This window comes from Pseudomaricurvus sp. ABR4_320, assembly GCF_056159445.1.
In genome coordinates this window covers 56,645-111,164 of record NZ_JBSWVF010000015.1, presented here as the reverse complement: position 1 = coordinate 111,164, position 54,520 = coordinate 56,645, and the positions used below count along the sequence as shown (strand labels likewise).

The window sequence follows — 54,520 nt, the reverse complement described above, 5'->3', positions numbered from 1 at the left end:
CGATTTGGCAATGGCAATGAGGTGCTTAGGAAGTTCGTCATTTTGCAGGCGGGGAGCGCGCCAGAGCGCTCTGGCGCCGGCCATATTGCGACCAGCAGTCGATGTTTTGGAACGGTAAACAGGCATAATTCATATTCTCTTACGGCAAGCGTCAGGCAGATTGCCTGGCAAACTAAGCCTTGTAGGGGCATTCGCGTGCGGTATTTTAACAGATTTCATCTGGCAAGCGGCCAGCCCCTAACTTTCGTTTACCAGTTAAGGAGCTGGTGACCGTGGCCAGTTACAGCTGTTTGATAAAAACCTTGGAGTTTCGCTGCAAGTTATAGATCTGCTTTTTCTCTGACGGCAGGCAGTCGCGCTCAGAAGGTGTAAATCCCTGCTCAATAAACCAGTGTGCCGTTTGGGTTGTGAGGATAAACAGCTGCTCAATACCGAGGCTTTTTGCATGGCGTTCAATGGCTTGTAAAACGCTAGCTGCACGGCCGCCGTTGCGATAATCCGTATGTGTTGCAACGCAGGCCAATTCTGCAGCAGGGATGCGGCCGGTTTCGCTATCGGGGAAGGGGTAAAGCGCTGCACAGGCGATAATAGCGCCGTCTTTTTCCATAACGGTGAAACGACCGATTTCCGCCTCCAATAATTCCCGTGAGCGTCTGACCAGGGCGCCACTGCGTTCCAGAGGCTCCAGTAATTCCAGCAGGCCTCCGACGTCGTCGATGGTCGCTTGACGTACAACTTCATAGTTGTCGCGGTGGATTAATGTGCCAGAACCGTCGCGAGTAAACAGTTCTTGGAGGAGGGCGCCATCCTCTCGATAGCTCACCATTTGTGCGCGAGGTACGCCATTAATGCAGGCATCATAGCAAGCTTGAAGAGATTGTGAGCGATCGTTGATTTCAGCGAGCTGTTGCAACTGTTTAGCGCATTCGCTAACGGACAGTTCTCGTAGCAGTTCGCCGTCGTCGTTAACGAAGCCTGTGTCCGACGTATAGGCTATGAGCTTGTCGGCTTTTAAGCGGATAGCTGCATGGGTTGCCACTTCGGCAAAGCTCAGATTAAAAATTTCCCCTGTTGGTGAATAGCCCAGGGGTGATAGGAGGGTGATGGCATTCGCCGACAGGGCTTGCCTGACCATATCCAGGTCGATACGCCTTACCAGCCCGGTGTGTTGCAAATCGACACCATCGATCACACCCATAGGTTTAGCCGTCACGAAATTACCACCAAGAACTCGGATATGGGCTCCGTGCAATGGTGAGTTTGGTAGGCCTGTTGATAAGGCCGCTTCAATGCTGAACCTAACCTCACCTACAGCTTGGGCAATCAGGTTGATATGATCGGGTTCCGTAACTCGCCATTGGTGGTGGAAGCGAGCACTGAGTTGGCGCTCCCCCAATCGAGCGTCAATCTGGGGCCGCACGCCATGGACGACGACCAGGCGGACTCCCAGGCTGTGCAACAAGCCCAGGTCATGAATGATATTGCTGAAATTGGGGTCCTGAATAGCTGCACCGGGCAGCATAACCACGAAGGTTCTTCCTCTATGAGCATTGATGTAGGGGGAGGATTGACGGAACCACTTAACATAAGTGTGGCTATCTTGAGTCACGGCACTTCTCTGGGGTAAATGTCTGTCGTTGAGCGTAGATTACATGTCCTGAATAGACACAGGGCTTGTTTGTATTATAAACAGAAGTCGCGTATCAGGGCGCGCAGGCAGTCGATCGCTGGCTCAATCTGTTCCACGGGAATGAATTCATTAGGTTGATGGGCTTGGTCGATTGAGCCGGGTCCCATAACAATGGTCGACATTCCCAGGCTTTGTAGAAATGGTGCTTCCGTTGCGAAAGCGACGCTTTCTGCCGTGTTTCCGGAATAGCGCTCAGCGGCCATGACCAGTGGTGCGCTTTTTTCTTCTGCGAAGGCGGGCACACCACCAAAGAGGGTCTTGCGTTCAATCTTACAGCCGCTGGATTGCTCGACCTGTTGCAATAACAGATCAATTTGCGATCTCAGTTCATCGTTATCCATGCCGGGAATAGGGCGCAAGTCAATCTGCAGTCGGCACTGCCCGCAGATGCGGTTTGGATTGTCTCCGCCGTGGATGCAGCCGAGATTCAGTGTCGGGCCCGGAATCAAAAAGCCTGGATTTTGGTAGGCTTGCTGCAGAGATCTCCGGTAGGTTATCAGCTCCCCCAGTACTTGATGCATGGCTTCAAGGGCGCTGTTGCCCAGTGAAGGGTCTGAAGAGTGACCCGATTGCCCGACCACATGAATCTCCTCCATCATAATGCCTTTGTGCATGTAGATGGGCCTGAGCTCCGTGGGCTCACCAATCACGGCGACATCGGCGATGGGTTTGCCAAGTTCACAGAGAGCCCTGGCACCACTCATCGAGCTTTCTTCATCCGCGGTGGCGATGATGGTTAAAGGTTTTTGCAGGGGTTGATCGAGAAAGCTCTGGGCTGCCGCAATGGCGACCGGGAAAAACCCCTTCATGTCTGTGGCGCCGAGTCCATACCAGCGATTGTCGGACTCGTGTAATTTGAAAGGATCGCTGCGCCACTGAACGTCATCGTAGGGAACGGTGTCCGTGTGTCCGGCCAGTACCAGACCGCCAGTACCCGAACCCAAAGTGGCGATCAGATTCGCTTTGCGCCCGTCGCTCCCGGGAATGTCCTGAATGTCGATGGCGAAGCCAAGGGTATCCAGCCAGTCTGCCAGTAGATTAATAACATCGCGATTTCCCATATCCCATTCCGGAGAATGGCTGCTTACGGACGCGCTGGCGACCAGTTGGCTGAGTTGTTGTTGGAGCGATGGCAGCGACATAGACAGATCCGAAAATCTCAGAAAGTGAGCACTCTAGCAACAAGTACGAAGAAACGCATTAGGGTGTTTCAAAATCGTTACATGAGACCCGCTGCGCATTCTGGTCCGAACAGCTTTCGCTCTTAGGCGCAGTCTTCAGCACAGCAACTATGCTTGATAAATGTCCGGTTCGTTATATGGACAACAAATCGAACAGAGCACCGTGAGGAGTGGTTGTGCAGGTGGCAAATGGCAAAGGTCATACCATTGATCTGAGAAACTTGTTAAATGATCTGGTCGCGGATAAACGACTTAATCAAACTGACGCCAATTACATCGCGGGTCAGAGTCGCAGTCGCGAACAAGTCGCGCTGCACCCCCTGACCTATATCGCCACCCAGAACCTTGAGGACCGATCTGACCCCGGACAGGTGCTCACGGAAATGCGCCTCACCGAGTGGCTATCTCAGCGTTCAGGGCTCCCATTCAGTCACATCGATCCCTTGAAACTCAAAGCGGTTGAGGTCACAGACGTTATGTCCTACGCCTTTGCCAAGCGCCATGGAATTCTGTGTATAGGACTCTCGGCGGAAGAGGCGACGGTGGCTTGCATGCAGCCTTACATCAGCGATTGGGTTCCTCAGCTGGAGCATGTTGCACAGCGTCAAATTAAGCGAGTATTGGCATTGCCATCGGATGTACAGCGTTACATGGTGGAATTTTACACGCTGTCGCACTCGATATCCGGCGCCGCTGGAATGTCTGGCCCTTCTGGAGTGACCAATTTTGAGCAGCTGCTGGAACTGGGCAATATCAAGGATCCAGAGGCGAATGACCAGCACATTGTCAATATTGTCGATTGGTTACTGCAGTATGCGTTCGATCAGCGTGCCAGCGATATTCACATAGAACCTCGCCGGGAAATGGCTCGTTTGCGGTTTCGAATCGATGGTGTGTTACATCAAGTTTACGAACTGCCATCGGCCATTGGTAATGCAGTAACCAGTCGCCTAAAAATTCTTGGCAGAATGAACGTTGCAGAAAAACGCAAGCCACAGGATGGCCGTATCAAAACGCGTCGTCAGGATAACGGTGAGGTCGAGCTGCGTCTATCCACCTTGCCAACCGCGTTTGGTGAGAAGCTGGTACTACGGATTTTTGACCCAGATGTGTTGCTGCGCAGTTTTACCGAACTGGGTCTGACTGGGGATGACTATGAACGCTGGCAGGGAATGATTGAAAAACCCCATGGCATTACCTTGGTAACCGGGCCGACCGGTTCCGGTAAAACGACGACGCTTTATTCCACATTAAAAAAGCTCGCCACCAGTGAAGTCAATGTCAGCACCATTGAAGATCCGATTGAAATGGTGGAGGAAACCTTCAACCAAACACAAGTTCAATCCAACATCGGCCTGGACTTCGCCGCTGGCGTCAGGACCCTGTTACGGCAAGACCCGGACATTATTATGGTCGGCGAGATTCGTGATCTCGAGACAGCACAAATGGCGATACAAGCCGCGCTGACGGGCCACTTAGTGATTTCCACTCTACACACAAACGACGCAGTCAGTGGGGTAACACGTCTGCTTGATCTGGGGATACCGCCGTATTTAATCCGTTCAACGGTACTCGGTGTCATGGCGCAACGACTGGTGCGAACGCTCTGTCAACACTGCCGCCAATCGATTCCGGCAGACGCTGCCGTTTGGCGGGAACTGACGGCGCCCTGGAAAGTGACCTTGCCAAAGCATTTCTGGATACCTGCTGGTTGCCTTGAGTGTCGCAACACAGGCTATCTGGGGCGGCAAGGTCTTTATGAAATCATGCCTCTGTCAGAAGCGATGCAGAAACTGGTGCAGACGGATTGTGATCTGCTGGAAATGCGTCGTACGGCGATGCGGGAAGGGATGCGCACTTTGAGGTTATCTGGCGCCCAGAAAGTGGCTCAAGGGCTGACGTCGGTGGAGGAGGTTCTACGCGTCGCGCCACCGCCCATAGACCCCTAGCGTGGCGAGACGGTCTCTAGGACTGGAACTGGCGCTTTGTTAAAGTACCGGGCTGCAAGAACTATAAGAGCATGCGAGGTCGTTAATTTATCCAGGCCTCCAGAACCTGATTTATGGCAGGTTCCAGCCTACAAACGTCTCAGAGAGCATCGTCATTCCTATGGTATTACCCAAAAATTCTCTTCCTCTGTCATTACATGCCCGACTGGATCGTTTGGAAGAGCGATGGCTGAAAAACGCGTCCCCGGATCAGCAACAGCAACTTGTCGATTGGTTGGCGGTTGAAGCACCGGATCGAACAGAACAGTTGATGAGGGTTTGGGTCGGTAGCGACTATGTTGCTGCCTATGCCGCTGAGTGGCCCGATCGTTTTCTAAGCTGGTTACAAACCGGTTGGTACGGACGGCAACTCACACGCACCGATATTGCCGATTTATTGAATGCCGCGCTCGTTCCTGCAGCGGATGACCCTAAGAAATTTGATCTCGCCCTGCGGCAGTTTCGGCGCGATTTTATGATGCGGGTGCTATGGCGGGACTTCTGTCGTCTGGCGGAGACTCAGGAGACGACCAGAGAGATGACTTATCTGGCGGAAATCGTTACTCAGGCGGCGATCGACTTCCATCAACGGCTGCTCGAGCCACGATTTGGCACGCCGATCGGACGACGCTCGGGTATCCGCCAGCCGTTTATCGTGTTGGGTATGGGAAAGCTCGGAGGTTATGAACTCAACGTCTCTTCCGATATTGATCTTATCTTTTCCTACCCCGAGGCGGGTGACACGTCAGGCGGCCGTAAATCCGTCAGCAATCAGGAGTTTTTCCTCAAGCTTTCGCAGAAAGTAATTGCCAGTCTCGATGCCACCAGTCCCCAGGGTTTTGTGTTTCGTGTCGATATGCGCTTGCGGCCCTATGGGCAAAGTGGTGCCATGGTATTGAATTTCGATGCGATGGAAGATTACTACCATACTCAGGGGCGTGACTGGGAAAGGTACGCCATGATCAAGGCTCGGGTTATTGCTCACTCGCAAGCGCCTGGTGCCGCAGAGGCCGCTCAGAAACTGCTGGATATGCTGCATCTTTTCACGTATCGGCGATATCTCGATTTCAGTGCGTTTGAGTCGATGCGTACGATGAAGGAGCTGATTCAGCGCGAGGTAAAGCGTCGACGACTGGCCAACGATGTGAAACTGGGCGCAGGTGGGATTCGTGAGATCGAATTTATCGTCCAGGTGTTTCAGCTGATTCGTGGTGGGCGGGATCTACGCTTGCGTGAGCCAGCGGTGTTAACGTTATTGCCGTTGCTGGAGGCAGAGGGGCATCTTGATGCTGGAGATGCCGATAAACTTGCGACAGCCTATAAATTTTTACGCGATAGCGAGCATGCCATTCAGGGCTACAAAGATCGTCAGACCCAGGCTTTGCCCGAGGAGCCGGAAGAGCAGTCAAGATTAGCGTGGATTATGGGATTCGTCGATTGGACAACCTATCTTGCCCAGCTCGATATACATCGACAATTTGTGCACGAGTGCTTTCTGGATGTTATTGCTCCAAGGGATACGTCTGAAGCGGAAGAGGGTAGTGACTGGAGTTTAGTGTTTCCGCTAGAACAACGCCCCGAGCAGAGCGTAGATCGCAGTCTGCTCAAAGAGCTTGGACTGGCCGAGCCCCAGGAGATGGGAGAACAACTGGACGCGTTGCTGAAAAATCGTGCGATCGTTTCCATGGAGGCCGTTGCACGTAAGTCTTTCGTGTCCTTTATGGGCGCTCTGATGGATCACTTTGCTCAGCAGCAGGAAAGCGCCGAAACGCTGCGGCGCATATTGGGGTTGGTAGAGGCCGTCGCCCGTCGCAGCGCCTATTTTGTCCTGTTGTTAGAGAACCGTCAGGCATTGTCCCGACTCGTAGAGTTGTGTGCTGCTAGCGTTTGGATCAGTGAACAGCTTGCCAGCCATCCAGCCCTGTTGGATGAGCTGTTGGACCCTCGCGAACTCTTTGCTCCGCCAGACAAAGACGGCTTGCGCGATGAGCTGCGGCAGGCAACTCTGAGAATTCCTGCCGATGATGTGGAAGCCCAGATGGAAAATCTGCGGTATTTCCGTCGAGCTCACGCACTTCGTGTGGCGGCGAGTGAAGTGACCGGCGTGCTGCCCTTAATGAAAGTCAGTGATTACCTGACCTGGCTTGCCGAGGTGATTTTAGAGCAGGCATTAGAATTAGCGCGAGCGCAAATGCGTCAGCGGCACGGCGAACCAGGCTTGGGGCCAGGTGGTGAGGAGCCCAAATTCATCGTCGTCGGTTACGGTAAGCTGGGGGGAATCGAGTTGGGTCATGGTTCCGATTTAGATCTAGTATTTATTTATGAGGCAGATGCTCAGGCGATGAGCGACGGCAATCGCGCACTCGACAATCGCACCTATTTTACCCGTCTTGGTCAAAAGCTTGTTCATATTCTCAACACCCAGACATTTTCTGGCCGGCTTTACGAGGTGGATATGCGACTGCGACCCTCTGGGCAGTCTGGTCTATTGGTGTCATCTCTATCAGCTTTCGAAAAATATCAGCGGGAAAGTGCCTGGGTCTGGGAGCACCAGGCGCTGACTCGGGCCAGGGCAATCGCCGGTGATGTCACACTGCAAACGGCTTTTGCCGAGCTGCGGAAAACGATTTTAATGCTGCCAAGGGATCGGGCTGCGTTGCAGGGTGAAGTCATTAACATGCGGGAAAAAATGCGCCGTCACTTAGGTAGTGGTGGCAGTGCCAGTCAACAGTTTCATTTAAAGCAGGATGCTGGTGGAATCGTCGATATTGAATTTATCGTGCAATTTGCTGTGCTGGCCTGGGCCGAGCAGACCCCGGGGTTGGTGGCGTGGACAGATAATGTTCGAATACTCGAGTCCCTGCAGTCGACAGGTTACTTGAGTTCCGAGCAGGTGAATCAGTTGCGAGAAGCCTACATCACTTTTCGTTCCGCAGGTCATTTGCTGACGTTGCAAAACTCCCCCGCTGTTGTCAGTGCAGACACTTTTTCTGCAGAGCGGGCGGCAGTTCTGGATGTATGGCGAGCGCTCTTTGGTGAGCATGGTTCGAGCTCGCCCGGTACTTGATTCAGAGGTTTACGTCGACAATCGTTGCGGCGGCGGTGACCGCTGTTAGATAAACAATCTAGCAGCAGCCTCCGAAGGGGATGTGATTAAACTTTCGTAAGCCAGCCGTGACGATCCTCGGCCAGGCCCCACTGAATGTCATTGAGGGTCGTCCGCAGTTTTTCCGTCATTGGGCCGGGTTTGCCGTTGCCGACTGCGTATTCGCGGCCTTTGTGGATCAGGGTGCCAACAGGCGTCAGAACCGCAGCTGTTCCAGAGAGAGCGACTTCGCACTCAGGATTGGCAGAGCGTTCTAGCAATTCGCTGACACTGAGATCCCGCTCCTGAACATCCATTCCAAGATCTCGTGCCAATGTAAGAATGGAGTCGCGGGTAATGCCGTGCAGGAAAGAATCATCCAGCGCTTTGGTGATCAAGGTATTACCGTCGATCAAAAGAAAATTAGCGGCCCCGGTTTCTTGGACATCTCCGTTCGGGCAGAACAGAACCTGGTCAACTTTGTAGTCTTTTTTAGCGTTCAACGTTGGGCGGAGGGCGCTGGCATAGTTGCCACCACTTTTAATCATTCCCATATGCGGTGCGCAGCGCATGACGTCTTCTTCGACCAGCAAGCGTAAACTGACATTGCCACCTGCGAAATAGTTGCCAACGGGTGACAAAAGCACGAACTGGCAGGAGCTTAACGAGGGGGCTGCGGCTTTACCGACGCAGGGCTCAGTGCCAATGTGTGTTGGGCGAATGTAGAGAGATCCGGGCGGCTCTGGCACCTGGTCACGAAAATGGCCAACCAGCTCGACAATCATTTCGGAGGTCTGAGCCTTGTCAATCTCTGGCAGCGCCAGCTGTTGAGAGCTCTGGGCAAAGCGATCGACGTTGCGATCGATGCGGAAGATATTGACGCTGCCATCCTGGTGGCGAAACGCTTTCAGTCCTTCAAAGCAGGTGCTGGAGTAGTGCAGAACATGGGCGGCGGGGTGAAGCGTCAGTGAATCGCTCGCCACTCGCTCTGTCGGGCTCCACTGACCACCATCAAACCAGCTGATCGCCATTTCTGGCATAAAAACGGAGCCAAAATCTGTCATCTCTGTATCGCTCTCATATCGGTCGTTCGGCCCAATGTCGAACGGGAAAGGGTCAGAATTGTAATCATCTGTAACCTAAATTGGAATTGTAGGCGATAGATTCGGTCTGAAACGTCTGCTGAAAGGGTGTCAGGGGGAAATACTGGCGTGTAAGCTATGAAAATCGTCGATCCATTAGCGGCGGTTGGTTGCGATAGTTCTTTTCGCCACGTTACTATCCCGGCCATTTCGTGTGTCACGCACGACTCTTATGTTTTCTGCGAACAGGCCATAAAGCATCTCGTGATCTCTACTTATCTGTCTCTCAGTCACCGCTTTTTTATGTGGCTGGCATTTGTTGCTGTCGCTGTTTTTGCTCTGCTCGGGCTCAGCTACGATGATTTGGGTCGTAAATGTCTGCAGGTGGCCAGTCTTATTGGTTGGTTGGACCTCCTTCTGGGGCGTCGTCATGTCTTGCGTTCTTTCCCGTTTTACCTGCTTTGGGCTGCTTTACTGGTGCAATTGGGATCCTGGTGGCTGAGCTTTAATCAGGTTCCAGAGATGGCCGAGTCCTCACCGAAACTGCATCGTTTGGGCGTTTGGTTTCAATTCTTACCCATTGCGTGGATTCTGGCCGGCAGTTATTGGCGCGTAGCCGTCATCATGGTGTGCAGTGGACTGGGGCTGTGTTTGGCGCCCTGGCTGAGCGGCGGCGGCTGGCACGAAATTCAGCAGGGCATTGCCGGAGAGCGTGTGGATTTCGGGCTTTCTAACGCGCAGCACACGTCGCTTTATTACGCCTGCGCCCTGTTGGCGGTTTTGACGATTGGGCGATATTTGCATCGAGCGAATGATTGGCGCCGTTGGTTGGGCTGGGGGTTGCGAGTCGTCCTGGGGGGCGTCTTTTTAGCGGGTGTTCTTCTCAGTCAAACACGTGGCATATGGCTGGGGTTGGTCGTCGCGGTGGTGTTGATAGGATTTTGGTTTCTAATGCACAGCCAGTTTGTTGGCACCGCTTCGCGGCGCTTGCTGTATGGATTTACCTTGTGTGCGATGTTGTTGATCCTGCTGATAAGCCTTTCAGAGTCACGTTTTGCTGCTCGCCTTTATACCAGTATTGAGCAGATCTCTAGTGCGACCGTCGATGTGAATGGACTCGCCAGGAGTCAGGATCAATCTGCCGCCTTGCGAGTGCACCTCTGGCACGAGGGGATTGAGTGGATTGAGGAGCGACCGCTATTGGGTTGGGGGGGCGCCGGCCGAAAATACGCGTCCCAGGCGGCTGAACTGCCGCCGCAATTTCATGAAATTCAACATCTGCACAGCAGCTTTGTGGACACGTTGGTTTGCTACGGGATTGCTGGATTGGTCATCTTTCTGCTGTGGATGATCTGGTTTGTCGGGGCGGCTCGTCAGGCGTCGCACTCTGGCGACTTGCCACAAGCCTGGTATCGCCTTGCATTGGCCTGGATGGCGCTTTGGGTGGTTGCGAACCTGTTCGAATCGTATATGTTCTTCGCGAGCGGAACCTATCTCATCGCCGTCATTGGCGGGTGTTTAGTCTCGCTGATCTGGCGGGCCCAGGGCCGCCTGCACTGACTCACGATGACGACGGATTCAGGTATTTCTGTAGCTCGTAGTGATTCCACAGGGCGAGCATCTGCGTATCGTTCCCGCCAGTGGCTGAGCAGTTGCTGTCTCTCAACCCTGGCCCACGAGTGTAGGGAATCGCTAAGAAACGGGTACGGGGTTGGCGTCGATCGCTGATCACCCTGGATTGAACACCGTTTCGAAGTGACATGGTTTTTAGCCATAAATCATCTCCCAGCGGCGCAAGTTTTTGATGTACCTCTTTATCGGTCACGTCAGCGTGGAGGCTTCCGATTGGGTAGAGCACGCCAAAGTTTCCTGTCGGTGTGATGTAAAGGCTGGCTTCTGCTTGGTTCGCCAGTAGAGGCCAATGTTTGTAGGCGGCAAGTTGACCGGAAGCATCCAGAGTAAGTCGGCGCCCTCGGTTGCAGACCACGTCATGGGGGTGGCGACGGTGATTCAGATACAGAAGATCAACCAAGTCGACAGGATACATCAGGTCATCGTCGACGGTGATCACGATACTGTCTGGGCAAACCTCGAGAGTGTGTACGATTTTCTTGTAGGAGCGTAGGTTGTCATCGACAAAGTGTATCTCCAATCCGCGAGCTTCCTGCTGTAACAGAGAGAATGGAAGGTCGTCGCGTTCTCCGGGGAAATCTTCCCGCGACAGCCACAGCAGCAGTCTGTCCGGACGTAAGGTCTGTCGCAATAGGCTTTCGATCACAAGAAAAAGCGTGTTTATACGACCGGGATAACTGGTCAGAGAAACCACAATCTCTTCTGAGCATTGATTACCCGTACCGCTTTCTTCGCTGGATGTGGCGAGTAATTCCAGTTGACCCTGAACATGGAGTGCTTTAATCCTGGCTTCCTGAAGCAAGGTTCGTTCACGCCGTTTTATTTGATAGCGTTTCACGAGTGACTTAAGCATGTTAGGGTTTTCCTGCGATGATGTTTTCAGTGGATGTTAGCAAAACGCCAGCCCCTTGCCGTTATCAATAAGTCTGGGCGGAGGTTGGTGGCCTGGCAGCTGTCCGCAAGAATATCACGGTAGGTCAACCGCGCGAAAAGAGATCGCTACCATCTACCATAACGATAAAAAGAGGAGGTGCCTTGCTATGCGCCAGTATTCAGACGGTGAGTGGGCCAATCGACAACTGGTCGAAGAAATGTACCAGCAGGTTTTGAATCCACTGGATGCGTCCTGTGTTGATACCTACATTGCCGAAAACTACATTCAGCACAGCCCGCTGGCAAAAACCGGTGCGGCAGGCCTCAAAGAGTTTCTCCATTGGGCAAAAGCGAATTCACCCGCAGCGACTCATGCGGTGAAACGAATCCTCGTCGATGGTGATTTTGTCGTCGCACATGTGCATGTCATCATAAATCCCGGAGAGCAAGGCAATAACGTGATCGATATTTTTCGAATTGCGGATGGAAAAATCGTCGAGCACTGGGATGCCATGCAAGCTTTGCCAGACAGTTCGGAAAACAATAACGGTATTTTTTGAAGATTAAACTCAAAACATTCCATTGCTGTGGGGTAGTGTCTCCGGAATTTCCTGAATGATTTCCCAATGCTCCTGAATCTTGCCCTCTGCGATCCGGAAGATATCCACAACGGCGTGGCCATCGCCGGGAGCCATCGGGTCGAGTTTGACGTGGACATGAAAGACGACGTGATCGCCGTCGACCAGCACTTTTTTTATGTCCATTAGCGGGTTGGGGAATTCTGTTTTGAACGCCTCGATAAAAGACTTGAGCGCGTCTCTGCCGCTGGCCGCCATGGTGCTGTGCTGGATATAGTCTTCCGGAAAAAATTCGTCAATTCGAGTGGCATCGCGATCAATGAGGACCGATTGATACATATCCATTGCCAGTGCCAAGTTGGCCTTTTCCGTTTGTGTGCGTTGGATGTTGTCTATCTGGTCTTTCTCGTCTTTTGTGATTTTCATCATTATCGGTCCTTGTAGCGTTATTGTTGATTTGGACTTCCAGTTGTTTTTTTTAAGTTTGATGTATTTGTTATTGAAACCCGCTCGATATGAAGAGTGATCAAAGACAGCCGATATGATTTGCTGGCCATGCTGTCTTTGATCGATGTCGTTTAACGATATTGAGATCCCGCTTATGGATGCAAGATCGAGAGCCATTCAATTTTGAGATAGGCCGTTCCAGAAGCGCAGGCTGTAACCCTCGTCGTGCTCCGTTAGTCTGTAGGTCTCTCTTGCCGTCATAAAAATAACAATCTCTGATCTCATTATGTTTCGTTTTCACCTGGCAAATTCTCGATTCCCTAAACAGGCGCTTCCGTCTTTTCATTCGGTTTGGTGTACCTGTTTGTTGCTATTAATCGCGGCGCTTTCGGCTTCCTGTTCGGATGATGCTCCCGTGGGTTCTGACTCGCTGGCGACTGAAAAAACAATGTCCGAACCATCTAGCTGGTCGCTTCCTGGTGGCAATCAAGGGAAGACCTTTTATTCGCCCCTGAAGCAGATCAATCGACAAACCGTGTCTCGTTTGGGGCTTGCCTGGGAATTTGATCTGGAGGTCAATCGAGGGCAGGAAGCGACCCCAGTTCTGGTGGATGGGCTCCTGATTACCAGCACAAACCTGGGGCGAGTCTATGGCATAAACCCTGTTTCCGGAGAGGAAGTCTGGCGTTTTGTTCCTGACGTCGACATGCAGGTGAACCGTACCGCGTGTTGTGATCAGGTTAACCGTGGTGTGGCTGTTCAAAATGGAAAGGTCTTTGTCGGTGCTCTCGACGCCAAGCTTTATGCCTTGGAGTTGAGTACCGGAAAAGTCTTGTGGGAAACCTCAACCCTAGACGGTCATGATCGCGGTCAGACCATCACCGGGGCGCCGGAAGTTGCAGGTGATCTTGTCGTTATTGGCAATGGCGGTGCGGAATATGGGGTGCGAGGGTATGTCTCGGCCTTCGACGTGAAGACGGGGGCTCTGCGCTGGCGATTTTATACTGTGCCCCGTGATCCCAAATTGGGTCCTCAGGAAAATCCAGAATTGGAGGATGCGATTGCGACCTGGGGGGACGACACCCGTTGGGAAATGGGGTTGGGTGGCACAGTCTGGGACGCGATTCATTACGATCCGGAGTTTGATGCGATCTACATTGGTGTCGGCAATGGCGGCCCTTACCATCAAAAGAAGCGATCACCCAGTGGCGGCGATCAGCTCTTTTTGTCTTCGCTTATTGCGCTCAATCCCAGTAATGGTCGAGTTAAGTGGTATTACCAGGAAACGCCGGGTGATAGTTGGGACTACACCGCAACAGCTCCGATGATCCTGACGGAAAAAGTCATTGAGGGCGAAAATACCCCCGTATTAATTCATGCGCCGAAAAACGGATTTCTCTATGTGTTTGATCGACGCGATGGACGTTTGCTGGAGGCGAACAGCATCGTCTACCAGAATTGGACGGATGGCCTGGATCCCATATCGGGGAAACCTCTGCTACGTCCTGATCAGGCCGATTATTTTCAAGCACCGAAACTGGTTTTTCCGGCAACGCCCGGGGCTCGCAATTGGCATCCGGCATCATACAACCCGGATACGGGGCTCTATTACGCTTCTATGCAGGAATTGGGTAATTTGCTCTATGTGACACCTGGAGATAAACGTTATGTGCGCAAAGCATTGAACGTTGATGCCATGCTGATCTACGCCCCGGATCTGCTGGACATGTTGCCGGGAATGCCGCCAGCCATTCAGGAGGCCGTGGCGGGTACGTCAGACTTGGAGCGTGTCAAAAACGGCGAAATGGGTTCTTATCTCAGAGCGATAGATCCGCTCTCTGGCAAGACGGTTTGGTCGGTCCCCGCCAGCAGTTGGCAGGATCGCGCTGGCGTCATGACAACGGCTGGGGGGCTGCTTTTTCAAGGTGATGCGACGGGTCATTTTTCCGCCTATGACGTCGAGTCTGGAGAGCGACTCTATCGTGTCGAAACGGGTACCAGCATCATGGCGGCACCCATGACTTATAGGATTGGGGGCGAACAATACATTGCAGTAATGGCGGGATGGGGCGGTGGTGGTTGGCCTTATGTTCCGTCCAGTAGTGCCGCCTATCACTACAGTAATCAAGGACGTCTTCTGGTGTTCAAGCTTGATGGCAGTCAGGTGCCTTTGCCAGCAACACTGCCGCCGTTAGAGGTTGCTCCAGTGCCTCCGTCCCTGCCAGAAGGGACCGGTGACGAGGAAATTGCCGCGGGTATGGCGTTGTTCTTTCAGCACTGCACCATGTGCCATGCCTCCCAACAGCGCACCATCAGTGCGGATTTGCGCCGAATGAATCCCGCGACCCACGATATTTTTGATCGCATTGTTCTCGACGGGCTCTATCTGCCTTTGGGTATGCCCCGTTGGGATGATCTTTTGTCCCAGGAAGATGTGCGCAACATTCATAGTTACCTCATCGCGGAGCAGCAAAAGGTCCATGAATTTGAGTCCCAATTGGAGGCAGCAGGCAAACCTTTGGATGCCGCCAAATCCAGCATTCTATCGAGCTGGTAACACCTAAAGCAGCCGACGGACAGTCGCAAAGGACAAACAATGAATAATAAACTGCAAGGTAAAGTTGCATTAGTCACAGGTGCGGGGCGAGGGTTAGGAGAAATTATGGCGCGGGGGTTAGCTGAGTCCGGCGTGGCCGTCGCGCTGGTTGCGCGCTCGCAAGCGCAGCTCTCTGCGGTGTGTGCGGATATTGTCGCAGCTGGAGGCAAAGCGATTACTCTGACCGCCGATGTGACCCAAAGAGCTGAGGTGGAGGCCGCTGTTGTGGCTGCAGAAGCTGAACTTGGTCCGCTGGATATCTTGATCAACAACGCGGGTGTCGATGACCCTTTCGGCCCGGTGGGTGTTGTCGATCCCGATCAGTGGTGGCAGACCCAGGCGGTCCATGTTCTTGGGCCTATGTACTTTATGACGGCGGCCATTCCCGGAATGAGCGAGCGAGGCCGCGGCTGCATCATCAATATTTGTTCGCTGGCGGGCACTTTGGTGCAACCGAACATGTCAGCCTACGCTGTGGGTAAAGCTTCTGAAATTCGGTTGACCCAACATGTCGCTGAGGAGTGGGCGGAGCGAGGGATCGCGGCTTTTGCCATAGAGCCAGGAACAATTTTAACTTCGATGGCGGAGCACACCCTGTCCAACCCCGACGCTCAAAAATGGGTGCCGGGAGGGATAGAGTTTTTGAAATCGATCAGCAACGAGCAATCGGAGGCATCGAAAATCCGTCTGGTAGAAATGATACGACAGTTGGCTGGCGGTGATTTCGACAGCTTGAGCGGTCGTTATCTAGAACCCGGCGATGATTTCGTCACCATGCTGGAAGCGGCGAGCTCTCGCTCAGAATAGGTGGAGCGACGGCGACTACGACCGTCGTTTAAGGTAGTTTTCTGGCAGCGGGGTTGCCATTAACTCTTGATACAGAGACAGATATTGCGAGCAGATCGCGGCTTCACTGCATTGCTCGTCATAATGCTGTTTGGCTGCGGTGGATAGAGCATCTCGTTGTGGTGCGTCGGCGAGTAACGTTTTAATTGCGTCATGTAATCCGTTGACATCATCAATCCCTGTTAGCAGGCCAGTGACGCCATCTTCAATGGCTTCTCCGGGGCCCTGTGAGCGGGTGGCAATGATGGGAATCTCATTAAACCAGGATTCCATAACGATACTGCCGAGGCCTTCGTGGCGAGATGGACAAACAAAAAGATCGGCGGTCCTCAGTAGGGGAGCGATGGTCGCCTGCCAGCCGAGAAATTTGACGCGATGGGCAATATTCAATTGTTGTGCTTGATCGACAAGTGCCTGTCGTTCGGGGCCGTCGCCGGCGAGCCATAGATGCACGTCGGGAATGTTTGCGATCGCTGGTAGGAGTATGTCGAAGGCTTTGTTTTTGTGGAGGCGCCCCGCCGCGACGATCAAGGGAACGTCTTCGGGGGTTTCATAGGACGTTCTCGGAATGGCGCCGTGGATGGTTTCGTCGGCAAAGTTACCGATGTGGAATACGCGCTCAGCAGGCATACCACCTTGAATCAAGTGGTCGCAAATACCTTTTGATATTCCGATCCAGTGGCTGCAATGCCTGTAGTGTTTTAGGTTGTAATAGTGGCCAAGGCGGGCAATAAGGCGATAGTCTCCCGCGGGTGTCAGTTGGGTGGCCCGCGTCATAAATGTCATAACAATATCCGGTGCTAGCTGCGCCAGGGCTTTGCGATAGCGGTAGTGATCGCGAAAGTCCAAGCGGCCCCCGAATCGAAACGTCGACGCTGAAATTCCAGCGGCTTCGATTTGGGCAACACGATCCGGAACCATGCGTGTGAACGCATGCTGGCGAAGTGTTGGGTATTTGCCGAGGGCGCATACCAGACGAGTGTAAAAATTTTCTGCGCCGCCAAAATCGGCTCCGGCCATGCTTTGGGCTAGGGATATTGTGCTCACTCGGGGCTCCTCAGCGTTACTTGGATTCTGCCCAGACATAGGGGTGGGAGAAGGGCAGTTGTAGGCTGGCCTCAACAATATATTGGGCGTATAGCCGGTTGTTCATCTCCGTGTGAAAGAAGCGGCGGGTATTGGCCGCCCAATGGCGCAGCTGGGCGTCATCCTGATGGAATTCTCGGACTTTGGTAATCAAGTCTTCATTGGAGTCGAAATACACCAGGGTTTCAGCTGGCAGCAAGGTGTCAAAATGGGCGCTGCAGTGGGTAAAAATGAGTAGACCATTGCCGGCCATTTGGGCCATTCGGGCTGAAGAATACCAGTGAAAGTTTTCCTGCCGATTTAAGTTGAGGCCCATACGGCTTTGTGACAGGGCAATGTCATAGTCGCGGCCCCAGACACCGGGTTCGCCAAAGCTGCCGGGTGTATAAAAGCGCAAGGTCTCTCCCAAATCGTCGCGCACAGCCTGAACAATCTTGCCGCGTTCGGTATGTTCTGCTGATTTGCTGCAGAAAATGAGATCGTGCCTATGTTGCTCTGCCGCTGAGCTGTCGTAAATTTCTACGGCAGGATCCACCGGGTTAGGCATATGCAGGAGGCGCGCTCTGGCACCTTCAAAGCGTTTAAGTTCCGGTTGTCCGGTCGAGACGAACATGACATCGACGCTCTGGCAGCGTGTTTCTATCTTGCGAACGTTTTCCGGTACAAATAAAGGGTCGTTGTTGCAGCCGGCGATAACCACTCCGGGAACCAGCTTTCGGATGTCTTCCAATGTTTGATTGCTGATGATGTCGCAGTGGCCGACGATGACCAGTTCGGGTTGAACGGCATCCACGGTTTGCAACAGGCGGCGATTGGCCTTTTTGAAGCCCAGGTCGCGAATTCCGAGAGGGGCTTCAAAAGCGGCCACGTCGCGATCACTAAATGGCTGTACGAAGTGATCGTTCTTGATCAACCCATAGTAGAGTTTTTGACCCCAGCTGACCCGGGTTTGACCATATTTTCGCAATTGTTGGTGAGCGACGTGAACGATGCGCATACTCGGCTTCCTGATCTACAGGGGCGCATCATAACTGAGGCGGTGCCCCATATCCATGCAGGCTCTTTGGGGTGCCGGTGCCCGGTCAGTCGATCCCGGCTTTATGGAGAAAGCGAGGGTTTTCTCTCAGGGCTGAGTCGTAGATATCCAGTGTTGCTTCCGCTTGCTGGGTCAATGTGAATTGAGGTGAAAGATGGATATCGGGTTTTTGTTGCAGGCAGCGGCTGACGGCAGCGGCGAAGGCTTCCAGGTCGTCAAGGGGGACCAGTCCCTCCGGAAAGGATTCCTTGAGGGATTCGGCCGGTCCGCCATAGTCGTAGCTGACCACAGGTACGCCCATGGCGAGAGATTCGATGACGGTACGACCAAAGGGTTCGGCATGTTGTGACATATTGCAGACCACGGAAGAGATCGAGTAGATTTCAGCCATGTCCGTTCTGTGCCCAAGAAAGGTCACCCGCTCGCCGAGTCCCAGGGTCGCCGCTTTGTTGGTCAATTCCTGTTGGTAGGCTTCTTTGTTTTTCTCGGCGCCGCCAACAATAAGACCATGGCAGTCGATCTGTTTATCGACGAGGCGTTTTATCAGGTCGATAAATTCATTCTGTCCCTTCCAGCGGCTAAGGCGTCCGGGCATAACGATCAGTGGCTTGCCCTGTAGATTGGGATAGGACTGATAGAACGAAGACAGCCAAGCGTCGCTGGGTTGAAATTCGGGATTAAATTGACGGGTATCGACACCACGATGCACGACAGAAATTTTACCGTGATCAATCTTGGGATAGTTGGCCTGTATGTAATCGGAAACGCAATGGGAGATGGCAATTACTCGGTCGCCACAGCCCATAATCGCGCTGTAGGCACTCACGGAGTAAAGACCATGGAAGGTGGATACCAGGGCAGGGCGCTGTTCGGCGGGCACCTTCTTCAAGGCTAGCCAGGTCATCCAGGCAGGCACTCGGGAACGCACGTGAATCACATCGATATCCAGCGCCTGAAGTTTTTGACGTAGCGCTCGAACCTTGAAGAGTGAGCTGAGGGATTTGCGGTGAACTGGGAAGGTGATGTGTTGACTGCCTTCGGCTTCGAGCTGTGCCACCATCGTGCCGCCAGCCGACATCACGGTTGACTGGTGGCCTCGTTCTACCAATTCTCTGGCAAAGTCCAAGGTGCCTCGTTCGACGCCGCCGGCGTTCAGTGCTGGTAACACCTGCAATACGTTCATGTGAAAGATATCCCGGCCAAAATGAGTAGTTGACGTGCTATGCGGTCAGCTTCCTGGAGTGGTTTAGAGTTCGCGTGATGAGGCGTTTGTGACGGCTGCTCTTCAAGAGACAATACTCTGCCCTTTTTGATCAATGTATCTAGCCCGCGACTGACGCGACTGCTTTGCAGTCGCGGAACTTTCAATATTCCGACTTGGGCGCCACTGCTGAGGCTTTCGTAAACCATCGAGACGCTATCTTCGCTGACCCAGATGGTGCCGCAGCGCTCGTAGTGATCCGAGAGCCACTGGCTATCGGTCTTCTCTACCGGAACAATCGTGAGCCGCTCGGCAACGGCCTGTTGAACTTGAGGAATGAATTCAGGCGGTGTACGCCGAGACGTCGTTAACGTCCAACGGGTGTCGGCATGTTGTGCCAGCAGTTGTTCGATTTGAATCAGGATGCTGTCGGTGTCCCAGCTGTGGTGTCGGGAGGGGCCGCCGATCAAAATCAAGCCTTGCTGAGGGTCCTGATGTTGGGAAAGCGGGACCGGATTAATCGCCCCTTCGGTCAGCAGAACCTTGGGCCCCGCTGCAACGCCATCATGTTGAGGCAATATGCACAGGTCGAACAGCCAGCGAGGCAGCAGTGGTTTCGTCAACAAAACGCTGCGTCCCCCCAACCGCCAGCGAAGCTTCAACGCGATCCAGTGGGTGCGGCGACCTGCGGCAAGGATGAAGTCCTGCTGCTCTGTAATGGCTCGGCTGTTGCCGACATGACCCTTAATGTTTGGTGCCTGGCCGCTAATGTGTACCCAAGTAATGTCGGCTGGTGCCAGTCTGGCCATGGCATCGCTTAGGCCTCGCAGCTGATTTCTGTGCCCGGGCTTGTCATCGGTCACACAACATATTCTCAGTGGCGAGTGGTGGATGGTTTCAGGCAAGTGGCACCAAGGGGTAATGGGTTTAATGCAGCGCGTCTCGTGTCTCTGCGGCGACAGCATAGTCACCGTGGTCTAAAGTGTCCAGAAGCGCCGCGTTTGAGGGAATATGATAAGCTTTGCGGCTCACTATCGCGGAGACGCCAGGACTTCACCAGCTATGACGAATGTAACACCCGAGCAGAGCAGTCTGCAGATTTACATGCGGCTTCTCAGCTATATGTTCAAGCGTTGGCACTGGTTCGCAGCCAGCGTCGCTGGATTTATCGTCTTTGCTGCATCACAGCCAGCGCTCGCTCAGTTGATGGAGTATTTGATCAAAGCGCTGGAAACCGGAGATGAGGGGCAGCGCATTATGATTCCTCTGGCTCTGTCGGGTATCGCATTGGGGCGAGGAATCGGGTATTTCATCGGTAATTATTGTATCGCGCGGGTATCGCTCGCGATTATTAATGACTTGCGAAAACAGCTCTTCAATCGCATGACCGAGTTGCCTGGCCGCTATTTTGACGAAAACAGCAGCGGTCACTTAATTTCCTGCATTACCTATAACGTTATGCAGGTAACAGGCGCTGCCACCAAAGCGGTAAAAGTCGTTATCAGTGAAGGCCTCACGGTCATCGGTTTGTTCCTCTTTCTGTTGTGGAAAGACTGGAAGCTGACGATGGTGTTTGTCGTTATTGCGCCGATCATTGGCGTTGTGGTTGCTGTGGTTGGTAAGCGTTTACGCAAGCTGTCTCGTCGGATACAGGCATCGATGGGGGACATCACTCAAGTTTCCTCCGAAATGATCAATGGCTATCGCGTGATGCGCAGTTTTGGTGGCGAGAATTATGAACAGAATCGCTTTGCCAAAGCTGCTGACGACAATTTCAACCGCAGCCTGAAGTTGGAAACCACATCGGCTATTGCGACACCGCTGATGCAGTTGATTGTCGCTGTGGCGATGGGCGTCTTGGTCTACATGGCTATGTCCTTTATGGGGAGCACGGAGCCTGGGCCGTTTATCGCATACATTACGGCGGCATTTTTACTGCCCAAGCCCATTCGTCAGCTATCTTCTGTCTATTCCGACATTCAAAAAGGATTGGCTGCGGCAGAAACCATTTTTGCGCAGATTGATGAGGCACCAGAAGCGAATACAGGTAATCACCAGCCTGCTCGAGTAACTGGCCATATCACCATTGAGCATTTGTATTTTGGTTACCGCAGTGATGACCTTGATCAAAACTCAGATGAAGCGGAAGAATGGGCACTGGAGGACGTCAGCTTAGATATTCAGCCGGGAGAAACTGTCGCGCTGGTAGGCCGCTCTGGCAGCGGTAAGTCAACGTTGGCCAATCTCATTCCCCGCTTTTACACCCACAACCGTGGTTTGATTGCCGTCGATGGCGTGCCTCTGGAAGACTATGAGTTGCGCGCCCTGCGTCGGCAAATCGCTATCGTCAATCAGAATGTCGTTTTGTTCAACGATACCGTTGCTGGCAACATCGCCTACGGTGATTGTGCGGATGCGTCTCGCGAAGATATTCGGGAGGCTGCGCGAGCAGCGAATGCGCTGGAGTTTATTGAACGTCTGCCCGATGGGTTTGATACCTTGATTGGCGAAGATGGCTTGCGCCTGTCGGGAGGGCAGAGGCAGCGGTTGTCTATCGCCAGGGCGCTGTTGAAAGACGCCCCTATTTTGATTTTGGATGAGGCAACCTCGGCGCTGGATACAGAATCCGAACGTATGATTCAGGCAGCCTTGGATGAAGCGGTGCGTAATCGAACTACGATAATTATCGCACACCGGTTGTCTACCATTGAAAAAGCAGACAAGATTGTCGTCATGGATAACGGACGTATTGTCGAGGTAGGATGCCATGATGAACTGTTGGCCGCTGAGGGCGCATATGCTCGCCTGCATGCTGTCCAATTTTCTGAACCGTCAGCATGATACGGAGCTGACGATGCTTTCTGAAAGCGTTTTTGCGCTCGGTCTGAGCAGGCTGTTATGGCGGTGTGACCAGGTGGCCTTTTAATGTCTCGAGCTGCGCGCTTTGGCTATACGCTTCTTTTATATTTTCTGACACCTTTTATCTTGATGCGACTGTGGTGGCGTTCACGGGCCAATCCGGGCTATGCCAGGCGTATCAAAGAGCGTTTCGGGATATTTCCCAAGCGCGATTCCAGTCGGCCTGCGTTGTGGCTGCACACCGTATCTGTCGGAGAGTTTCTCGCGTCTCAGCCATTGTTAAAGCAACTGCGTAAGCAGTGGCCAGAATTAGAGCTGGTGATTACAACCACGACGCCAACGGGATCCGATCGAGTGATACAAACTCTGGGAGAGGAGGTTTTTCATGTCTACTGTCCCTATGATTTGCCAGATAGCCTGGCGCGCTTTCTCAATCGCGTGCAGCCGTCGGTGGCGGTGATTATGGAAACAGAACTGTGGCCGAACACTATCGCTGCGTGCCATAGTCGCAAGATTCCAGTCATTCTCGCCAATGCCCGTCTATCGGCGAGGTCTGCGCGAGGTTATCAGCGATTTTCCGCTCTCACTCGGCCGACGCTGAATCACCTGACACAAATTGCTGCGCAATCCGGTGCCGATGCTCAGCGCTTTCTTGATCTTGGAGCAAGCGATACTGCCGTTCAAATTACTGGCAGTATAAAGTTCGATCTCTCTATTGATACGCACCAGCGTGAGCTTGCCAAGTCCTATCGAGCTCGCTGGCAGGGAGAGACTGGACGGCAGGTTCTATTGGCTGCGAGCACTCATGACGGTGAAGATGCCTTATTGTTAGAGTGTCATCAGCAGTTGTTAAAGAAATTCCCTCAGGCGCTGTTGGTATTGGTACCGCGTCATCCGGAGCGTTTTGACAATGTTGCTCGCCTTGCCACTCAACATTTTGGTGTGCAAAAGCATTCTGAAGGGGGGGCGGTTCGGGCTGAGACGCAGGTTCTGGTTGGTGACACCATGGGTGAATTGCTGGCGTTGCTTGGCGCCAGCGATTGTGTCTTTATGGGCGGTACCTGGGTTGATCGTGGGGGGCATAACTTTATCGAGCCGGCCGCATGGGGTAAGCCTTTGTTTGCGGGTAGCTCACTGTATAACTTTGCCGAGATCTCCAGTTTGCTACGTGATGCTGGAGCATTAGCCATTGTCGAAACGCCAGAGCAGCTGGCAGAGCAGGTGGGGCGTTTGTGGGAAGATCCCTCAGAAGTTGCGCGTGTCGGTCGTTTGGGGCTTGATGTTGCGGCACGGAATCGTGGCGCGCTCAATAAACTTATGGACGTGTTGGCGCCATACTGTCAGGAGGCTGTCAGATCGGGCCGGAATGGAGAGTGATCTTGTCAAGAGGCTGCCAGATCAACGGATGTATCCCAGTCGATCTGGCAGGTAATTACTCGCTTGTTCTATGTCGTAGCGGACTATCTTGCTTCGTAACTGCTGCGCAGAACGGGCTTGGCCGTTTCCAACCACCGATTCAATTGGCTGACGTCGTCGGGCGAGAGTGAGCCCGCGACTTCTTTCAATCTCAGCATGTCGAGTACGTAATCGTAGCGAGTTTCATCATAGCTGCGCTGAGCTTCGTACAGGTTTTGCTGGGCCAGCAAAACATCGACCAGATTTCGTGTGCCCACGTCGTAACCAGCCTGTGTGGCTTCCAGCGCGCTGCGACTAGAGGTAATCGCCTGTTTGCGAGCGTTGATCTGCGCAACATTCGTCATTACGGAGAGGTGTAGTGAGCGGGTGTTCTGGATGATGTCACGCTGTGTTTGATTGAACAGCTCCATCGACTGAACTTGCAGTTGCTGGGCTTGGCGGCGCTCGGATGAGGTACGTAATCCGCTGAAGATTGGCACATCCAATTGCACGGCTATGGTGGATTGGTCTGTGTAACGTTCGTCGGGATAAGCGGTACCGAAGCCAGCCGTATCTACCTCGGTGTTGGTATCATCCATGTCGACATAGTTGATACTTGCACTGATCGTCGGCAAGTGATTGGAGGCTGCTGCCCGCGCACTTTGCCGGGATGCATCGTAATTCAAATGCGCAACTTTCAATGAATAATTGTTCTGCAGAGAAAAATCGACCCAGGCACTGCGGTCGGCCGGTTCAGGATTGGTAATCGGAAAATTTTCCAGAAGTGGCGCGATGCTGTCTGGCGATGAGCCGGTAAGAACCTCAATTTCTTCGAACGCTATCCCAAGAGCGCCGCGCGCTTCAAGCGTTGCCGCCGTCGCGGTGTCGTAGGCGGCTTGTGCCTCATGGACATCGGTTATTGCGGTAAGTCCAACATCAAAGCGTTGTTTCGTTTGCTCCAACTGATGGCTGAGGGCATTTTCTTCCGCTTTGGCTGTCTCCAGATTGTCTATGGCGCGCAGTACGTTGAAGTAGGCTTCGGCAACGCGAATAATGACAGACTGCTGGTCTGCGCCGAACTGAGCTTCTGCCTGCTTGCTGACCGCTTTGCCCTGTTGGTAGCTGTACCAGGCGGACATATCAAACAGAGGTTGTGTCAAAGACAGCTGGTAGGTGTCGTTGTCCACCTCGCCGGAACTGTTTATATTTCCGCCGAAGCTGTTGCTAAAACCGTTATAATCATAGTCAGTTTCTGTGTGGGCTGCGCTGGCATTAATTTGTGGAAGTAGATTGGCTCGCGCGATTTTGGAGCTTTCAAGGCCGGCTTCCAGAGCGGCACGATCTGCTTTCAGTTGGTGATCATTTTCTAGAGCCTGCAGGTATATATCCTGCAGTGAGGCTGCCTGACTGTTTGACGTGGACAGGCCTATTGCCAGGGCTATGCCTGAGATAAGCTTTCGCTTGCGCATGTCTGTTCCTGTGGTGGCATTGCATGTGCGGGTGGCAAATGCGGAGAATCGGAGGGAAATTCCCGGCAAAGTGTAGCGTTTCGCACGTCAATCGTCGACCGTAGCCGGGAAACCGCTCGTTTAAAAAATGTTAATACTGTCTAGTAGATCGGGAAATAATGAGTGATTTAAAGGTCCATTCAGGCTTCGACCACAAAGATGTAGAGGTTATCCAGAAGGAAACACTTTACGATGGTTTTTTTTCTATGGAAGCGTGGCATTTTCGCCATCGTTTGTATGGTGGGGGTGAGAGCCAGCCGGTTTCGCGGGAAGTCTTACGTCGAGGTGATGCTGTTGCTGTGCTTCTTTACGATCCGGCTGCGGATACGCTCGCACTGATCGAGCAGATTCGCGCCGGCGCTCTAGCGAGCGGAGAGAACCCCTGGTGTCTGGAAATTGTTGCTGGCATTGTCGAGCCAGGAGAGTCCGCTGAAGAGGTCGCAATCCGCGAAGCTCGAGAAGAAGCCGGGGTGGATATTGATTCGTTAGAGCATATTTGCCGTTATATGCCATCCCCTGGTGGCTGCGATGAACATATTAGTCTTTATTGTGGTTTGGCAGATCTCAGTCAGTGCCATGGTCAGGTGCTCGGGTTGGCAGAAGAGCAGGAGGACATTTTGGTAAAACTCGTTCCGGCAGAGCCAGTTTTGGCAAATATATTCAGTGGTCTGTTTGTAAATTCGCCTATTTTGATTGCCCTACAGTGGTTACAACGTGAACGGCCCCGCTTGCGAAAACATTCGGCGGAGCCCGTATCCGGATAAATCCCGAAGGTTTTCGGCGTGGGTCACGCTTTTGGGGGGCTGGATAAGTGTGGTAAGTTGGAGCGCTCTTTTGCGAGGTCGACGGCCAGTCCCGGCGCACAGGGCGCGTTCATCGACTAAGCTGTTAATTAAATCAGCACATCCTATGATGAATTTGGTAACAAAGAGCAGTTTCGCTGTGGAGGCGGATACATGACCAGCAGTAGCGGGCTAAGTCGCAATGCACAGCGCTATAAGGTAGATTTGGCTGAACAGATGTCTTGTTGCGAAGCCAATTACGCTCGTCTGTTGAAATTGATGCCGGGTTATCGTGAGCGTAACAGTTGGGGCTATCGCATTCAGGTTGGCGCACAGAGTCAGTCCATTCGTCTGGAAATCGTCGAGCGTGCCAAGTACACCACCATGCTCCACATTTGGCAGGAAGACGAACCTTTCGCCTGGCTGGATGCACCGCAAATGCAAGTGCGGTTATATCATGACGCTCGTATGGCGGAAGTGGTTGCCTGGGATCATCATCGTCGGCTGCAGCCGAGATATGACTATCCTAATCGACAGATGTACCAGCAAGATGAAAAGGCGCAGGTGAATCGTTTCCTGAGTGATTGGCTGATACACAGTCAGGCAAACGGTCTCGTGCGCATGGGCGTGAATTCCTAAGTCCGTTGGGACGCATCTAGGGACATGAGAGTAACCAGCTCTGCTTTTCTAATTGGAATAGAAACACAACCATTTTGGGATTAAGGATCAAGCGATTGTCCGCAAGCCAACGACTGCTGCAGCTCAGCGATTGCCATCTTGGAGAGTATCCAGGAGAGCGTCTGCTCGGGCTTAATACCGATGAAAGCCTGGCTGATGTGTTGGCTCTGGTGCGTGAAAGCGAAGATTCTTACGATTATATGTTGGCGTCTGGAGATATCTCCAGCGAAGGTACTGAGTCCGCTTGCCGGCGCTTTGTGACAACGGTTAGAGAGATGTCAGCGGTGCCTTTAGCATGGCTGGCGGGAAACCACGATTCCGACGCTTGTCTACGTCAATTGAGTGCTAGTGGAAAGGGCGCGATCATGGATCGGATGGAAACCCGCTGCTGGCAACTGTTATTGTTGAATTCCGCTGTACCTGGCCACGAATACGGGAGTCTGGCGGCGGGTGAACTGGAGCGGGTTCGTTGTGCTCTGAGCGACTGTCAAAAGCCGACAATGGTATTTGTTCATCACCAACCGGTGCCGGTTGGCAGTGCCTGGATTGATCAGTATGTTATCCGCGAGGGGCAGGCGTTGCTGTCTTTGTTAGCGGGCTTTCCCCACGTCAAAGCATTGGTTTGGGGGCATGTACATCAAGAGTATGCCGGGCAGTTTGCACACTTTCAGCTGCTTTCAACACCGTCAACGTGTATACAATTTAAACCTGGCAGCGAAGATTTCGCGTTAGATTGTTTGATGCCAGGTTATCGATGGTTTGAACTCCACGACTCTGGCGACTTCGATACTGGTGTCAGACGCGTAGCTGAGAAAGACTACGGAATTAACTTTTCGTCTGGAGGCTATTGATTAGGCCTCGTCGTCACAGAGTGATCGGGCTTGCTTTCACGCGTTATTGATTTAGGTGACTTTGAATCTCTGGTATTGGTAGGCCGGATTCTGCAGTTTAGCTCGATGGAATGGATTTTCTATGTCGACATTGGTTTACATTCACGGTTTTCTGAGTTCGCCTAGCTCAAACAAGGCGTGCCAGACTCGCGATTGGTTGGCGACCGAACATCCGAGTATTGACTACCAATGCCCCTATCTAAGCCCCTATCCTGAGGAAACTCAGCGACAATTGCAGAGTCTTATGCAGGGCTTGAATGGTCAGCAGGTGGGCTTGATCGGCAGCTCTCTTGGCGGCTTTTGGGCAACTTGGCTGGTAGAGCGCTATGGGTGCAAAGCGGTGTTGATTAACCCTTCGGTACGGCCGCATCTATTGATTGACCGGGTGGCTGGTACGCCACAGCACAACTTTCACACTGAAGATACGTACTTGTTGACGACCGCCCACGCGGATCAATTTCAACAGGCGTATTACTCACAGCTGCAAGATGTCTCTCGCTACTGGCTGATGGCTCAAACCGGTGATGAGACGCTCGATTATCGGCAGGCTGTCGCTAAGTATCAGGGCTGTCGTCAACTGATCGAAGATGGTGGCGACCATGGGTTTCAGGGGTACGAGGGGAAATTGCCTGAAATTATCGAGTTTCTCTTCAAAGATCGCTGAAATTGCCCGCGAGTCTGTTAGTCTTGCTCGCCGCGAGGATGAGCGGATCCACGCATTAACGGTTTCGTGCTGTAAATGCACCAGTAAACACTATACTTCCCCTACATATCTTGCTCACATTTGACATTAGACTGTCACTAAATCACGGAAATCACTAAGAAATAATGGCGAATTACACCGCAGAAGATATTGAAGTCCTCACAGGACTTGACCCGGTTCGCAAACGTCCGGGCATGTACACCGATACCAGTCGCCCCAATCATTTGGCTCAGGAAGTGATCGATAACAGTGTCGACGAAGCCCTGGCTGGTCACGCACGTTGTCTTGAAATTACCTTACATAAAGATCAGTCCATCACCTGTAGCGACGACGGTCGTGGCATGCCGGTGGATATTCACCCTGAGCAGGGCAAGCCTGGCGTTGAAGTGATTTTGTCGACCCTGCACGCGGGCGGCAAATTTTCTAACAAGAACTATCAGTTTTCGGGCGGTTTGCACGGCGTTGGGGTCTCTGTTGTAAATGCTCTCTCCAAACGGCTGGAGCTGACCATCAAGCGTGATGGCAACGTCTATCAGATGGAGTTTCGGGATGGTGAGAAGTCCAAAGACCTCAAAGTCATCGACTCTTGTGGAAAGCGTAATACGGGCACCAGCTTAAGATTTTGGCCGGATCCCTCCTACTTTGATTCAGCAAAATTTTCTGTATCGCGTCTGCGTCACGTTCTGCGAGCAAAGGCAGTACTTTGCCCGGGGCTCAAAGTAATCTTTTTGGATGAGCAAACCGGTGATCGCGACGAATGGTACTTCGAAGATGGGCTCAAAGATTATCTTAAAAGCTCGACCAACGGCTGGGAAAACTTACCCGCCGAGCCTTTTGTGGGAAGCTTTTCCAGTAAGTCAGAAGCCGTCGATTGGGCGGTTCAGTGGTTGCCGGAAGGCGGAGAATTAATTCAGGAGAGTTATGTCAACCTGATTCCCACGGCTCAGGGCGGCACACACGTCAATGGTCTGCGAACCGGATTATTGGACGCGTTACGAGAGTATTGTGAATTTCGAAATCTGCTACCTCGAGGTGTAAAGCTGGCGCCCGACGATCTTTGGGCAAACTGTTGTTACGTTATCTCATACAAGCATTCTGACCCCCAGTTTTCCGGGCAGACTAAAGAGCGACTGACGTCTCGTGAAGCGGCTGCATTTGTCGCCGGTATTGCCAAGGATGCGTTCAGTTTGTGGTTAAACCAGCACACTGGCGAAGGTGATAAGCTGGCTGAATTCTGTATTGCCAATGCACAGAAGCGTGTGCGTTCCAGTAAAAAGGTGGCCCGTAAAAAGATCACCCAGGGACCGGCTCTGCCTGGAAAATTGGCAGACTGTTCGTCGGGAGAACCTGAGCGCGGCGAACTCTTTCTGGTGGAGGGAGACTCGGCCGGCGGCTCGGCCAAACAAGCCCGGGATCGTGAATATCAGGCGATTCTGCCATTGCGCGGTAAGATTCTGAACAGTTGGGAAGTCGACAGCCAGGAAGTGCTTGCCTCTCAGGAAATTCACGATATTTCTGTTGCCTTGGGTGTCGATCCTGGGTCTTCAGATCTCTCCGGTTTGCGTTACCACAAAGTATGTATTTTGGCTGATGCGGATTCGGATGGTTTGCATATTGCGACACTGATCTGCGCGCTCTTTGTAAGACACTTCGCGCCACTGGTTGCTGCTGGACACGTGTTTGTTGCCATGCCACCTCTCTACCGAATTGATATCGGTAAAGAGGTCTATTACGCATTGGACGAGGCGGAGAAAGAAGGCGTGATTGATCGAATCAACGCCGAAAAGAAAAAAGGCAAAATCGGCGTGCAGAGATTCAAAGGGTTGGGTGAAATGAATCCTATGCAGTTGCGCGAGACAACCATGGCGCCAGATACCCGTCGTTTGGTGCAACTGGTGATCGAGAATGGGGATGACACTCATCAAATTCTCGACATGCTGCTGGGGAAGAAGCGCGCGGCTGATCGGAAAAATTGGTTGGAAGAAAAAGGAAATCTTGCCGAAGGCGTTTTGGCTCTCGCTGAGGGCGAGTAAATTCGTTCAGGATCATGGGGCGACCGCTGACATATTCAGCCGCCCTTTCTGACTTCAAAGACTACACTGTATTAACTGGCCCATCGATTTATGATGGGCAGACTTTTATTGGCGAAGCGACGACAAAAATAACACGTATTTCCCGTAGTAGGAGGTAGTTCATTGAATCGCCCGCTAAACGAGCACTCTAGCTCCCGAGACGTCTATATCGTCGATGGCCTGCGAACTCCTTTTCTAAAAACGGCTGGTCGCCCTGGACCTTTTACTCCAGTGGATCTGGCGGTGCAGGCGGGACGACCTCTGCTAATGAAATACCCAGAAGTGATCGAAGCGATCGATCAAGTGGTGCTGGGCTGTGTCAATGTGATTGCCACGGAAATGAATCCCGCCAGATTGGCCAGCCTGCGGTTGGGGCTATCTGATAGCATCCCTGCGCACACGGTTCAAACAAACTGCGGTTCTGGTATGCAGGCTGTCGATAGCGCGTTTCGTGCGATTTCCTCAGGCAGTGCCGAAGTGGTTTTAGCCGGTGGTACAGAAGCGCTGAGTCACTCGCCACTGCTCTGGCCGCAGCAGGCAGTACACTGGTTGGCGGATCTTGCACAGGCTCGTAACTTCGGTGAGCGTCTCGGAGTTATTCGGCGTTTTCGCCCCCAGTTTTTACAGCCAATTATTGGCTTGCGGCAAGGTCTTACGGATCCCATTGTGTCTCTCAATATGGGACAGACGGCGGAGGTTTTGGCGGGGCTGTTTGACATCTCACGTGCAGCTGCAGATGTCTATGCTGTTGAGAGTCATCTCAGGCTGGCTGCGGCTCAGGAAACCGGTATTTTAGACGACGAAGTGACACCCATATTCGATCTACAGGGGAATGCCCACTTAAAGGATGACGGGGTTCGTCCCGATTCTTCGTTTAAAAAGTTGGCGAAATTACGGCCGGTATTTGAAAAACCCTGGGGTAAAGTAACCGCAGGCAACAGCTCCCAAGTCAGTGACGGGGCCTCCTGGTTGATTCTGGCATCTGAAGCTGCTGTGGATAGGTTGCAGTTGAAACCCTTGGCGCGTCTGGTTGATATGAATTGGGCTGGCTTGCACCCTGCGGTCATGGGGTTGGGGCCGGTCTTCGCCAGCACTCCGCTGATAACACGCCATTGTGATGGCGATCTTTCTCAAATCGATCTTTGGGAGCTGAATGAAGCCTTTGCCTGTCAAGTTTTAGCGTGCGCATCTGCCTGGCGCCAGGAGGCTTTTTGCCGGGAATATTTGAATTTGCCGGAGGCCTTGGGTCCGATAGATCTGGCAAGTGTGAATATTGATGGTGGCGCTATCAGTCTCGGACACCCGGTTGGTACCAGTGGAAATCGAATCATTCTTCACCTGGCGAAAACTCTGGCTCGTACCGGCTCTAGGCGAGGTATTGCTACCTTGTGTGTTGGTGGTGGTCAAGGTGGTGCGGCGCTTCTGGAGGTGGTCTGATGCATGTGTTGTCTGTTAGCGAATCTCTATTGAAGGCGTCGAATAAGCCAGTCTTAGCTTCCCTTCCTGTTGATACAGGCATCACCAGCAGACATTGGCAGTTGCTGGGTGATGGTGGCTGCAGTTGGTTGGTTTTCAATCGTGCTGATAGCGATTTGAACTTGTTAACCGTTGATGTCTTCCATGAACTCGAGGGCATTGTGTCCCACCTGGAAGCGAATCCTCCGAAAACGTTGGTGTTGCGGTCAAGTAAAGTCTCAGGGTTTTGCGGGGGGGCGGATATTTCGATCTTTCGCGAATACAGCGATACCCAACGCATGACCGGACTTATGCTGCAAGCGCATAGCCTGTTTGATCGCTTTGCGGCGTTGCCGTGTCGAAAGATTGCTGTGCTCCACGGAGTATGTTTGGGCGGCGGCCTGGAGCTGGCGCTTTTGTGTGACTACCGGTTCGCAATCAAAGGCGCGCGACTCGGCTTTCCTGAAGTTCGGTTGGGCTTGCATCCCGGCTTGGGTGGCAGTTGGCGTTCGGTACAGTTGTTGGGGCCGTTGCGTGCCCTAAACATGATGTTGGACGGGCGAGAGGTCAGTGCTTCATCCGCCAAAAAAATAGGATTGGTAGATGTCGTTGTCGAAGAGCGACATCTGGAATCGGCGCTGTCCGAATGGAAAGGAGCCTCCAAACGTGCCCGCCGTTGGCGAGATCGTTTGGCTAACCTTGCTTGTGTTCGACCGATATTGGCAAAAATTTATCAGCACCAGGTGAGTAAACGAGTCAATCTTGGCCACTATCCTTCGCCGTTGCATCTACTGAGGTTGTGGCGAGACCACGGTGGTGTAGGGCGCGAGCAAGGGCCTGCGGAAATTGCATCCTTTGCCGGTCTTACGGGTTCAGAATTGGGAGCCAATCTAAATCGCATTTATTTCTTGCGGGAATCATTGCGCAGCCATGAAGCAAACACTGAGCGTCAACTGCAACACATTCATGTGATCGGTGCTGGTGTTATGGGAGGGGATATCGCTGTCTGGGCCGCACTGCGTGGATTTCAGGTTTCCCTCAGTGATCCCGATCCAGCGATGATCGGAAAAACCCTGCAGCGAGCTCAGGCTCTGCGTCAGGTTAAGCGACTCTCCGTTCGTGAGCGCCAGGCGATGTTCGACCGCTTGCTGCCGGATATTGACGGCCATGGGATTGCCCGTGCGGATATCGTGATTGAGGTGGCTCCTGAAAGAGAAGAGATTAAGGGCGAGATCTATCGAACAGTTAGTCAATCTCTGCGAACAGACAGCTTGCTGGTCAGTAACACGTCAAGTCTGTCTGTTGGGTCTCTCAGTCGGGACGTTGATGATCCGTCTCGTTTTATGGGGCTCCACTTCTTTAATCCTGTTGCCAGCATGCAGCTTGTCGAGTTAGTGCATCATGATGGCGTCAGTGATGAATGCAGAAACCTATGCCGCCTGTTCGCGCTTGCGCTTGGCAAATTGCCTGTTGTTGTTCAGGATCGCCCCGGTTTTTTGGTCAACCGAATTTTGACGCCCTATCTTCTCGAGGCGATTTTATTGGCTGACGAAGGTGCCAGCTTAAGCGATATTGATGGCAGCATGCTCGCATTTGGTATGCCAATGGGGCCTTTAGAGTTAGTCGATAGGGTCGGTTTGGATATCTGTCTTGCGGTGGCTGATTCTCTGCGCACTCGTGTTCCCGAGCCTTTACCTCGAGTGCCGGATTGGATACGGGACAAAGTCCAATCTGGGAATTTAGGTCGCAAGAGCGGGCAGGGTTTTTACGACTGGCGCAAATCTCCGCCAAAACATGGGGGGCAGTTGCCGCCGATGGGCACTTCCGTCGGCACTATGCGTGACCGTCTTTTGCTGACGTTTCTCAATGCGGTTGTGCGCTGTCGTTCTGAAAAAATTGTTGCTAATGATGAGCAGCTGGACGCTGCTGTCGTTTTTGGCACAGGGTTCGCCCCGTTTCTTGGCGGCCCTTTGCATTATATTCAGGCTCAGGATGTACCCAGCCTGGTTGAGAAGTTATCAAAGCTGACGGCAAGCCACGGCGAACGATTTCAAGCCGATAGCGGATGGAAAAGCCTGTTTTGATGTTAACTGCTGAGGCCTGGCGTCAGCTTTCGTTTACTTAATTTCGACGCAGGTTTGGTATGTCCGTCATCGTTTTTCTGGGATTGTTGTTGGCGCTTGGGTATTTGAGCCCATCATTGCGGCATTGTTCTGCAGTCCTTCTAGGGGCGGCACTGTTTGCCTGGTTGACGTCTTTGCTGCCTACTCTTTTTGTTTGGTTGTCTGGTGCGGGTTTCGTCTTGGCGGGACTCCTTTCCTTAACGCCGCTTCGTATTGGTCTTATCAGCGGACCGGTTTTCCGCTGGTTTCGGGAAGTCGCGCCGCGTTTGTCAGCGACAGAGCGTCAGGCTTTGGAAGCGGGCACAACCTGGTGGGACGCCGAACTGTTTTCCGGGGAACCCCGCTGGCAGAAACTCCTTTCTGCACCAGAGCCAAAGTTACGTGATGATGAGCTGGCTTTTCTGATTGGGCCTGTGGTGCAACTCTGCGACATGCTGGATGAATGGCAAGTTTCTCAACAGGGAGATTTGCCGGATAGTGTCTGGACGTTTCTTAAGCAGGAAAAATTCTTCAGTTTGATTATTGAAAAGCAGTATGGCGGTTTGGAATTTTCCGCAGCGGGGAATTCTGCTGTCGTGGCTCGCATTGCCAGTCGTAGTTTGACGGCAGCCATTACTGTAATGGTGCCGAATTCTCTGGGGCCAGGTGAGCTCTTACGAGACTTTGGGACGGAAGAGCAAAAGAGCAATTTCCTGCCAAAGCTGGCCGACGGTTCCCATATCCCATGCTTTGCCTTAACCGGAATTGGTTCAGGTTCCGATGCCGCCGCCATGAGCGACACCGGTGTCGTATGCTACGGTGATTGGGAAGGTGAGCAGGTTCTTGGTCTGCGCCTGAATTGGAACAAGCGTTACATCACTCTGGCACCTGTGGCGACTCTGATTGGCGTTGCATTTCTTGCCAAAGATCCAGATGGCTTACTTGGAGGCGAGGAAGAGTTAGGTATTTCTTGTGCGCTGATTCCAGCCAATCTAAAAGGTGTCTGGCATGGACATCGTCACTATCCTGTTGGATCTGTTTTTATGAACGGTCCACTGCGCGGCGAAGATGTTTTCGTGCCTCTGGATTATGTCATTGGTGGTGCTGAGCGTTTGGGGCAGGGCTGGCAGATGCTGATGCATTGCTTGGCTGCCGGACGTGCGATTTCTCTGCCGGCTCTGGGGGCGACGGGGATAAAGTTAAGTGCGCTGTACAGTGGCCAGTACGCAAGAGTAAGGCGCCAATTTGGATTGCCAATCGGTTATTTCGAAGGTATTGAGGAGGTCTTGGCGAGATTGGCGGCGGAAGCATACCGAGTGGAGGCTGCTCGCCGGCTAACCTTGTCTGCGCTCGCGTTGGGGGAAAAGCCCGGAGTTCTATCGGCGATTTTAAAATTCTACACAACGGAAGCTAATCGTCGCAGCGTCAATGACGCCATGGATATTCATGCGGGTAAAGGGATCATCACTGGGCCGTCGAATTATCTCGCTCCGTTATATCAAGCCCTGCCTATCGGTATCACTGTGGAGGGGGCGAATATCCTTACCCGCAGTTTGATTGTCTTCGGGCAGGGTGCTGTGCGTAATCATCCCTGGCTGCAATCCGAGATCCGTCTGGCGGGACAGGAGTCGTCTCCGGAAACCTTGGCTGAATATGATCGAGTGCTGTTTTCCCACTTGGGTTTTGTGTTGCGCAACGGGGTTCGAAGCTTTATCTATGGGCTGACGGGCGCGCGCTGGATCGCGTCTCCTGTCGAAGGCCGGACCGCTCATTATTATCGCCAATTAACGCGCCTGAGTACGGTATTTGCGTTTGTAGCGGATGTTCTTCTGTTGTCCTTGGGGAGTCGCTTTAAAGTCAGGGAAAAGCTCTCTGGTCGCATGGCAGACGTGCTTACGCATTTATATCTGGCTTCTGCTGTACTCAAGTTCTATCGAGATTCGGGAAGTCGAAAGGAAGAGCATCCGCTGGTTCATTTCGCGTTACGCGACAGTTTATTCCAGATACAAAATGCGTTGGTAAACACATTACGTAATTTGCCCCACCCCTGGCTGGGCACGCTCGTTCGATGCTTGATCTTTCCTCTGGGGCGTCCCTATCGGGAACCTTCGGATCGGTTGGGGCGTTATGCGGCTAGGATCCTGCTGGCCAACAGCGACGTTCATGAGCGGTTATTCAGTGAGGTGGTTGCTGGTGATGGGAGCGATGCGCCCGCACAGCTGAAGAAGGCGTTCGATGCCATACAGAAGACTCAGGCAATAGAAAAAGTAGTCAGCAAATCCCTTGGGGAAGTGTTGACGGTTGCCAATTTTGACGTTTTGATTTCGGAGGCTGAGCGTCAGGAGATTATTGGGCACGATGATGCCGAACAGCTGAAAAGCTGTTACCGAATGATTGCAGCTGTATTACAGGTGAATGATTTTCCTGACAAAAATTGACGATCTGAAGATTTTTCTGATCCACTTTTGTATGACTTAGTCATCAGAATTCGCATTAATCCTCTGTTAAGGTTTACGTGCTGACAGGCGATGATTCTTCCCGCTATCTATAATACACTGCCGCTTTCACCGGTCGGCCAGGCAGACCGTATTCAGGGATATCTGTACTAAAATTAGTCAGAGTAGTCGCGGTTGGCGCGAGAGGCGGTATTTGTGACGTTTTTGCCGTAGCGGGCAACAGAGCACTGTCGTACCGTCAATATTATGGCCGGTTCTACGCCGGTGAGACCGATTCTAATCTGGGATGAGAGAATTTATGAAAGTACTGGTCGCTGGAAATCTGGGCTATGTGGGCCCCAGTGTAATTAAGCAGCTTAGAACGACCTTCCCTACGGCGGAGTTGATCGGCTTTGACATGGGATTGTTTTCCCATTGCCTAACCGGAAACACTTTGGTACCAGAAGTCATTTTGGATGCTCAGTATTACGGTGACGTGCGGGCATTTCCGGAAGCATTGCTGAAAGGGGTTGATGCAGTCGTCAACCTGGCTGCTATTTCAAATGATCCTATGGGTAAGGAGTTTGAAGAAGCGACGATGGCCGTGAATCATCGCGCTGCGGTTAGTCTCGCTAAACTCGCCAAAGAGAATGGCGTCGGCCACTATGTCTTCGCGTCTAGCTGTAGCATGTATGGCGCAGCCAGTGATTTTCCGAAGACAGAGAATGATGAGCTAAATCCCCTGACTGCTTACGCTCGCTCTAAAGTGGCGGCCGAAGTGGATTTGGAGAAATTGGCTGACGATAGTTTTGTGGTAACCTGTTGCCGCTTTGCGACGGCTTGCGGCATGAGTGATCGTTTGCGCCTGGATTTGGTGTTGAATGATTTCGTGGCAGGTGCAATCGCTGATGGTAAAATTACCATTTTAAGTGACGGAACACCCTGGCGGCCGCTCATCAATGTTAAGGATATGGCGCGCGCGCTTGAGTGGGCTGTGACCCGTGATAAGTCTGCAGGTGGTCAGTTCCTCGCTGTAAATACCGGTTCTGACAGCTGGAACTACCAGGTCAAGCAATTGGCTGAGGTGGTTGCCGAGTGTATTCCTGGTGTTGGATTGAGCATCAATACAGATGCTCCACCGGATAAGCGTTCTTATCGTGTAAATTTTGATCTTTTCAAATCTTTGGCGCCCAACCATCAGCCAATTATGGATTTGAAGGGCAGTGTGATGGAATTAAAAGCTGGCCTTGAAGCCATTCAATTTGTGGACAAGGACTTCCGTTCATCTCAGTTGATTCGACATCAGGTACTTAAGCGTTTTAAAGCTGAAGGACTGCTTGATACGGATATCGCCTGGGTTCGCTAAACCACTGCCTTAATTTTTCGAAAGTCTGAGTCTGTTGGCACAATCTACCGCTCGACTCAGGCTTCCGATTTCTTCCTGTGCTATAACCTAAAACAGGGATTTTCAAATAGAGAGTTGGAGGGTTACTTCTCTGTGACCGTCTTATTGTCTATGGATATAAGGTAAGTCAATCATTCAAGTGATTGCCGAGTTTAAGTACCATGCGCCGCTTGCGGTGTAAGGAAACCTGCAGTTGCGCGGCGTGTGGAATCCACGCTGCCGAAGTTCCGAAAAAGGACCAAAATGCTTAAAGAAGAATTTGTTATTCAGCCTACGAAGGGTTGGCTGCGCATTGATTTTAAAGAGCTGTATCGCTACCGAGAGCTGCTCTATTTTCTAACCCTGAGAGACATTCTGGTCCGTTACAAGCAGACGGTCCTCGGCGCCGTTTGGGCGATTTTGCAGCCATTTTTTATGATGCTGATCTTCACCATGGTGTTTGGGCGGTTTGCCAAGATGGATTCCGAGGGGTATCCGTACTCGATATATGTCTATGGCGGTTTATTGGCCTGGACATTTTTCTCGACAACGGTTAACCAAGCGGCGAACAGTTTGGTCAGCCAGCAGGCGTTATTAACCAAGATTTATTTCCCCAGGTTGTTTGTACCTTTTTCCTGTGTTGGTGCTGCCTGTGTGGACTTTTGCCTGGCATTTCTCGTTTATTTCGGATTAATGGCGTATCACCAGACAATGCCCCAGTGGACCATTATCTTTATTCCTTGTCTCCTGGTGATTTTGTTCCTATTTACCCTTGGGCTGGGATACTTCCTTGCTGCATTGACAGTTTCGTATCGTGATTTCAAATATGTCGTTCCTTTCATGATGCAGTCGCTGATGTTTTTGAGCCCTGTTGTTTATCCGGTAGGTATTGTTCCAGAGAAATATCAATGGATTTTGGCGCTTAATCCGATGGTGGGCATTATTGAGTCCTTCAGGGCTGCGATTCTAGGTTCAAACTTTGACCTGCTTCACCTGATGATGTCCATTGTCATCTCCATTGCCATGTTCTTCTTTGGCATCTTCTATTTCCGTTCTGTAGAACGTCGTTTTGCCGATTTGGCCTGATCAACTGACTTTGAGGTGAGAGAGAATTATTCATGGAAAAACCGATTATCAGTGTTGAGGGCATTGGCAAGTGGTACCGATTGGGTTCATTTTCTGGTGCTGGCCAAAATTTTCGCGAGGCGATTGTTAACACCATCAAATCTCCTTTTCGCAAAACAGAAGGTGGTAGCAAGAAGACGGATAATTCCTTTTGGGCATTGAAAGATGTGTCTTTCGATATCAACGAAGGTGAAGTTATCGGTGTTGTTGGCAACAACGGTGCTGGCAAGTCGACCTTGTTGAAAATTCTATCGAAGATTACTGAGCCTACCCAGGGGCGTGTCGTTCTCAGAGGCCGAGTAGCCTCCTTGCTTGAGGTTGGTACAGGGTTTCATCCAGAATTAACGGGTAAAGAGAATATTTATCTCAACGGCTCTATTCTTGGAATGAGAAAGACCGAAATTGATCGTAAGTTTGATGATATCGTTGAATTCTCTGAAATCGGAAAATTCCTCGATACGCCTGTTAAACGCTACTCTTCTGGCATGTACGTTAGGCTGGCGTTTTCCGTCGCAGCCCATCTTGAGCCCGAAATTCTGATCGTTGACGAAGTGTTGGCGGTTGGTGATGCCGGCTTCCAGAAAAAATGTCTGGGAAAAATGAGCGATGTTGCTCAGAGTGGCAGGACGGTTTTATTTGTCAGCCATAACTTGAGTGCCGTTCAAAATCTTTGCACTCGAGCGATTGCTTTGCAAAAAGGACAGTTGGTCAATGACGGTCCGACGACTGAAGTTGTCAAAGATTATCTGAGTGCGGCCAAGGCGAATGCTGGTAAGCAGGCCATTGATGATCCAGGACGAAAAGGCAATAAGAAAGTCTATTTCACGGGCTTAACGCTGGAAGATACGAATGGCCGAGTGCTGGAAACGCCTATCGTTGGTGAAGAGCTGGTGATGAATTTCAGCTACAAAAATCCTGGCAAGCTTAACAAGGCCGTTGCATGGATTACGCTGGTGAATCATTTTGGCGTCGCGGTATCGACCCTTGATAGTGAAATCTTGGGTGCGGAAGTTCCGTTGACTGATGAGGGCGTGATTCAGTGTCGTATTCCCCGGTTGGGCCTTCCTATTGGTGAATACCACGTAATTGCAGGTTTGCGTGGAGAGCGCGAACTCTATGACTTTGTAGAGCCAATTAATGTTTTCGACGTCAGTGTTAGCGCTTTTTATCCCACTGGCGAGCTTCCTCAAATTCAGCATTCGGCGGCAGTTTTTGATCACACATGGAAGGCGGTGTAATTAAGAATCATGGGAACTGAAAGTCAACAGGGTAGTGATACTTCGATGAAACCTTTGATCTGTGTGGTTGTGCCCTGTTATCGGCATGACCCTGATCTGGCTGCAACGTTGGCCAGTATCTCTGATGCTTTTATTGATGACGGCACTATGAAAGTGGTGCTTTTAAATAACAAGCCGGAGAAAACCTATGCGAAGGAGCTGCTGGAAGAGCATCAGTATCCTTTTCATTATGTTGAAAACCCGCAAACCTTGCCTTTGAATGACAACTGGAATCGTTGTATCGAAATTGCTGATGGTGAGTGGGTTCATCTTCTTCATGAAGATGACAAAGTCATGCCTGACTTTTATCGTCGGTTTTGCGCTGCGGTAGAAAGTGGAGAAACCTTTAGTGCTTTTTTCTCCCAGCAATTCTATATCAATGAGATTGATAAGATTACGAGCGTTTCCAAGCTTTTGTCTAAGGAATCTGGGATTTTGGCGGAAGCCGCCAAGGTACAGATTTCGACAAACGCGATTATTCCTCCATCAATTATGGTGAAAAAATCACTGTATGATCGAATAGGTGTATTTCGAACGGATTTGGTGCACGTCCTGGATTGGGAGATGTGGTATCGCATCTGTATAAACGACCCAGTATGGTACGAGGCCGAGCCTCTCGTTTGCTATCGTGTTCATGGTCAGCAGGAAACTGTGGGTATTGTTGAATCCGGTGAGTCGGCTCTGGATATGATTCGCGGTGTGGATCGAGTGAAAGTTTACTGTCCGCCTGCCCACTTAGAGTTGGCAAAAGCATATGGTGAAAAGTACATCATTTTGTGTGCTTATAATCTCATTCGCTTTGGTAAAGTCGATGCTGCAATGAGGCAGCTTAAAATTCTATTTAAGTGGCGGCCAGCCGCTTTGTGGAATGAGCGAGCACTAAAGGTGTGTTTTTGGGCATCCAAAAGCTATCTAAAACGATTGTTTAAAAAAGGTTGAGGTTCTCGACCATAGAAGCAGCAGAAATGATCGCCACTCAACAACCGGTGATATCGGTGGTTATGCCGGTTTATAACGCCGGTTCTTACTTGCATGATGCGATACAAAGCGTTCTTATGCAGTCGTTTCGTGAGTTTGAGTTGATTGTTATCGATGATGGCTCAACGGATGGTTCTGCCGCTGTCATTGATGCATTCGCGGATAATGACGCCAGAGTTCGCTGTATACGTCGTGAGAACCGAGGCCTGGTGGCGTCTTTGCAGGAAGGTGTGGATGCTGCTCAGGGTGATTTTATAGCTCGCATGGACGCGGATGATATCACCTTACCGGATCGTTTTGCACGCCAGCTTAGCTTTCTTAAAAGTAACTCCGCAGTAGTTTGTGTTGGCAGTGATTTTGAGTTGATCGATGACTGCAGCCGCATTATCACTCGAATTCGTCAACCAAGGACTGATGCTGATATACAGAGAATCGCTCTTCAGGGGCACACGACGATTTGTCACCCAACCGCAATGATACGTACCTCTGCACTGCGAGCCGCAGGAGGTTATTCGGCAGAATGCTATCCTGCCGAAGATTTAGACCTTTGGCTGCGGCTTGGTGAAATTGGACTGCTGGCAAATGTCGATGAAGTTTTACTGCGTTATCGCACACTCAGCACATCTATTTCTGCCAGTAAGGCGTCTGAGCAGCGAGACGCAGCGCAGCGCGCTTGTACGCTCGCTTGGCAACGAAGAGGCATTTCTGGTGAATTTCGCGCGACAGAGCACTGGCGGGCGGATTCGAAAGACCGTAACTCGCAACAATCTTATTTTCTAAAATATGGGTGGCAGGCATTTAATTACGGGCAAAAGTCTACGGCTCGAGCTTATGCGCTGAAAGCGCTACGTAATAAGGGGTTGGATATCGGTGCCTGGAAATTGCTGCTCAAGTCATCTTTAGGCTAGCGCCCGACTGCTAGTGAACGCCCACTTTCCGTGGTAGCTATTTTTATCTTTGAATTGGTGATCCGTGTCTCTGCCAACAACTTCCCTTCGCAAAACGAGCATGCCTCATCAGCCTAAGATCAGCGTGCTGATCCCCGTTTACAACGCAGAGGCTTACTTGGCGGCAACGCTGGAATCTTTGCGCTTACAGGATTTTCAGGATTTCGAAGTCATTTGTGTCGATGATGGATCCAAGGATGCCAGTCTATCAGTGTTGCAGTCGTTTAAGGCATTACTGCCTCAGTTGGTTGTTGTTAGTCGACCTAACACAGGTATTGTTGGAGCGTTAAATGACGGTTTGGCGGCAGCGAAAGGTTTATATATTGCCCGCCTTGATGCTGACGATCTTTGCGCTCCAGAGCGTCTTCGTCTCCAAAATGATTATCTCGATCAGCATGCTGACGTTGTTGCTTTAGGAAGTAGCGCCGCTTTAATCGATGCAGAAGAGCGCCCTTTAGGGGAGTTTTCTGTACCGCTGAGTCATGAAGAGATTGAACTGCGCCTGCTGACTGGCGCTTCAGCAATACACCACCCTGCTGCGATGATTCGAGCCGATGCGCTCAGGCGTGTAGGGGGTTACCGTGAGGGATTTTGTCCTGCGGAAGATTACGACCTTTGGCTAAGATTAGGGGAGGTCGGTAAACTGTGCAATCTTGCCGAGCCATTAATCACTAAGCGTCAGACGACTACAGGGTTGGTCGCAACGAGGATTGCTGAGCGGGACGCTATTGTCAATCGAGCTCTGGCTGATGCTTGGGGGCGGCGTCAATTAACCGGAGAGCCGCCGAAGACTCAGCCGACGTTTCATAGTCTGACCGATATTTATAAGCAGTGGGGTTGGCTGGCATTAAAATATGGGCATGTTGCTACGGCGCGTTACTACGCGTTAAAGCTATTGAGTAAAAGGCCCGTGTCCAAGGATAGTTTAAAATTATTTTTCTGCGCGCTTCGAGGTCATTAGGTTTTTGGCAGTAGCGCCTGCTCAAACTGTGCGGCAACCTTGTCCCAATGATTCCCCTCGGCAATTGCCCTCATTTCTCTGGAGAGCTGTTTCCAGTCTTCGGGTGCTAATTCAAATAACCGCGTGGCCGCCTTCACCATGGCGTCGACATCGTCCACGGCAATCAGTTGTTCCTGATGCTTCTCCAGTAATTCGGGCGCAGCTCCCGCCCGAGTGGCGACTAGTGGGGTACCGCACGACATGGCTTCTAAGAGCGGAAGGCCATATCCCTCTACTCGGCTGCTGAATAACCAGGCCCGACAGCTGCCGTAGATAAAGGGAATCTCTGCCTGGGGCGGGTTCAAATGAAATTCGACCTGGGCACCTTCGGGAAATGAGTCCGAGGGAAGTGGGGATGTACCGAAAGCAACAATACGCAAGTCAGCGTAGGCAGAAAGAAGCTTATTGATTGCGGCAATGGCTATGTCGCATCCTTTGTAGTCTCGAACAGCATACATAAAGCCAATTCTGAGAGGTTCTTTCCCTGATCGCTCCGAGAAAGCAAACTTCTGACTGTCTACCCCGTTTGGAACTAAGCGGCAGGGTAGCTTATATTCATCCGCTAAAATATTCTCTAGCCACTGTGATACGACGATTCGCTCAAATGGCATTTTTAAGGTGGCAATGACTCTATCTTTAGGGAACCAGGGGTGAATTTCATAATGCTGAATGAAATAGTATTTCTTTCCCTTTTTTGCTGAGAATCTCGCTACCCATTCTGCAGTCAGCCACAAGGTTGCAATGACAACATCGCTATCGGGAACCTGTGATTCATCAACAGTCTTACAGCCATCCAGCACGATCAAATTGACGGCAGGATCATTAAAAAAGGCCTTGTTAAATTTGGTATCTTTGAGCCACTTGCGATCTCTTACCAGAGATTTCAGCTGATCTCTCATCGAAAATTGCCGGGGCCCTGGAGAAACGATTGTTACCTGGTGGCCTTGGGAGGCAAGGTAAGAGGCATAGATTGAGACGACCCGCAGCCCTCCACTGAGGTTTACTGCGGGTACAACAAATGTTATTCGCACCGGTTTATAAGTCCGGATTACATAGAGAAAATATAGCTAACGGCCAATCCTGTCCGCCACTCGTCGTAATCTCGATTGCTGTTGTTTTCAAATTCGCGTTGATCCCACTCTGTGAACGCCCGCAGCAGCCAGCTTGGATGTGGACGGTAGTCGTAGGTCAGCATGGTGCTGAATTCGTCGTAGTTGTTGGTTTCATCGTTTTCGTATTCAGTCGTGCGCAAACCAGCTTCAACGCCAAATGTTGAATACTGCGTGGCTTGATAAAAGAAACCAATAGAGCCTGATATATCTTCACTGGTTAACGCGTCAAACTGTTGGTAGTCGTCTTTGCTGTAAATAACGTTGGTTGTCACTTCACAGGAGCGGCATACGCCGAGATAGGAGTATGTCATACGCATATCAAACAGCTCAATTTCGTCGATCGTGCGCAGAACGGTGGTTTCTTCTTCATCATCGAACAGGTCGTCAGGTGTTCGATTGTTGTTGCCTTGAGAGTTGTCGGTCAGTTCGTTAGATGCGGCAAACGTCAAATTGTGCACGCCATTATTGTAGGCAGCGTCGATCTGAACGTAGGGACTGTCGTTATCGCGACCACTATCATAGGTGTTTTTCGTCTGGCCGCCATAAATGGAATAGGAGAATTGACGTAAGTTGGCTGACCATCCGAGAGCGTAAATCTCCTGCTCATAATCGAAGGCGCTATTGGTTCCTTCGAACTGGACATCATTCCATTGGTACATCAACTCCAGGCTGTGCAGCGGCGTAAAACGATGCTCCAAGGAGGCGCGGGCGCCAGGGCGTTCGCTATCCAGTTCAGAAGCATCTTGGTAGGAAACTTTTGTGTAGTTGGGCGTCAGTGAAAATGTATCTACGCTGGTGATGGGCAGATTGGCGCTGACTTCACCGTAAAAGATGTCACGTTCGTCCGTATTTTCCAATAAAGGATTTTCGGATGGATTATCCAGTGTTCTGCGCCGTGAATGGCTGAAGAGTGCTGAAAAAGGGCGATCTTCTGCGATGGAAATCATAGCTCGTCCATCAGCCGTGGAGTCGTCGTCTTGGGAGTCATCCGCGTAGTAGCGCTGTTCTATACGATAATCTAAAGAGGCTTTGTAAATAGCCTGATCCCAGAGGCCGTGTAGTCCGGCATAAATGGTATCCTGGCGCTCGCTTTCTCCGTCATCTGGAGAAAGACGGGCGTTATTGGTGTACTCGGTTTCAAGACCGAGTTCGGCGCTGAACTCACTGGAGTAAGTTGGTGTTTCGTTGACTTGGGCAACGGCGGCGCCGCTGGAAATCAGAGCTGCAAGTGTGACCAGGCCGCTAGTGGGCTTACGCCGACGCTGCGTTGAAGAGGATTTCTTGCGTATTTTTGACACTGGAATTTACCTTTATAAAAACTTAAGTCCTTAATCTTCCCTGAGGTGCCCGGTCACTCGTTGGAGCGGGCTTAGAATAATCTTTCAGGGACAGTGACGATATCCGATGGCGCTAGGGGGTAATTGGTTTGTAGTTTCCCCTTGTTCAAAATATCTCCAAGGCGGACGGTGTACGATTTCAGCTCTCCATCTACTCGACGGTAGAGAACCGCTTTATTGGGAGATGCAAAATCAGTAAGTCCACCTGAGAGCAGAATTAAGTCCAATATAGTCATACCCTCTTGCCAAGGTGCAGACATTGGTTGGGCTACGGCTCCGGTAACTCTTACCCGATGCTGGAATTGGGCGCTTTGTGGGTTTGAGACAATAACGCTTATCTGCGGATTATTAACATATTTGCCAAGCTTGGCTTGTAATGCCGTTTTCAATTCGTCTGAGGTTAGTCCCGCGGCTTGCATATCACCGGCGAGAGGCACAGTGATGATGCCATCGGGGCGTACGGTGGAGTCTACCGATAATTCTGGCTCTTTCCAGACACGTATTTCGAGACTGTCGCCTACGCCGATTCGGTAGGATCCAGGTTCGAGCGAACTGCCTGGGTTTTGTGTTTGTGCAGCAGGCATTGTCTGATGAGAGCTGCAACCTACCAGCCCCGTAAACAGGCAGATAATGAGGGCAATCAGTCGCGATCTTGCACGAAGCATAAGTATTTCCTTTAACTTTAGCCGGGAGGAGTCTACCCCATATCCAGTATGGATGGGAATTCCATATAGAATAGTAAAAATTCCGCTATGACCGGAATGCCTTAGCGCTTGGCCACATTACTCATAAAGCATGAACTGTGATCCAGTTAGTCTTCAACCCCTTGTTCTTAAGGTAGAATTTTCCTCGCCGAGCACTCGAATTTGCGAGCGGCTATTATTACTGAGATTTAGTGATATGACCGCAGGGAAACGGAAAAATCATAGTTTTTTATGATAAAGCAGTGTCGATTGCGGGTATTCACTTAAAGGAGTGATTCCTTTTGGTTGGCTTGGGCGATGCGAGGATGTATATTTCCGCGTATCAGTCGGCCGCAATCTCTTGTCGTATGACTATGGAAGAAAGGTAAGAGAGGCTTGGTTGGTCAGCAGGACGCTTCAGCATTCACTTGTCTCCACGCGGATCGCGTGCCAGGTGGGTGGCAAACATACGCCCTGATGTTCTCAGCCGCCTTCCAGTTGCTAGTCCGGAAATGTTAACTTAGCTGGTAATACCTATCGCTGTCGTGAGGTGGTGGAATCGCCATCTCGTCATCAATTGTCTTGTTCAAGTCCAGAATGGAATACAAAAGAGCTGTTAGTGGAATCAGGCCGCATGATTCAAAAATTAATGCGGTCGCGCGCCTAGTTGATGCTGTTATTATTGGTGTAACTCTGGCGGCACTTGTGTCGATGATGCGGGCTTCGTGGGAGCCCGTGTTCAGTTGGTTACTCCTCTTCTCGATCGTTTTGTTTAGCTTTTTTTCCGAGGCGAACAGTTCGTACAGAAGTTGGCGTGGCGAGAGTCTAGCGCAGGAGATACAGGCAATTCTGGTGAGTTGGCTGTGGATTGTCCTATTTCTTGTCATATTTGATGTGTTTTTCTATTCCGGGTCCTTCCTGGACAGCAAGCTGATACTTTGCTGGTTTTTGCTAACGCCGATCGAGTTGATTTCGTGGCATTCGATTGTACGAATGTCCTTAAATTTTGCTCGCGACTCGGGAGCGAACACTCGGACGGTAGCCATCATTGGAGCTACTCAGCTTGGTGTTACTCTGCGCGACAAAATTGAGAGAACACCTTGGGAGGGGCAAACCTTTATTGGTTTTTATGATGATCGCGTCATGCGCCCAGGCCGCAGGGTTTCCGTCCCGGCTGAAGAAGTGTTAGGTGGAATCGATGATTTGATCGAGGCATGTAAGGCCGGGCAGGTGGATATCGTCTACGTCGCGCTTCCGATGAAATCCGAAGAGCGGATCAAGCAGATTTTCAGCAGTTTGGCGGACACAACGGTCTCGGTGTTCTTGATGCTGGATCTGTTTAGTTTCGATTTGTTGAATTCGCGCTGGATGGACATTCAAGGGATGCCGGCGGTCAGTATTTATGAGAGCCCGCATGTCGGGATCGATAGTGTCACCAAACGTGCCTTTGATCTCGCTGTTGGTTTCACCATTCTCGCTATGATCGCTATTCCAATGTTATTTATTGCCATTGGTGTCAAGTTGAGTTCGCCAGGGCCTGTGTTTTTCAAACAGAAGCGTTATGGAGTCAATGGTGAGCCCATAAAAGTTTGGAAGTTTCGCTCCATGAAGGTTATGGATGCGGGAGACGGAGAAGTTAAGCAGGCGACGAAAGGCGACAGTAGAATTACAAGGTTTGGTGCATTTTTGCGAGGTACGTCTCTGGATGAACTGCCACAATTCTTTAATGTAATCACCGGCAGTATGTCTATCGTGGGGCCTCGTCCGCATGCAGTCTCCCATAACGAGCAGTATCGAGGAGAGATCCACGGTTATATGCTGCGCCATAAGGTTAAGCCAGGAATAACAGGTTGGGCGCAAATTAATGGTTTCCGTGGTGAAACCGATACTCTGGATAAGATGGAAGGACGCATCCACTACGATCTTGAGTACATTCATCATTGGTCTGTATGGCTTGACGTTAAAATAATCTTTTTGACGATTTTCAGGTCTTTCACGGACAAAAATGCCTATTGATCGGCGTATTCAGCGTCTAAAGTTAAAGTAACAGTGGTAGAGCGAAGCTAGCGAAAAGCAGATATGTTTAGTATTTCGGAAGAAGATCGGGTTAAAAGCCTCAGTGAATATAAGGATATAATCCTACGGCGGAAGCACTATATGTTCGTGACTTTTCCAATGATTGTTATCGTTGGTATTGTCATAGTAATGCTTTTGCCGTCGATGTTTCGCTCTCAAGGTGTTGTACTGATTGAGCGTCAGGATGTGCCACAGGATTTCATTAGATCCACGGTGACAAGCTACGCAGAGCAGCAGATTGAGGTCATCAAGCAGAGTATCTTAACAACGTCAGTCATCCGAGAGTTTGTCGATCGTTATGGTCTGTTCGATGGACACGCAGAATCTATGTCGAATGCGGACCTTTTAGCGAAGTTCGAAAGTCACATGGAAGTCGAGATGATGAGCGCGAGGATTGTTGACCCTGGCGGCCGCACACGTATCGCGAACATCGCTTTTGAAGTGTCTTATGAAGATAAGTCTGCGCAGAAAGCCCAGCAGGTTGCGAATCATCTGGTCAATCTGTTTGTTGATGAAAACACTCGTGCGCGAACTGAGTTGGCAGAAGAAGCGGTCAACTTTGTTAAGGACGAAGCTGATCGGATTCAGGCCCATGTTCGCAAACTTGAGAAAGATATCGCGGAATTTCGTTCTGAATATGCCGATAGTTTGCCTGAGATGTTGCAATTTAATACTCAGCGCATAGCTGATATCCGCGAACAGTTGCGGCGTAATCAGGCTGATAGCTCCGCATTAGACGATCAGTTGCGCCAGCTGCGACTGGAGCTTTCTTCTCTCGACCGCTACGTGGGCAACGGAGACGGTGGCGGAAGTCTGCAGGACCTAAAAGCACAGTATGCGGCCATGCGTAACCGCTATTCTGAGTTGCATCCAGATGTCGTCAGAATCAAGGAGCAGATCGCAGCTCTTGAGGCTCAAAAGGCGAGCGAGGCGGACGGCGGTTCCCCTACAGAGGAAGCTACTAACCCTGTATACCGCCAGGTGGCTTTCCAGATCGAATCTGCAGAAAAAGGGGCCGCTCGGTTAGATTCGGAGCGCACCCGTTTACAGGAAGAGCTGGAGGAGTATTCGCAAAGGGTCAAGCAGACAAACCAAGTGCAGTTGCGCTATGAGGAGTTGACTCGCGATTACGAAACCAATCTTGAGAAATATCGCGAGCTTCGCGACAAGCAGCTTGAGGCTGAATTGTCACAGAGCCTTGAATCAGAAAATAAGGCTGAAAAGTTTACTTTATTGGAGCCGCCTCTGGTTCCGTCGGAGCCTAGCAGCCCTAATCGACCCTTATTGATCCTTATTATTGTTGCTTTGGCTGGGGTCGTATCTGTGGGGTTGACCCTGGTTCTAGAAATGCTTGATCCAGGTATTCGGGGTGTCGCAGAAATGACTCGAGTGCTCGGATTCGAGCCTCTGGTGACGGTGCCTTTTATTCCTTCAGCAGAGGATATTGACCGCAAGAAGCGACGTAAGAAGCAGTTGTTTTTCGCTGCCGCCTCAGGGGTTGTTGTCTTGGTTCTGGTCATTCATTTTCTGATAACGCCTTTGGATGATCTTTGGCTCAATCTTTTTCAAGGTGTTTAATCGGGTCCTCCTTTAGGGTAGTAACAGGTAACTTCGGAAGTTAGAGTATGTCTCGAATTCAAAAAGCGCTGCAAAAGATTCAAGAGCAGCGTAAAGAAGGTGCTGGTCTCCGCTTAGGGGGCTTGTCACCGCTGGAACGAATCAGCTACACCGATACCAAAGTGGTCACTGCCGACCGTGGTATGTTGTTAAAAAATAAGCTGATTGCCGCATCATTTAATGAGCCGAGAGCTCAGATTTTCAAAAACCTGCGTAGTCAGGTGGCGCGCTCAATGCGCCAGAATGGCTGGACAACGTTGGGAGTGACCTCTCCCAATAATAACGAAGGCAAATCTATGGTAGCCTGCAACTTGGCGCTGGCGATGTCCATGGAGTTGAATCAGAGTGTTCTCTTGATCGATTTGGATTTAAAGGATCCAAGTGTGGGTGAGTACTTTGGAATGCCGGTTGAGGATGACCTGCTTGGTTATATCAATGGTAAGAACCCGATCAACAAGGCGTTGATCAATCCGGGGTATGATCGTTTGGTGTTGTTGCCGGCGAAGCCTTTGGCGGAAAACAGTGCAGAGGTACTTTCCAGCCCCAAAATGGCGTCTTTGATGAAAGAGCTGAAATCCAGGTATAAGTCGCGAATTATTATTTGTGATTTACCGCCTGCGTTGCCGACCGATGATGTGTTGGCGGCACTGAGCTTTATTGATTGTTCACTTCTGGTGCTGGAAGACGGGCGGAATTCTGCCGCTGATATCCAGAAGTGCATGAGTCAATTACAGCAAACGCAGATTCTTGGAGCCGTGCTCAACAAGACCCCGGAATAAATATCTACAGGTACCCAGAGTAGTTAGCGCATGTACAACGAATTTTTCGGTTTTAACGACAAGCCATTCAGCCTGTCGCCAGATCCATCTTTTCTTTATCTCAGTGATAACCACAAGAAAGCAAAGGCGATGCTCGAGTATGGCCTGATGAGCCATGCCGGGTTTACGGTGATCACCGGTGATATTGGGGCTGGTAAAACAACGCTAATTAACTATGAGCTTTCATTGTTAGATGATGATGTCATTGTCGGCGTTGTAAATAACACTCACGAATCATTTGGAGATTTGATGACCTGGGTGTTGGCTGCTTTTGACTTGGAAGGAAGTGGCCTAGATAACACCCAAAAGCTACGTAGATTTTCCGATTACGTGCTGGATCGCCACGAGCAAGGTAAGAGAATTCTTCTGGTCATTGATGAGGCGCAAAACCTGTCTGAGCGCACTTTAGAAGAATTGCGGCTGTTATCCAACATCAATATTTCCAGTGATATCTTTTTGCAGCTCATTCTCGTAGGGCAGCCGGAATTGATGGAAAAGCTGAATAGTCCCCGGTTGGTTCAGTTCGCTCAGCGTATTGGTGTAGATTTTAATTTGCGGCCAATGAATTACAAAGATACTGGGAACTATATCTATCATCGACTGGCCGAAGTTGGGTGTACAGAAGAGATATTTACCGAAGATGCGATCGCGGCCATCTACTGCTTTTCAGAAGGCGTTCCTCGTCGTATTAACACGCTCTGTGATATGTCCTTGGTTTATGCATTTGCCGACGAAAACCGCGCTATTAATGCGGCGATGGTCATGGATGTGATTAAGGATCGTAATGCCGCGGCAGTTATTCGTCCTACTGCCACTGATAATGCAGAAATTCGCCAGGTTGCTGCTTGGCTTGAAAATTATCTCAAGAAAAACCTGGAGTCTATGAGTACGGTTAACCCGTTAAAATAGATTTTCCGGTTTTCACGTTTTTGTTCTTTGCGGTCGGTAGAGGTGTAGACGCCAACAGATCCGGCCAAATCTGTTGTGGGTATCAATGCCAAATATAGTTGCGCAGCTTTCATTAATCATTTGGCCTGTGCTTACGCTACTGTTTTTTGTGCGTATGCCGATAGCGCCAGCTATGATTGTTTCTATCATTGGTGGTTATTTATTTCTGCCGGTGGACGTTGCGTATGACTTTCCGTTAATCCCGCCGTTAAACAAAGATAGCATCACAGCCATTTCTGTGGCGTTTGCTGTTGTATTTATAAGAAAGAAGAGCTTGATCATGGTCGGCCCTAGCTTTTTGGCTGGGGTGATGCTGATCATGGGTATCTTTATCGGGCCTATCTTTACCGTGCTCAACAATGACCAGCCGCTCCTCGGTGGGCGTGTGGCTGGGTTGGAGCCGAAAGAAATTGTCTCGATGATAATCTCCACGTTTCTGATGGTTCTGCCGTTCTTTCTGGGAAGGCAATTTCTCCGAACGACAAAAGATCAGCGTTATTTATTAATCGGTATTGTCGTATTCGGTTTGGTCTATTCGCTGCTAGTGCTCTGGGAAGTTCGAATGAGCCCGCAATTGAATCGGCAGATTTATGGATTTTTCCCCCATGACTGGGCCCAGCAAAAGCGTATGGGTGGGTTTAGGGCGGTTGTCTTCTTAGGCCATGGCTTATACGTCGCCTTTTTTATGGCGACAGTCTTTATCGGTGCCGCAGCTCTTTGGCGAACCAAATGGCATTGGTTTAAGCGAGGTGGGCTCGCACTATCCGGTTTCCTCTTGGCGGTTTTATTGTTATGTAAAACAGTATCTGCGGCAATGTACGGAATACTCATGTTTCCTGTCGCACGTTTCTTCAACAAGCGCAACCAACTGCGGATTGCGGTTTTAATGGCGTTGTTGGTATGTACTTATCCTCTGCTGCGGACGGCACAATTGATTCCCACAGAAGAAATTGTCACGTTTTTCCAAGGCTACAGTGCGGATCGTGCCGGCTCTCTGGATTTCCGCTTTGAAAATGAAGACAATTTGATCATAAAGGCGATGGATAAACCCTTTTTCGGCTGGGGCAGCTACGGTCGAAATCGAGTATATGATTTAGCAACCGGTGCCGATTTATCAACGGTCGATGGTATGTGGATCATCTACCTTGGTGAAGGCGGTCTCGTAAAATACCTCTGTATATTCGGTTTACTCGGATATTCTATTTGGCGTGTTCGTGCGGTATCCAAAGGCAAACAGATTGAACAGGTACCCTTTGAAACCTGCTGTTTGTGTTTGATTCTCGGCGTCAATATGGTGGATTTATTGCCAAATTCGTCGTTGAGTCCATTGACGTGGTTGATCGCTGGGGCGCTCCTCGGTTGGTCAGAGAACTATTCAAGAGAGCTTATTAAGCAGCGTCGGGAGGCTCGAGAGGCCGCCAGGCAAAATCCTACTGTAGCACCGGCGTAATTCTGCTCGCCGTTTATATCTTTTTAGCGCTTAACACGGCACGTGGTTTTTCTGGGATCAGGAAAAGTTCTGTGCCTTCGGAGCCCATATCTGAAAGCCTATTCGCGCGCCTTTTCTAAACCTCAATCTGCTCGTCTACGTAACTTTTTGGTAATTTGGATTTTTGGTGGGTGTTCTCACTGACTCGGAATCTCGAAATAACTGCATCAAAATGCTACTTTTGTGGTCTGTAGCACGGAGACGCATACAGAATTTGTTCGAGGCGCATGGATCTATGCTGATCGAAAATGCAGATGTCAGGGATGTGAAATACGATTTGGTAATCGTCGGAAGCGGTTTTGGTGCCCAGTTTTTCGCGTTATCCTTTAGTCGCAATAATCCACACAAAAAAATCCTTATGATAGAAAAGGGGCCCCTGATTCCCTATGAAAAGCAGCTATCTCTGGGGGTTAATTCATCGATCGATAATCGTAGCACGTTCGATAATGCGACCCCGAATAAGGAATGGCTGTTCACTGTCGGTTATGGCGGAGGTCTAAATTGTTGGGCGGGAATTTCACCTAGAATATTGCCCTCGTCATTCAATCTTAAAGAGACTGTTGGGGTCGCGAGCGATTGGCCTATAGGGTATGGAGAACTGGCGCCATTCTATACGGCTGCGGAAAAGATACTAGGAATCTCCGGTCCGGACGATCTAGGTCTTGTTTACGGTGATCAGTTTAATTATCCGTTACCTCCACATCATCTTTCTTCTGTCGATGAAATGATGAAAGCCGCGCAACCCGAACAACATTTTTCAGTGCCTCAAGCTCGGGCATCCATTCCTACTGCTGATCGAAGCCGATGTTGTTCAACGAATCGCTGTAGTCTATGTCCGTTGGGGGCTAAGTCTTCCTGGTTTAACCGTTTGCAGTTTCTGTTGGAATCCGAGCAAATCGATGTACTGCAGAATGCGAACGTTATTAAGTTCGGAATCTACAATCATAAGATTTCCAATGTTACATACCAATTTGAAGGTGATAACTATTTGGTTGAGGCCAACCACTTTCTGCTGGCTGCAAATGCTATTGAATCACCCGCAATCCTAAAGCGATCAGGTTATACGCATCGCTGTCTTGGGCATTACTTACACGAGAAGTATCCTGTCATATATGAAGTCAAGCTAAGTGGTGTTGATAACTTTGATGGCAGCTCGCCAATAGTCGGAATGAATCTAAGTTTATCTGAGGGAGAATTTCAAACCTCCGCCGGCGCCAGCGTGCTGATGTTTTGCAATCATTGGGAGCACTTTGGGCTAAGAAAGGAATTCGGACGTTGGCGTCAAACCCTTGCTATTGAAGCTTACATTGAAACTGAGCCTCTTTTCGACAACAGGGTAGACCTTACTAGTAATGGCATAGCATCTGTTCGTCACGAAACGGTTGGTCAGTATGCTCTCAATGGGGAGCAATGGGTGGCCAGTCGGTTAGGTGAAGTGCTCGCCCCGTTACCTGTAGAGACGATCTCTGCCGGCCGCCCGCTGGGTACGTTAGGGCATGTCCAGGGTACTCTACGGATGGGGACTGACC

Annotated in this window: 41 protein-coding genes (1 of these 41 only partly in view); 28 read left to right on the top strand and 13 right to left on the bottom strand. The window is 51.0% G+C overall.

The annotated features are described in order from the left end of the window. Positions 1-280: 280 nt before the first annotated feature. Positions 281-1,609, bottom strand: a complete 1,329-nt coding sequence (gene argA / locus ACXAFR_RS22175) for an amino-acid N-acetyltransferase (RefSeq protein ID WP_475181084.1) — start codon at positions 1,607-1,609, stop codon at positions 281-283. 74 nt (positions 1,610-1,683) lie between these two features. After that, complete coding sequence (gene argE / locus ACXAFR_RS22170) at positions 1,684-2,832, bottom strand: acetylornithine deacetylase (protein ID WP_475181082.1); 1,149 nt, start codon at positions 2,830-2,832, stop codon at positions 1,684-1,686. 215 nt (positions 2,833-3,047) lie between these two features. On the opposite strand from argE, the gene tfpB reads away from it, so the two are divergent. Both tfpB and glnE read left to right on the top strand, forming a co-directional pair. Continuing rightward, positions 3,048-4,820, top strand: coding sequence for a type IV pilus assembly ATPase TfpB (gene tfpB / locus ACXAFR_RS22165; RefSeq protein WP_475181079.1), 1,773 nt, complete (start codon positions 3,048-3,050; stop codon positions 4,818-4,820). Positions 4,821-4,980: 160 nt separating this feature from the next. Then, entirely contained in the window at positions 4,981-7,926 is a 2,946-nt protein-coding gene (gene glnE, locus ACXAFR_RS22160) for a bifunctional [glutamate--ammonia ligase]-adenylyl-L-tyrosine phosphorylase/[glutamate--ammonia-ligase] adenylyltransferase (RefSeq protein ID WP_475181077.1), read from the top strand. Between the two features lie 86 nt (positions 7,927-8,012). Here glnE and ACXAFR_RS22155 read toward each other — a convergent pair whose 3' ends face one another. Next, on the bottom strand, positions 8,013-9,044 hold the full coding sequence (locus ACXAFR_RS22155) for a branched-chain amino acid aminotransferase (protein ID WP_475181086.1): 1,032 nt from the start codon (positions 9,042-9,044) through the stop codon (positions 8,013-8,015). A gap of 120 nt (positions 9,045-9,164) precedes the next feature. On the opposite strand from ACXAFR_RS22155, the gene ACXAFR_RS22150 reads away from it, so the two are divergent. Beyond that, positions 9,165-10,586, top strand: coding sequence for an O-antigen ligase family protein (locus ACXAFR_RS22150; protein WP_475181074.1), 1,422 nt, complete (start codon positions 9,165-9,167; stop codon positions 10,584-10,586). A gap of 1 nt (position 10,587) precedes the next feature. On the opposite strand, the gene ACXAFR_RS22145 is transcribed toward ACXAFR_RS22150, so the two are convergent. Then, a complete protein-coding gene (locus tag ACXAFR_RS22145) occupies positions 10,588-11,511 on the bottom strand; it encodes a hypothetical protein (RefSeq protein WP_475181072.1) in 924 nt (307 codons plus the stop codon). A 187-nt stretch (positions 11,512-11,698) separates the two neighbouring features. On the opposite strand from ACXAFR_RS22145, the gene ACXAFR_RS22140 reads away from it, so the two are divergent. After that, a complete protein-coding gene (locus ACXAFR_RS22140) occupies positions 11,699-12,091 on the top strand; it encodes a nuclear transport factor 2 family protein (protein WP_475181070.1) in 393 nt (130 codons plus the stop codon). A 9-nt stretch (positions 12,092-12,100) separates the two neighbouring features. On the opposite strand, the gene ACXAFR_RS22135 is transcribed toward ACXAFR_RS22140, so the two are convergent. Further along, positions 12,101-12,538, bottom strand: a complete 438-nt coding sequence (locus ACXAFR_RS22135) for a nuclear transport factor 2 family protein (protein ID WP_475181067.1) — start codon at positions 12,536-12,538, stop codon at positions 12,101-12,103. 466 nt (positions 12,539-13,004) lie between these two features. Between ACXAFR_RS22135 and ACXAFR_RS22130 the strand changes: the two genes are divergently transcribed. Together ACXAFR_RS22130 and ACXAFR_RS22125 are read left to right on the top strand one after the other, a co-directional pair. Next, entirely contained in the window at positions 13,005-15,113 is a 2,109-nt protein-coding gene (locus tag ACXAFR_RS22130; RefSeq protein WP_475181066.1) for a PQQ-dependent dehydrogenase, methanol/ethanol family, read from the top strand. A gap of 39 nt (positions 15,114-15,152) precedes the next feature. Further along, a complete protein-coding gene (locus tag ACXAFR_RS22125; protein WP_475181064.1) occupies positions 15,153-15,959 on the top strand; it encodes an SDR family NAD(P)-dependent oxidoreductase in 807 nt (268 codons plus the stop codon). Positions 15,960-15,974: 15 nt separating this feature from the next. On the opposite strand, the gene ACXAFR_RS22120 is transcribed toward ACXAFR_RS22125, so the two are convergent. The 4 genes from ACXAFR_RS22120 to ACXAFR_RS22105 all read right to left on the bottom strand — a co-directional run bounded on the left by ACXAFR_RS22120 (position 15,975) and on the right by ACXAFR_RS22105 (position 20,184). Next, on the bottom strand, positions 15,975-17,045 hold the full coding sequence (locus ACXAFR_RS22120; protein WP_475181063.1) for a glycosyltransferase: 1,071 nt from the start codon (positions 17,043-17,045) through the stop codon (positions 15,975-15,977). A gap of 16 nt (positions 17,046-17,061) precedes the next feature. Further along, complete coding sequence (locus ACXAFR_RS22115) at positions 17,062-18,081, bottom strand: glycosyltransferase family protein (RefSeq protein ID WP_475181061.1); 1,020 nt, start codon at positions 18,079-18,081, stop codon at positions 17,062-17,064. A gap of 85 nt (positions 18,082-18,166) precedes the next feature. Further along, on the bottom strand, positions 18,167-19,303 hold the full coding sequence (locus ACXAFR_RS22110) for a glycosyltransferase family 4 protein (protein ID WP_475181059.1): 1,137 nt from the start codon (positions 19,301-19,303) through the stop codon (positions 18,167-18,169). Next, positions 19,300-20,184 (bottom strand): mitochondrial fission ELM1 family protein, encoded by an 885-nt coding sequence (locus ACXAFR_RS22105; RefSeq protein ID WP_475181056.1) that lies wholly within the window; start codon positions 20,182-20,184, stop codon positions 19,300-19,302. Before ACXAFR_RS22105 ends, ACXAFR_RS22110 begins: the two co-directional genes overlap by 4 nt. A gap of 199 nt (positions 20,185-20,383) precedes the next feature. Between ACXAFR_RS22105 and msbA the strand changes: the two genes are divergently transcribed. Together msbA and waaA are read left to right on the top strand one after the other, a co-directional pair. Further along, positions 20,384-22,162 (top strand): lipid A export permease/ATP-binding protein MsbA, encoded by a 1,779-nt coding sequence (gene msbA, locus ACXAFR_RS22100; protein ID WP_475181055.1) that lies wholly within the window; start codon positions 20,384-20,386, stop codon positions 22,160-22,162. Positions 22,163-22,246: 84 nt separating this feature from the next. Further along, entirely contained in the window at positions 22,247-23,557 is a 1,311-nt protein-coding gene (gene waaA / locus ACXAFR_RS22095; protein WP_475181052.1) for a lipid IV(A) 3-deoxy-D-manno-octulosonic acid transferase, read from the top strand. 83 nt (positions 23,558-23,640) lie between these two features. On the opposite strand, the gene ACXAFR_RS22090 is transcribed toward waaA, so the two are convergent. After that, positions 23,641-25,044 carry a TolC family outer membrane protein gene (locus ACXAFR_RS22090; RefSeq protein WP_475181051.1) on the bottom strand — a complete coding sequence of 468 codons (1,404 nt, stop codon included), beginning with the start codon at positions 25,042-25,044 and terminating at the stop codon, positions 23,641-23,643. A 158-nt stretch (positions 25,045-25,202) separates the two neighbouring features. Between ACXAFR_RS22090 and ACXAFR_RS22085 the strand changes: the two genes are divergently transcribed. From ACXAFR_RS22085 to ACXAFR_RS22020, 14 genes are all read left to right on the top strand, one after another. Continuing rightward, entirely contained in the window at positions 25,203-25,847 is a 645-nt protein-coding gene (locus ACXAFR_RS22085) for an NUDIX domain-containing protein (RefSeq protein WP_475181050.1), read from the top strand. A gap of 192 nt (positions 25,848-26,039) precedes the next feature. Next, a complete protein-coding gene (locus ACXAFR_RS22080) occupies positions 26,040-26,504 on the top strand; it encodes a DUF1249 domain-containing protein (protein WP_475181047.1) in 465 nt (154 codons plus the stop codon). A gap of 95 nt (positions 26,505-26,599) precedes the next feature. After that, positions 26,600-27,394 carry a 3',5'-cyclic-AMP phosphodiesterase gene (gene cpdA, locus ACXAFR_RS22075; protein ID WP_475181046.1) on the top strand — a complete coding sequence of 265 codons (795 nt, stop codon included), beginning with the start codon at positions 26,600-26,602 and terminating at the stop codon, positions 27,392-27,394. A 121-nt stretch (positions 27,395-27,515) separates the two neighbouring features. Continuing rightward, positions 27,516-28,097 carry a YqiA/YcfP family alpha/beta fold hydrolase gene (locus ACXAFR_RS22070; protein ID WP_475181044.1) on the top strand — a complete coding sequence of 194 codons (582 nt, stop codon included), beginning with the start codon at positions 27,516-27,518 and terminating at the stop codon, positions 28,095-28,097. A gap of 164 nt (positions 28,098-28,261) precedes the next feature. After that, positions 28,262-30,169 carry a DNA topoisomerase IV subunit B gene (gene parE, locus ACXAFR_RS22065; protein ID WP_475181042.1) on the top strand — a complete coding sequence of 636 codons (1,908 nt, stop codon included), beginning with the start codon at positions 28,262-28,264 and terminating at the stop codon, positions 30,167-30,169. 162 nt (positions 30,170-30,331) lie between these two features. Next, on the top strand, positions 30,332-31,645 hold the full coding sequence (locus tag ACXAFR_RS22060; protein WP_475181040.1) for an acetyl-CoA C-acetyltransferase: 1,314 nt from the start codon (positions 30,332-30,334) through the stop codon (positions 31,643-31,645). Then, positions 31,645-33,747 (top strand): 3-hydroxyacyl-CoA dehydrogenase NAD-binding domain-containing protein, encoded by a 2,103-nt coding sequence (locus tag ACXAFR_RS22055; protein WP_475181038.1) that lies wholly within the window; start codon positions 31,645-31,647, stop codon positions 33,745-33,747. Before ACXAFR_RS22060 ends, ACXAFR_RS22055 begins: the two co-directional genes overlap by 1 nt. Before the next feature lie 59 nt (positions 33,748-33,806). After that, positions 33,807-36,203 carry an acyl-CoA dehydrogenase gene (locus tag ACXAFR_RS22050; protein ID WP_475181036.1) on the top strand — a complete coding sequence of 799 codons (2,397 nt, stop codon included), beginning with the start codon at positions 33,807-33,809 and terminating at the stop codon, positions 36,201-36,203. Positions 36,204-36,519: 316 nt separating this feature from the next. Further along, on the top strand, positions 36,520-37,566 hold the full coding sequence (locus tag ACXAFR_RS22045) for an NAD-dependent epimerase/dehydratase family protein (RefSeq protein WP_475181033.1): 1,047 nt from the start codon (positions 36,520-36,522) through the stop codon (positions 37,564-37,566). 282 nt (positions 37,567-37,848) lie between these two features. Further along, positions 37,849-38,670 carry an ABC transporter permease gene (locus ACXAFR_RS22040; protein WP_475181032.1) on the top strand — a complete coding sequence of 274 codons (822 nt, stop codon included), beginning with the start codon at positions 37,849-37,851 and terminating at the stop codon, positions 38,668-38,670. A 32-nt stretch (positions 38,671-38,702) separates the two neighbouring features. Next, entirely contained in the window at positions 38,703-39,947 is a 1,245-nt protein-coding gene (locus tag ACXAFR_RS22035; protein WP_475181029.1) for an ABC transporter ATP-binding protein, read from the top strand. A 9-nt stretch (positions 39,948-39,956) separates the two neighbouring features. After that, entirely contained in the window at positions 39,957-40,925 is a 969-nt protein-coding gene (locus ACXAFR_RS22030; RefSeq protein WP_475181028.1) for a glycosyltransferase, read from the top strand. 26 nt (positions 40,926-40,951) lie between these two features. Continuing rightward, positions 40,952-41,872 carry a glycosyltransferase family 2 protein gene (locus ACXAFR_RS22025; RefSeq protein ID WP_475181025.1) on the top strand — a complete coding sequence of 307 codons (921 nt, stop codon included), beginning with the start codon at positions 40,952-40,954 and terminating at the stop codon, positions 41,870-41,872. A gap of 100 nt (positions 41,873-41,972) precedes the next feature. Further along, positions 41,973-42,872 carry a glycosyltransferase family 2 protein gene (locus ACXAFR_RS22020; protein WP_475181024.1) on the top strand — a complete coding sequence of 300 codons (900 nt, stop codon included), beginning with the start codon at positions 41,973-41,975 and terminating at the stop codon, positions 42,870-42,872. On the opposite strand, the gene ACXAFR_RS22015 is transcribed toward ACXAFR_RS22020, so the two are convergent. The 3 genes from ACXAFR_RS22015 to ACXAFR_RS22005 all read right to left on the bottom strand — a co-directional run bounded on the left by ACXAFR_RS22015 (position 42,869) and on the right by ACXAFR_RS22005 (position 46,025). Next, positions 42,869-43,942 carry a glycosyltransferase family 4 protein gene (locus tag ACXAFR_RS22015; protein WP_475181022.1) on the bottom strand — a complete coding sequence of 358 codons (1,074 nt, stop codon included), beginning with the start codon at positions 43,940-43,942 and terminating at the stop codon, positions 42,869-42,871. The two genes, ACXAFR_RS22020 and ACXAFR_RS22015, sit on opposite strands and share 4 nt — an antisense overlap. A 17-nt stretch (positions 43,943-43,959) precedes the next feature. Continuing rightward, positions 43,960-45,321 carry a hypothetical protein gene (locus ACXAFR_RS22010; protein ID WP_475181019.1) on the bottom strand — a complete coding sequence of 454 codons (1,362 nt, stop codon included), beginning with the start codon at positions 45,319-45,321 and terminating at the stop codon, positions 43,960-43,962. A 71-nt stretch (positions 45,322-45,392) separates the two neighbouring features. Then, positions 45,393-46,025 (bottom strand): XrtA/PEP-CTERM system exopolysaccharide export protein, encoded by a 633-nt coding sequence (locus ACXAFR_RS22005; protein WP_475181018.1) that lies wholly within the window; start codon positions 46,023-46,025, stop codon positions 45,393-45,395. 615 nt (positions 46,026-46,640) lie between these two features. On the opposite strand from ACXAFR_RS22005, the gene ACXAFR_RS22000 reads away from it, so the two are divergent. The 6 genes from ACXAFR_RS22000 to ACXAFR_RS21975 all read left to right on the top strand — a co-directional run. Further along, positions 46,641-48,059: an undecaprenyl-phosphate glucose phosphotransferase gene (locus ACXAFR_RS22000; protein WP_475181015.1), complete on the top strand. Its 1,419-nt coding sequence runs from the start codon at positions 46,641-46,643 to the stop codon at positions 48,057-48,059. A gap of 141 nt (positions 48,060-48,200) precedes the next feature. Next, complete coding sequence (locus ACXAFR_RS21995; RefSeq protein ID WP_475181013.1) at positions 48,201-49,697, top strand: hypothetical protein; 1,497 nt, start codon at positions 48,201-48,203, stop codon at positions 49,695-49,697. 47 nt (positions 49,698-49,744) lie between these two features. Beyond that, entirely contained in the window at positions 49,745-50,515 is a 771-nt protein-coding gene (locus tag ACXAFR_RS21990) for a CpsD/CapB family tyrosine-protein kinase (protein ID WP_475181012.1), read from the top strand. A 30-nt stretch (positions 50,516-50,545) separates the two neighbouring features. After that, a complete protein-coding gene (locus ACXAFR_RS21985) occupies positions 50,546-51,463 on the top strand; it encodes an ExeA family protein (RefSeq protein ID WP_475181007.1) in 918 nt (305 codons plus the stop codon). Positions 51,464-51,635: 172 nt separating this feature from the next. After that, the gene (locus ACXAFR_RS21980; RefSeq protein ID WP_475181006.1) at positions 51,636-52,952 is read left to right on the top strand and encodes a hypothetical protein; all 1,317 of its coding nucleotides are present in this window, start codon (positions 51,636-51,638) and stop codon (positions 52,950-52,952) included. 274 nt (positions 52,953-53,226) lie between these two features. Beyond that, positions 53,227-54,520: the 5' portion of a GMC oxidoreductase gene (locus ACXAFR_RS21975; RefSeq protein WP_475181004.1), read on the top strand. The gene runs 152 nt beyond the window's last position; 1,294 of the gene's 1,446 nt are visible here — the first part of the coding sequence; its start codon is at positions 53,227-53,229; its stop codon lies beyond the right edge, outside the window.

Bases quoted from the DNA above. Each gene is read 5' to 3' on its own strand.
- argE (WP_475181082.1), bottom strand. From the start codon at position 2,832: ATGTCGCTGCCATCGCTCCAACAACAACTCAGCCAACTGGTCGCCAGC.
- glnE (WP_475181077.1), top strand. From the start codon at position 4,981: ATGGTATTACCCAAAAATTCTCTTCCTCTGTCATTACATGCCCGACTG.
- ACXAFR_RS22150 (WP_475181074.1), top strand. From the start codon at position 9,165: ATGAAAATCGTCGATCCATTAGCGGCGGTTGGTTGCGATAGTTCTTTT.
- ACXAFR_RS22145 (WP_475181072.1), bottom strand. From the start codon at position 11,511: ATGCTTAAGTCACTCGTGAAACGCTATCAAATAAAACGGCGTGAACGA.
- ACXAFR_RS22140 (WP_475181070.1), top strand. From the start codon at position 11,699: ATGCGCCAGTATTCAGACGGTGAGTGGGCCAATCGACAACTGGTCGAA.
- ACXAFR_RS22135 (WP_475181067.1), bottom strand. From the start codon at position 12,538: ATGATGAAAATCACAAAAGACGAGAAAGACCAGATAGACAACATCCAA.
- ACXAFR_RS22130 (WP_475181066.1), top strand. From the start codon at position 13,005: ATGTCCGAACCATCTAGCTGGTCGCTTCCTGGTGGCAATCAAGGGAAG.
- ACXAFR_RS22125 (WP_475181064.1), top strand. From the start codon at position 15,153: ATGAATAATAAACTGCAAGGTAAAGTTGCATTAGTCACAGGTGCGGGG.
- ACXAFR_RS22115 (WP_475181061.1), bottom strand. From the start codon at position 18,081: ATGCGCATCGTTCACGTCGCTCACCAACAATTGCGAAAATATGGTCAA.
- ACXAFR_RS22110 (WP_475181059.1), bottom strand. From the start codon at position 19,303: ATGAACGTATTGCAGGTGTTACCAGCACTGAACGCCGGCGGCGTCGAA.
- msbA (WP_475181055.1), top strand. From the start codon at position 20,384: ATGACGAATGTAACACCCGAGCAGAGCAGTCTGCAGATTTACATGCGG.
- waaA (WP_475181052.1), top strand. From the start codon at position 22,247: ATGTCTCGAGCTGCGCGCTTTGGCTATACGCTTCTTTTATATTTTCTG.
- ACXAFR_RS22090 (WP_475181051.1), bottom strand. From the start codon at position 25,044: ATGCGCAAGCGAAAGCTTATCTCAGGCATAGCCCTGGCAATAGGCCTG.
- ACXAFR_RS22085 (WP_475181050.1), top strand. From the start codon at position 25,203: ATGAGTGATTTAAAGGTCCATTCAGGCTTCGACCACAAAGATGTAGAG.
- ACXAFR_RS22080 (WP_475181047.1), top strand. From the start codon at position 26,040: ATGACCAGCAGTAGCGGGCTAAGTCGCAATGCACAGCGCTATAAGGTA.
- ACXAFR_RS22070 (WP_475181044.1), top strand. From the start codon at position 27,516: ATGTCGACATTGGTTTACATTCACGGTTTTCTGAGTTCGCCTAGCTCA.
- parE (WP_475181042.1), top strand. From the start codon at position 28,262: ATGGCGAATTACACCGCAGAAGATATTGAAGTCCTCACAGGACTTGAC.
- ACXAFR_RS22055 (WP_475181038.1), top strand. From the start codon at position 31,645: ATGCATGTGTTGTCTGTTAGCGAATCTCTATTGAAGGCGTCGAATAAG.
- ACXAFR_RS22050 (WP_475181036.1), top strand. From the start codon at position 33,807: ATGTCCGTCATCGTTTTTCTGGGATTGTTGTTGGCGCTTGGGTATTTG.
- ACXAFR_RS22045 (WP_475181033.1), top strand. From the start codon at position 36,520: ATGAAAGTACTGGTCGCTGGAAATCTGGGCTATGTGGGCCCCAGTGTA.
- ACXAFR_RS22040 (WP_475181032.1), top strand. From the start codon at position 37,849: ATGCTTAAAGAAGAATTTGTTATTCAGCCTACGAAGGGTTGGCTGCGC.
- ACXAFR_RS22035 (WP_475181029.1), top strand. From the start codon at position 38,703: ATGGAAAAACCGATTATCAGTGTTGAGGGCATTGGCAAGTGGTACCGA.
- ACXAFR_RS22030 (WP_475181028.1), top strand. From the start codon at position 39,957: ATGGGAACTGAAAGTCAACAGGGTAGTGATACTTCGATGAAACCTTTG.
- ACXAFR_RS22025 (WP_475181025.1), top strand. From the start codon at position 40,952: ATGATCGCCACTCAACAACCGGTGATATCGGTGGTTATGCCGGTTTAT.
- ACXAFR_RS22020 (WP_475181024.1), top strand. From the start codon at position 41,973: ATGCCTCATCAGCCTAAGATCAGCGTGCTGATCCCCGTTTACAACGCA.
- ACXAFR_RS22005 (WP_475181018.1), bottom strand. From the start codon at position 46,025: ATGCTTCGTGCAAGATCGCGACTGATTGCCCTCATTATCTGCCTGTTT.
- ACXAFR_RS22000 (WP_475181015.1), top strand. From the start codon at position 46,641: ATGGAATACAAAAGAGCTGTTAGTGGAATCAGGCCGCATGATTCAAAA.
- ACXAFR_RS21995 (WP_475181013.1), top strand. From the start codon at position 48,201: ATGTTCGTGACTTTTCCAATGATTGTTATCGTTGGTATTGTCATAGTA.
- ACXAFR_RS21990 (WP_475181012.1), top strand. From the start codon at position 49,745: ATGTCTCGAATTCAAAAAGCGCTGCAAAAGATTCAAGAGCAGCGTAAA.
- ACXAFR_RS21985 (WP_475181007.1), top strand. From the start codon at position 50,546: ATGTACAACGAATTTTTCGGTTTTAACGACAAGCCATTCAGCCTGTCG.
- ACXAFR_RS21980 (WP_475181006.1), top strand. From the start codon at position 51,636: ATGATTGTTTCTATCATTGGTGGTTATTTATTTCTGCCGGTGGACGTT.